This is a genomic window from Pseudomonas sp. S4_EA_1b (genome assembly GCF_016307435.1).
Taxonomy (GTDB): domain Bacteria; phylum Pseudomonadota; class Gammaproteobacteria; order Pseudomonadales; family Pseudomonadaceae; genus Aquipseudomonas; species Aquipseudomonas rhodesiae.
Genome location: NZ_JAEILC010000037.1, coordinates 114,825 through 160,421, shown reverse-complemented (window position 1 = coordinate 160,421; position 45,597 = coordinate 114,825). Strand labels below are relative to the sequence as shown.

Here is a 45,597-nt window from a genome sequence, read left to right as displayed (position 1 = left end):
GCTCGCCACAGGGAGTGGGCTACTGCGCAGTCGGCCCCACTTCACGCAACGGCTTACCACGTACCGGCGCGTCGCCCGCCACGTAGTAGTCGGCGGTGCTGCGTGGCAGCGGCTGGCGGCCACGGATCTTGTCGGCGATTTTCTCGGCGATCATGATCGTCGGCGCATTCAGGTTGCCGGTGGTGATGATCGGCATGATCGACGCATCCACCACTCGCAGGCCCTGCATGCCATGCACGCGGCCTTCGCCGTCCACCACCGCCATCTCGTCGGTGCCCATCTTGCACGAGCAGGACGGGTGGAACGCGGTCTCGGCGTGTTCGCGGATGAACTTGTCGAGCTGCTCGTCGGTTTGCACGTCGATGCCTGGGCTGATTTCGCGGCCACGGAAAGGGTCCAGCGCCGGCTGTTGCATGATTTCCCGGGTCAGGCGGATGCCGTCGCGGAATTCCTGCCAGTCCTGTTCGGTGGCCATGTAGTTGAAGAGGATGCTCGGGTAGTCCCGTGGGTTCTTCGATTTCAGCTGCACACGGCCACGGCTCGGCGAACGCATGGAACCCATATGCGCCTGGAAACCGTGCTCTTTCACACCGTTGCTGCCGTTGTAGTTAATCGCCACCGGCAGGAAGTGATACTGGATGTTCGGCCATTCGAACTCTTCACGGGTACGGATAAAACCGCCCGCTTCGAACTGGTTGCTGGCGCCGATGCCGGTGCCGTTGAACAGCCACTCGGCACCGATGGCCGGCTGGTTGTACCAGAGCAGCGACGGGTACAGCGACACTGGCTGAGTGCAGGCGTATTGCAGGTACAGCTCAAGGTGGTCCTGCAGGTTTTCACCGACGCCGGGCAGGTCGTGGACCACCGGGATATCCAGGCTTTCCAGCAATTTGGCCGGGCCAACACCGGAGCGTTGCAGCAGTTGCGGCGAAGCGATTGCGCCACTGCACACCAGCACTTCTTTGCGCGCGCGGGCTTCAACGCGTTCTTCGGCGGCGCCGATCAGGTAACGCACGCCCACGGCGCGCTTGCCTTCGAACAAGACTTTGTCGGTCAGCGCGTGGGTGACGATGGTCAGCGTGGAGCGCTTCTTGGCGGTGTCCAGGTAACCGCGCGCGGTGCTGGCGCGCCGGCCGTTCGGCGTGACAGTGCGGTCCATCGGGCCGAAACCTTCCTGCTGATAGCCGTTGAGGTCTTCGGTGCGCGGGTAACCAGCCTGCACGCCGGCTTCGACCATGGCGTGGAACAGCGGGTTATTGCCGGCCTTGGGCGTGGTTACGCTGACCGGACCGTCGCCACCGTGGTAGTCGTTGGTGCCGATGTCGCGGGTTTCGGCCTTGCGGAAGTACGGCAGGCAATCGAGGTAGGTCCAGTTTTCCAGACCCGGCAGCTTCGCCCAGTTGTCGTAGTCCATGGCGTTGCCACGGATGTAGCACATGCCGTTGATCAGCGACGAACCACCCAGGCCCTTGCCGCGACCGCATTCCATGCGGCGGCCGTCCATGTGCGGCTCTGGATCGGTCTCGTAGGCCCAGTTGTAGCGACGGCCTTGCAGCGGGAACGCCAGGGCGGCTGGCATCTGGGTACGGAAATCCAGACGATAGTCGGGGCCGCCGGCTTCCAGCAGCAGGACGGTGACGCCTTCGTCTTCGGTCAGGCGGGTCGCCAGGGTGTTACCGGCGGAGCCGGCACCCACAATGATGTAGTCGTATTCTTGGGACATTGAATGCACCCTCTTTGAAGTGTGGTCAGCAGGTCGGGCCTCATCGGGGGCAAGCCCCCTCCCACAGGGGAATGCATTCCAAAGGTGGGAGGGGGCTTGCCTCCGATGGCGGCCTCAAAGGCAACGCAAGGCTCGGGTGTTAGAACACCGAGGCGTAATCGCCCAGCTCAACCTGTACCGATTTGATGCGGGTGAAGTTGTTCAGCGAGCTGATGCCGTTCTCACGACCCACACCCGATTGCTTGTAGCCGCCCACCGGCATCTTCGCGTCGGACTCGCCCCAGGCGTTGATCCAGCAGATGCCCGCTTCCAGTTGATGAATCACGCGGTGGGCGCGGTTCAGGTCCTTGGTCACCAGACCCGCGGCCAGGCCGAAGTCGGTGTCGTTGGCGCGGCGGATCACTTCTTCTTCGGTCTCGTAGGTGAGGATGCTCATCACTGGGCCGAAGATTTCTTCACGCACGATGGTCATGTCGTCGGTGCAGTCGGTGAACACGGTCGGTGCCACGAATGCGCCTTTGGCGAAGTCGCCATCGGTCAGGCGATCGCCGCCGCACAGCAGGCGTGCGCCTTGCTCTTTGCCCTTGGCGATGTAGCCCAACACGCTTTCCATATGGGCGAAGCTGACCAGCGGGCCGAAGTTGGTGTTCTCGTCTTCCGGGTTGCCGATGCGGATGCGCGCCACGCGCTCGACGATCTTGGCTTCGAACGCCGCTTGCAGGTGCTTGGGCACGAACACGCGAGTGCCGTTGGTGCAGACCTGACCGGAGCTATAGAAGTTGGCCATCATGGCGGTGTCGGCGGCGCGATCCAGGTCGGCGTCGTCGAAGATGATCAGCGGGGACTTGCCGCCCAGTTCCATGGTGACGTCTTTGAGCGAGGAGCTCGACGCGCTGGCCATGACTTTCTTGCCGGTGTCGGTGCCGCCGGTGAACGAGACTTTCTCGATGCGCGGGTGCTCGGTCAACCAGGTGCCGACTTCGCGGCCACTGCCGGTCAGGACGTTGAACACACCGGCGGGAACACCGGCTTCGGTGTAGATTTCGGCCAGTTTCAGGGTGGTCAGCGAGGTGACTTCGCTCGGCTTGAAGATCATCGCGTTGCCGGCGGCCAGGGCCGGGGCGGATTTCCACAGGGCGATCTGGATCGGGTAGTTCCACGCACCGATACCGGCGACTACGCCCAGCGGTTCGCGGCGGGTGTAGACGAATGAAGTGTCGCGCAGCGGGATCTGCTCGCCTTCGATGGCCGGCACCAGGCCTGCGTAGTATTCCAGCACGTCGGCGCCGGTAACGATGTCGACGTACTTGGTTTCGGAGAAGGCTTTACCGGTGTCCAGGGTTTCCAGGGCGGCCAGCTCATCGTTGCGCTCGCGCAGGATGTCGACGGCACGACGCAGGATGCGCGAACGCTCCATGGCAGTCATGGCGGCCCAGATTTTCTGGCCTTTTTCAGCGCTGACCACGGCACGTTCAACGTCTTCTTTCGTTGCACGTTGCACTTGGGCGAGAACTTCACCGTTAGCCGGGTTGATGGCTTCGAAAGTGGCATCGCTGCCAGCGTCGCTGTAGCCGCCGTCAATGTAGAGTTTTTGCAGGTCGAAACGGGCCATAAAGTCCTCGCAAGTGCATAAGTGGTTGGCGTTACCCGCCGACAGTGGGCCATGAGGGTGTGGCATCACTGCGCGGCGGACGTTCAGGGGTTGAGCATTTATAAGGGCTCTAACTCACCTGCTTGGCCAATTGGAAATCCATGTATTCGTAAGCGATGCGTTGCGCCTGCTCCGTGTCGAAAGCGTCTCCCGACAGGGCGCCGCGCAACCACAAACCGTCGATCAACGCCGCCAGGCCGCGAGCCGCGCTGCGGGCTTCGGGCAGCGGCAGCGCTCGGCGGAACTGGCAGCACAGGTTGGAATACAGACGTTGATCGTTGATCCGCTGCAACCTGTGCAATGACGGGTGATGCATGCTGGCGGCCCAGAAGGCCAGCCAGGTTTTCATTGCCGGGCCATTGACCTGGCTGGCGTCGAAGTTGCCTCCGATGATCACCTGAATGTGCGCCCGTGGGCTGTCATCCTTCAGCGCAAGCCTGCGCTCGTAGACGTTCTCGATCAGCACATTCATCAAGTACCGCATCGTTGCGGCGATCAGGCCGTTCTTGTCCTGAAAGTAGTGACTGATGATGCCGTTCGATACACCGGCCAGACGGGCGATCAGCGCAATGCTGGCGTCTGCCATCCCCACTTGATCGATGGCCGTCAACGTGGCTTCGATCAACTGTTGGCGGCGTATGGGTTGCATACCGACCTTGGGCATGTAGCACGTCTCCTTAGGCCTGCCGGCGGGCGATCACGTCCATCGGCTTGAAGGCCAGTCTATTTTGTTTTGATTGAACGTTCAATCAACAAAGAATAAGCTCTGCGACAAATCGTCGCTGCTGGCAGGTTTTCAGCCCGTTCTGACAGCGACATCTGACACCTGGAACATCCCTGGAAGGGCCCGCTCAAGGGCCTGCCGCCGCTTTCGCGGGGGCGGGGATTTTCGGGGTGTCTTTATAACACCCGTCCGTCGACTGCCGAAAAATCGATGTCCCGGGATAACCGTTGCCTTGTGTTTCTCTCTCGCACTGCCCGGAGCATCTGCGCCATGAGTTCTGCCTCTCTTATAAAGACCCCGCCGGAAAAGGTCCGGGTCAACGGTTGGGTGTTTTACACCTCCACCGCGCTGATTCTGTTGTTGACCGCTGTCCTGATCGCCGCCCCGCAGGAGGCCGGGCGCATGCTTGGGGTCGCCCAGGCGTGGCTGTCCAAAAGCTTTGGCTGGTACTACATGGTAGTCATCGCTGCTTACCTGGTGTTTGTGGTGGGGCTGGCGTTTTCGTCCTACGGCAAATTGAAACTGGGCAGCAAGGACGACACCCCGGACTTCAGCTACGGCGCCTGGGCCGGCATGTTGTTCTCCTCGGGGATCGGCATTTCGCTGCTGTACTTCGGCGCCTCGGAGCCGCTGGACCATTACTTCAACCCTCCCGAAGGCGTGGCCGGCAGCAACCTGGCCGCGCGCCAGGCGCTGCAACTGACCTTTCTGCACTGGGGCCTGCACGGCTGGGCGATCTACGCCCTCGTCGGCCTGGCCGTGGCGTACTTCGCCTACCGGCATAACCAGCCGCTGGCCTTGCGCTCGGCGTTGTACCCGCTGGTGGGCGAGCGCTGGGTGAAGGGCGCGGCCGGCCATGCGGTGGACGGTTTCGGCATGTTCGTGACCCTGCTGGGCCTGGTGACCAACCTGGGGATCGGCGCGATGCAGGTGTCGTCCGGCCTGGAAAACCTGTTCGGCATGCAGCACAGCAACACCAACCTGCTGATCGTGATCATCGTGATGAGCACCGTGGCGACCATCGCCGCCGTGTCGGGGGTGGAGAACGGTATCCGTCGTTTGTCCAACCTCAACATCGTGCTGTTCAGCGGTTTGCTGATCTTTGTGTTGTTGTTCGGCCCGACCCTGCACCTGCTCAACGGCTTCGTGCAGAACATCGGCGATTACATGAACGGCCTGGTGTTGAAAACCTTCGACCTGTACGTCTACGAAGGCGACGGTGCCAAGACCGAACGCTGGATGGGCCTGTGGACCCTGTTTTACTGGGCCTGGTGGATTTCCTGGGCGCCATTCGTAGGCATGTTCATCGCGCGGATTTCCCGTGGCCGTACGGTGCGTGAACTGGTGGCGGGCGTGCTGCTGATTCCGCTGGGCTTTACCCTGGCGTGGCTGTCGATCTTCGGCAACTCGGCCCTGGACCTGGTGCTGAACCATGGCGCGGTGGAGTTGGGCAAGACGGCGTTGGAACAGCCGTCCATGGCGATCTACCAATTGCTGGAGCATTACCCAGCGTCGAAAGTCGTGATTGGTGTGTCGATCTTCGTCGGCTTTGTGCTGTTCCTGACCCCGGCGGATTCCGGCGCGGTGATGATGGCCAACCTGTCGTGCAAAGGCGGCAATGTGGATGAAGATGCGCCGCACTGGCTGCGGATCTTCTGGTCGGCGGTGATCACCCTGGTGACCATCGGCCTGCTGTTCGCCGGTAACTTCGAAGCCATGCAAACCATGGTGGTGCTGGCGGGGCTGCCGTTCTCGGTGGTGTTGATTTTCTTTATGTTCGGCTTGCACAAGGCCATGCGTCAGGACGTGGCGATCGAACAGGAGCAGGCGCAACTGGCCGAACGCGGGCGTCGTGGCTTCAGCGAGCGTTTGACCGCACTGGATTTGCAACCGAGCCAGGCCACGGTGCAGCGCTTTATGGACAAGCACGTCACGCCGGCGTTGGAAGAAGCGGCGACTGCGTTGCGTGAACAAGGTTTGCAAGTGCAGACACTGTTGGGCAAGTCCAAGCGCTGCATCGGTGTGCGCATCGAGATGGAAGAGGGCAATCCGTTCGTTTATGAGGTGAGCCTGGATGCTTACTCGTCGGCGCCCAACGATGTGCCCGAAGAAGAGCGCACGCGCTATTACCGTGCCGAGGTCTACCTGCACAACGGGCCTCAGGAATACGACCTGATGGGCTTCACCCCGGAGCAAATCACCCGGGATGTGCTCGATCAGTTTGAAAGCCATCGGCAGCTCCTTGGCCGTGTCTATAGCTGATGCGTTGAAAGCCCGGTGGTGTCACTGACCCCACTGGGGCAAAAAATGTGGGAGGGGGCTTGCCCCCGATTGCAGTGTGTCAGTCAGTCCGTCTGTTACTGATCCACCGCTATCGGGGGCAAGCCCCCTCCCACCGTTGTTTTGCAGTGTGTGCTAGCCCAGGTTTTTGCCCAGCAGGGCATGGTAGAGCTCACTATCACCGAGGATCCCCACCACCTGGTTGTTGTCATGCAACACCAGCTTGTTACCCGTCTGATAACGAATCTGCAGCGCATCACGCATGCCGATATTCGAATCCACCAAGGTCGGTACGCGGCCCAGGCCTTCCACCGGTTGCCCCGGTGCCCAGTTCTGCAGGTTCATCACCGCACCGTTCTGGCGGGCGCCCTGGATAGTGTTGCCTTCGGCCAGGTCCAGCCACGAGTCGCCGCTCGGGTCCAGGCACACCGAACCGTTGACGCGCTTGCAGTTGTCCAGGGTGCGCATCAGGCTGCGGCCGCACAGCACGTTCAGCGGGTTGGTGTGAGCGACGAAGGTGCGCACATAGTCGTCCGCCGGGTTCAGCACGATCTCTTCCGGCACGCTGTACTGGATGATCTTGCCGTCCTTCATGATCGCAATACGGCTGCCCAGTTTGAGCGCCTCGTCCAGGTCATGGCTGACGAATACGATGGTCTTGCTCAGTTTGCGTTGCAGTTCCAGCAACTCGTCCTGCAGGCCTTGGCGGATCAGCGGGTCGAGGGCAGAGAAAGGTTCGTCCATCAGCAGGATGTCGGCGTCCATCGCCAGGGCGCGGGCCAGGCCGACGCGCTGCTGCATGCCGCCGGACAACTCGTCGGGCTTCTTGTTACGCCACTGGGCCAGGCCCACCAGTTCGAGCTTTTCGTCCACCAGCTTGCGCCGCTCTTTTTCCGGACGGCCCTGCATTTCCAGGCCGAAGCTGATGTTCTCGCGCACCGTCAGCCAGGGCATCAGGGCGAACTTCTGAAACACCATGGCGATGCGTTTGGTACGCATCATTTTCAGCTCTGCGTCGGTGCAGGAAGCAATGTCGATCTGCCGACCTTCATGCTCCACGAACAGCTGCCCGCGGCTGACGGTGTTGAGGCCGTTGATACAGCGCAGCAGGCTGGATTTGCCGGAGCCCGACAGGCCCATCAGCACGCAGATCTCGCCTTTTTCGATATCCAGGCTGGCCTTTTCAACGCCGACAATCTGCCCGGTCTTTTTCAGAATCTCGTTACGGCTCATGCCCTGGTCCAGCAGCTTGAGCGCTTCGCGTGGGTCTTTGGAGAAGATCACGTCGACTTTGTCGAATCGGATAATGCTCATGCATCACCCCCTACTTTGGCATCGGGTTGTTTGCAGATGCGGTCGAGCATGATGGCCAGCAATACGATCGCCAGGCCCGCTTCAAAGCCCAGGGCGATGTCGGCGGTGTTGAGTGCGTTGACCACCGGCTTACCGAGGCCGTCGGCACCCACCAGGGCCGCGATCACCACCATCGACAACGACAGCATGATGCATTGGGTAATGCCGGCGGCAATGCTCGGCATGGCGTGTGGCAGTTCAATGCGCGAGAGCAATTGACGGCGCGAGCAGCCGAAGGCTTTGCCGGCGTCCATCAACTCTTGCGGTACATCACGGATGCCCAGGTAAGTCAGACGGATCGGCGCGGCAATCGCGAACACCACCGTGGAAATCAGCCCAGGCACCACACCCAGCCCGAAGAGGGTCAGGGTAGGGATGAGGTAGACGAAGGTCGGTACGGTCTGCATCAGATCGAGCACCGGCCGCATCATGGTGTAGAACAACGGTTTGTGCGCGGCAACAATGCCCAGCGGCACACCGATGACCACGCAGACCAGGGTGGCGAACAGCACCTGCGCGAGGGTTTCCATGGTTTCCTGCCAGTACCCCAGGTTGAGGATCAGCAGGAAGGAGGCGATGACAAAAACCGTCAGGCCCCATTTACGTTGAATAAAGTGAGCCAGCAGCGCAATCAGACCGATCAATGCCAGCGGATTGAACCAGGTCAGCGCAAACGTCACGCCGTGGATCATCGTTTCCAGTGTCGATGCGATTGCGTCGAAGTAGTTGGCGCCGTGTTGGGTCAACCATTCGACGAAGGCAGCGATGTACTGGCCTAGTGGGATTTTCTGTTCAGTCAGCATGGTAGTGAATGTCCACATGCGAAGGGGAAAACATCCCGGGGCAGCGCACCGCCCCGGGGTCAGCGGGTGTTATTTGGCGAGGTAGGCTTTGACGGCCTCAAGGCCGGGTTTGCCGTCGACGGTGGTAACGCCGGCGAGCCAGGTGTCGAGCACTTGCGGGTTTTTCTGCAGCCAGGCTTTGGCGGCGGCGTCGGGCTTCATCTTGTCGTCCAGGACATTGCCCATCAGCGTGCTTTCCATGTTCAGGGTGAACACCAGGTTTTTCAGCAACTGGCCCACGTTGCTGCATTCCTGGGTGTAACCCTTGCGCACGTTGGTGTAGATGGTGGCTTGGCCGTAGTTGGGGCCGAACGAATCGTCACCGCCGGTCAGGTACTTCATCTTGAAGCGGGTGTTCATCGGGTGCGGTTCCCAGCCGAGGAACACGATGGCCTGGTCGCGCTTGGCGGCACGGTCCACTTGGGACAGCATGCCGGCTTCGCTGGACTCGACCACTTTGAAGCCTGCGTCTTTCAGGCCGAACGCGTTTTTGTCGATCAGGGTCTGGATGGTGCGGTTGCCGTCGTTACCCGGTTCGATCCCGTAGATCTTGCCACCCAGCTCTTCCTTGAATTTGGCGATATCTGCGAAGTCTTTCAGGCCCTTGTTGTACAGCGCCTCGGGCACCGCCAGGGTGTACTTGGCGTTTTCCAGGTTGGCGCGCACGGTTTCCACGGTGCCGGCATCACGGTATGGCTTGATGTCGTTTTCCATGGTCGGCATCCAGTTGCCGAGGAACACGTCCATGTTCTTGCCGTCGGCCAGGGACTTGTAGGTCACGGGTACCGAAATCATCGTGGTTTTGGTCTTGTAGCCCAGGGCCTTGAGGATTTCGCTGGTGGTCGCGGTGGTGACGGTGATGTCGGTCCAGCCGACATCGGAGAAGTTGACGGTCTTGCACTGTTCCGGTTCTGCCGCGTGCGCCAGGACTGGCAGACTCAGCATGGCGGCCAACAACAACGAGGGTGAAGCTTTCATGGGGCTAGACTCCTGTGTTTTTTCTGACGGCATCTGCCGCGCTTTATTCAGTGTTGCGGTTGGAGCGTGCGATGACAGCTCTGGCACGGTGCCTTGCAAACGAGTCGGAACTGATCATGTACCAGTGAAAATCTGACGCCTACAGGGGGCGTCGTATCCAGTACAGGCAGGGTCGTATCCAGTGTTGGTGACGTCGTTTACAGGTTTTTCCCAGGGCAAAACTGCTGTTTTTGCCCGTCTGCACCGTTAAAAACGGCCAAAACAGGCGATCACGCGCAAGCGACGCTGGTGAGCATGGTTACGTCGGTGTGAGACGCCGTGGCAGCGAATAAAACCTTGATGATGCCGCCATCTGGGCGATCTGAGCGTAGCACCTCGTTCAAGCCCGGCCCGTGCTTATCGAGGAGTTTCACGTCAATGGCTATCAGCGTTTTCGACCTGTTCAAGATCGGCATCGGGCCTTCGAGTTCGCACACCGTCGGCCCCATGCGCGCCGCAGCGTTGTTCGTTCAAGCACTGCGTGAACGTGAGTGGTTGGAACGGGTGCGGCGTGTTGAAGTTCAGCTGTACGGTTCGTTGTCGGCCACCGGCATCGGCCATGGCAGCGACACGGCCACCATCATGGGCTTGATGGGCGAATGGCCCGACGCGATCGACCCCTCGCAGATCGCCGGTCGCATCAGCACCCTGCGCGAAACCGACACCCTGCTGCTCGACGGGCGCTTGCCGGTGCCCTTCGTATGGGCCCGGGACATGCGCCTGCTGGACGAAAACCTGCCGTTCCACCCCAACGCCATGACCCTGGTGGCGTACGGCGATGACGGTGAGTTGCACCGCGACACTTACTACTCGGTAGGCGGCGGTTTTGTGGTGGATGAAGCCCAGGCGCAAAGCGGTGTGGCGGACATGGACCGCACTGAGTTGCCTTACGATTTTTCCAGCGCCGTTGAGCTGTTGCAGCTGTGCAACACTCACCAGTTGCGCGTCGCCGAATTGATGATGGCCAATGAAAAGGTGTGGCGTTCCGAAGAAGAAATCCGCAGCGGCCTGATGAAGCTCTGGCACGCCATGCAAGATTGCGTGGAGCAGGGCCTCAAACATGAAGGCATCTTGCCCGGCGGCCTCAACGTACGCCGCCGCGCCGCCAAGTTGCACCGTAGCCTGCAGGAATTGAACAAGCCCAATGTGATCGGCTCAACCTTGAGCGCCATGGAATGGGTCAACCTATTCGCCCTGGCCGTCAATGAAGAAAACGCCGCCGGTGGGCGCATGGTCACTGCCCCCACCAACGGTGCGGCAGGGATCATCCCGGCGGTGCTGCACTACTTTATGAAGTTCAGCGAGGAGGTCACCGAAGCAAACGTGGTCGACTACCTGCTCGGTGCGGCGGCGGTGGGGATTCTGTGTAAGAAGAACGCCTCCATCTCCGGTGCCGAAGTGGGCTGTCAGGGCGAGGTGGGTTCTGCCTGCGCAATGGCGGCGGCCGGCCTGGCGGAAATCCTCGGCGCCACGCCAGAGCAATTGTGCAACGCCGCCGAAATCGGCCTGGAACACAACCTCGGCCTGACCTGCGACCCAGTGGGCGGGTTGGTGCAGGTGCCGTGCATCGAGCGCAACGCGATTGCAGCGGTCAAGGCGATCAACGCGGCGCAAATGGCCCTGCGCGGCGACGGCCAGCACTTTATTTCCCTGGACCGGGTGATCCGCACCATGCGCGATACCGGTGCGGATATGCATGACAAGTACAAAGAAACGTCGCGGGGTGGGTTGGCGGTAAGCGCGGTCGAGTGTTAAGACCCAGTCGCCTGCATCGGGGGCAAGCCCCCTCCCACTCTTGACCGTGTTCACAAATCAGAATGTGGGAGGGGGCAAGTTCCTTCCCACTCTTGACTGTGTTCACAAATCAGAATGTGGGAGAGGGCAAGCTCCTGCCCACCCTTGCCTATGTTCACAAACTGGAATGTGGGAGGAGGGCAAGTTCCTTCACAGCCTGTGACTGTGTTCACCAATTTAAATGTGGGAGGGGGCTTGCCCCCGATAGCGGCAGTTCAAACAAAACTGCTCATAAAGTGAACACCAGCATCCCAACGCGCCACCTTTTAGCGCGTCGCAAACAGATAAGTAGCTCACGAACGATTTCCCCTCCGACCACCCGTCCCCCGTGCGTGTGGTGACAGACTTTTCCTACGCGCTGAAAGCGCCTTCCCACAAGTGCTACCGAACTGCTCACACCCCTTGAGGGGCGCCCCTTCTACGCCCTTTCCTGGGCATATTCCGTACTCCACGCAAGGGCTATATAGACGCGTCAGCAGGTCGTTTTCAGGAGTTATTGAATAGCCATTCAAATTTAGGCACGGCAATTGCTCTATCAATTCAAAGCCTCTCGCCGTGTCAGGACGAAGAGTGCAATAACAAGAGCCTCGCCTGAGGCCATCACCCGCTTTGTGTGAGGAGATACCGCGATGACGTCGTTCAACTCAGGGGCCCAACCCCAGAACCGTGCGCCTCAATCCATCGGCTTTTTGCTGCTGGACAATTTCACGCTGATTTCCCTGGCGTCCGCAGTGGAACCGCTGCGCATGGCCAACCAGCTGTCCGGCCGTGAGCTGTACCGCTGGACCACACTGAGCGTCGACGGCAATCAGGTCTGGGCCAGCGACGGCCTGCAAATCACCCCCGACGCCGCCATGCACAAAGCCCCGGCCCTGGACACCGTGATCGTGTGCGGCGGCGTGGGCATCCAGCGCACCGTTACCCGTGAACATGTGTCATGGCTGCAAAGCCAAGCGCGCCAGTCCCGTCGCCTCGGCGCGGTGTGCACCGGCAGTTGGGCGCTGGCGTGTGCCGGCCTGCTGGACGGTTTCGATTGCAGCGTGCACTGGGAATGCCTGGCGTCGATGCAGGAAGCCTTCCCCCGCGTGTCCATGAGCACGCGCCTGTTCACCCTCGACCGCAACCGCTTCACCAGTTCCGGCGGCACCGCGCCGTTGGACATGATGCTGCACCTGATCAGCCGCGATCACGGCCGTGAACTGTCGGCGGCGATCTCCGAGATGTTCGTGTACGAACGCATCCGCAACGAACAAGACCACCAGCGCGTTCCGCTCAAGCACATGCTCGGCACCAACCAGCCGAAGCTGCAGGAAATCGTCGCGCTGATGGAAGCCAACCTGGAAGAACCCATCGACCTGGACGAACTGGCGGTCTACGTCGCCGTATCCCGGCGTCAACTGGAGCGGCTGTTCCAGAAGTACCTGCACTGTTCGCCGTCGCGTTACTACCTCAAGTTGCGTCTGATCCGTGCGCGGCAGTTGCTCAAGCAAACACCGATGTCGATCATCGAAGTAGCCTCGGTGTGCGGGTTCGTTTCCACGCCGCACTTCTCCAAGTGCTACCGCGAATACTTCGGCATCCCGCCACGGGATGAGCGCGTCGGCTCCAACACCACCCAGCAGGTGGCGATGATGCCGATTCCGCAGGCGCTGGTGTTGTCACCGTTGTCGGGGCCGATGTCGGCATTGAGCCAGGCGCGCAGTGAGTCGACGTTTGCCAGTGTTAGGCTCTAGACCGAGGCGTCTGTATCGGGGGCATGCCCCCTCCCACATTTTGATTTGTGAACACAGTCAAAGGTGGGAGGGGGCTTGCCCCCGATAGCCATCTGTCAGGCCCCGGAGTTCTGCTTGAACTGCATCAACGCCGGCAACAACTGCTTGTCGATAGCTTGACGCACCGCCGGCAAAATCGTCGCGCTGCCGCCGTACATCCGCTCGACCATGCCCTTGAGCGCCTTGGCCCGTGCTTCGCTCAAACCGCGTACCGCGCACTCACACGCCTGCTCGGCGCTGGCGCCGCTGGATACTTCGAAACCCAGCGAGCGCAACTGGCTCAGCAGGTCATCCTGGTCAATCAAATCCGCGTGCATCATGACGTTTATCCTGGTTAGGGGAGCGGGGATCTGCCTGGATTCTGGTAGCCCCCGGCGCCATCGGCAAGGGCGTGTGGCCCGGATGGCTTAGATGGCTATGAACAGGTCGTTTTCGGGCCACTTGCCGGCTGCACTAATCGGCACACTGGCCTCAGCAAGCAGCTTGAAGGTTTGGTCACCCTCGAAATGCATCGCTCTCACAAGGCCTCCTCTGCCCCGATCCTGTCACGGCTGGATCGGGGCTTTTTTTGCGCTATTTCTTCGGTGGTAAACCGATCACGCGTCCCAGCAGCGCCGGGGGCGGCAGGTCGGCTTGCTCGGTGCGGATCGCCGCGATTTTCTCCAGCGTCGCCTGGGTAAACGGCGCCGCGTGCGGCCCGGCCAGGTCGACGTGCAGCAGCATCTGTTCGTTGCCGGCCAGTGCCTGCTCATCCCCAACCCGATGCAGGCTGTGATACAGGTGCAGGCGCTTGGCGTCATGGGCGATCAGTTGGGTCTGCACTTGTACCTCGGCGCCGAGTTTCACTTCATGCAGGTAGTTCAGGTGCAACTCCAAAGTGAACAGCGAATGGCCGCTGGCTGCGCGGTTTTCACTGTCCAGGCCGAGGGTGTCCATCAACGCGTCGGTGGCGTAGCTGAAGATCAGCAGGTAGAACGCGTCGCGCAGGTGGCCGTTGTAGTCCACCCAATCGGGCTGGATCTGTGTGGTGTAGGTGGTCAGTGCGGGCATTGTCTGCATTCCATTATTCGGCGAAGGTCATGCCGTGCTTGGCTTTGGTGGTTTTCACCGCTTCGAGCACCGCCAGCAGGCAATCATCACGATAGCGCTCCAGCGCCGAAATGCTGTGGGTGCCCAGTTGAGCGCTGGTGCCATCGACCACGTCGTCGATCAACTTATCCGTCAGCTCCGGCGCCGGCAGGTAGGTCCACGGCAACTGCAACGCCGGGCCGAACTGGGCCATGAAGTGGCGCATGCCAGCATCGCCGCCGGCCAGGGTGTAGGTGAGGAAAGTGCCCATGAACGACCAGCGCAAACCAGCGCCAAAACGAATTGCGTCGTCGATTTCGCCAGTGGTTGCCACGCCGTCGTTCACCAGATGCAGCGCCTCGCGCCATAAGGCTTCCAGCAAGCGGTCGGCGATAAAACCGGGGACTTCCTTGCGCACATGCAAGGGGCGCATGCCGAGGGATTCATACACTGTGATCGCCGCCTGCACCGCTTCAGGCGCGGTGTGCTTGCCGCCGACCACTTCCACCAGCGGCAGCAGGTAGACCGGGTTGAAAGGGTGGCCGACCACGCAGCGTTCCGGGTGGGTCGAGCTCTCGTAGAACTCACTCGGCAACAGCCCTGAGGTGCTCGAACCAATCAGCGCATCGGGCTTGGCCGCCGCACTGATCTGGCTATGCAGTTGCAGTTTCAGCTCCAGGCGTTCCGGGGCGCTTTCCTGGATAAAATCAGCGTCTTTTACGCAGTCTTCGATGGTGGTCACAAAGCGCAAGCGGTCCTGGGACGCGCCGGGAGCCAGGCCATTTTTTTCCAGGGCTCCCCAGGCATTGGCCACGCGTTTGCGCAACGCAGCTTCGGCGCCGGGCGCTGGGTCCCAGGCCACCACATCCAGCCCATGGGCCAGGGCACGGGCCACCCAGCCGCTGCCGATAACGCCGCTGCCGAGGGCGGCGAAGGTTTTGATTTCAGTGATAAAGCGCATGGCAAATTCCTAAAGAGTTTGATGATCGCGTGTGGCAGGGGCGGTGGGTCAGCCGCGCTTGGTGAGGCCCATCTTGATGCGACCCTCCGCCGGGGTCATGACCCGCGCACCCAGGCGGCTGAGGATTTCGCCGGCGCGTTCGACCAGTTGGCCATTGGTGGCGAGCACGCCTTTGTCCAGCCACAGGTTGTCTTCCAAACCGACTCGCACGTTGCCGCCCAGCAACACCGCCTGTGCGGCCATCGGCATTTGCATGCGGCCGATGCCGAAGCCGGCCCACACTGCATTGGCCGGCAGGTTGTCGACCATGGCCTTCATGGTGGTGGTGTCGGCCGGCGCGCCCCAAGGGATGCCCAGGCACAGTTGGAACAGCGGGTCGTCAAGCAGGCCTTCTTTGATCATCTGCTTGGCGAACCACAGGTGGCCGGTGTCGAAAATTTCCAGCTCGGCCTTTACGCCCAGTTCCTGGATACGTTTGGCGCCGGCACGCAGTTGTGCCGGGGTGGACACGTAAATGGTGTCGCCATCGCCGAAGTTCAGGGTGCCGCAGTCCAGGGTGCAGATTTCCGGCAATAACTCTTCGACATGGGCCAGGCGCGTCAGCGGCCCGACCAGGTCGGTATTGGGGCCGAATTCCATCGGGTTTTCGCCGCTGCCGATCTCCAGGTCGCCGCCCATGCCGGCGGTAAGGTTGACGATGATGTCGATGTCAGCCTCGCGGATGCGCTCCATCACTTCGCGGTACAGGGCCACGTCGCGGCTGAATTTGCCGGTGTCGGGGTCGCGCACATGGCAGTGCACGACGGTAGCGCCGGCCTTGGCGGCTTCTACGGCGGCGGCCGCGATCTGTTTGGGGGTGACCGGCACGTGTGGGCTCTTGGCGGTCGTGTCGCCAGCACCGGTGAGTGCGCAGGTGATGATGACGTCGTGGTTCATGGGGCAGGTTCCTTACAGGCGTGGGATGCCGTTCGCGGTCGGTAATGACCGCGAAACGGTGGTTCGAAAAAGCTTATTTGCTGGTGAGTTGCAGGTTGGCCGCCGCCGGTTTGCCGTCGAAGGTGGTCACACCTTCCAGCCAGCGCGCCTGGTCCTGCGGGTGGTCCTTGAGCCACTGCCGGGCCGATTCCAGGGCGTCTTTGTGGTCAAGCAGCGGCTGCATCATGCGGCTCTCATCGGCAGCGGTGAAGGTCAGGTTGGTCAGCAGTTTGTGCACGTTGGGGCACTGTTCGGCGTAGTTCGGCGACGTCACTGTCCATACCGTGGCCATGCCTTCGTTCGGGCCCAGGGCGTCGTCACTGCCGGTGAGGTAGGTCATGGCAATGTTGACGTTCATCGGATGCGGCGCCCAGCCGAAGAACACCACGGCTTCTTTGCGGCGCACCGCGCGGTCGACGGCGGCGAGCATGCCGGCCTCGCTGGATTCCACCAACTGGAACTTGCCGAGGCCGAACTGGTTCTTGGCGATCATCGCCTTGATCTGGGTGTTGGCACCGGAGCCGGGTTCGATGCCGTAGATCTTGCCGCCCAGTTCCTTCTCGAACTTGGCGATGTCGGCAAAGGTTTTCAGGCCTTTCTCGGCCAGGTAGCTCGGCACCGCGAGGGTGGCACGGGCGTCTTCCAGGCTGGGCTTGTCGAGGACTTTGACCTGCTTGGCGTCAACGAATGGGGTGATGGTCTGGGTCATCAACGGGTTCCAGTAGCCGAGGAACAGGTCCAGGCGCTGGTCGCGGATGCCGGCGAAGATGATTTGCTGGGAAGCGCTGGTTTGCTTGGTGGTGTAGCCGAGGCCATCGAGCAGCACTTGGGTCATGGCGCTGGTGGCGATCACATCGGTCCAGTTCACCACGCCCATGCGCACGTTCTTGCAAGAGGCGGCATCGGCCGCGAGAACGCTGGTGCTCAAGATGGCGCTGGCGCTGAGTGCGAACACGCAGCGGCGGATCAGTCGGTTCATGGTGGAGCCCTCGGCAGGTCGTTGTTGTGGTTGCCGGTGTCTTTGTGCACCGTGACGCCACGTTACGCAGCTTGTAGGGCGACAAAACGCACGGCGGCGACCGACTCTTGCACTGCAGCGACCTGACCCCTTGAATCCACCTCTGAACGGGAGTATCACAGTGCCACGCTGGCCGTCCGATGAGAGCGCCACCATGTCCCAGGATGTCTACTTTTTGCTGATGCCGGGTTTCTCGGCGATGGGCTTTATCTCGGCCCTTGAGCCGCTACGGGTGGCCAACCGTTTTCGCGGCGAGCTGTACCGCTGGCATGTACTGAGCGCCGACGGCGGTGCGGTACTGGCGAGCAACGGCATGTCAGTCAACGCCGACGCCGCGTTGGAACCGCTGAAAAAGGGCACCACCCTGCTGGTGGTCGCCGGTTTCGAGCCTCTGCAGTTCGCCACACCCGCACTGGAACAGTGGCTGCGCCGTCTCGATCACGATGGCGTGACGCTGGGCGGTATCGACACCGGCGCTTGTGTGTTGGCCCAAGCCGGTCTGCTCGACGGCCATCGCGTGACCCTGCACTGGGAAGCCATCGACGCCTTCAAGGAGTCCTATCCGCACCTGGCGGTGACCCAGGAACTGTTCGAAATCGACCGCCGCCGCATCACCTGCGCCGGTGGCACCGCCTCCATCGACCTGATGCTCGACCTGATCGCCCAGGCCCACGGCGCCGACCTGGCGATTCAGGTGTCCGAACAGTTCGTGCTCGGCCGCATTCGCCCACGCAAAGACCACCAGCGCATGCAGATCGCCACGCGCTACGGCATCAACAATCAGAAACTGGTGCAAGTGATCGGCGAGATGGAACAGCACACCGAACCGCCCCTGAGCACCCTCGCCTTGGCTGAGGCGATCAAAGTCACCCGGCGCCAGTTGGAGCGCCTGTTCCGCCTGCATCTGAACGACACACCGAGCAATTTCTACCTGGGCCTGCGCCTGGAAAAAGCCCGGAAACTCCTGCGCCAAAGCGGTTTGAGCGTGCTGGAAGTGAGCATTGCCTGCGGGTTCGAATCGCCGTCGTATTTCACGCGTAGTTACCGCGCGCGGTTTGCCAAATGCCCCAGGGAGGATCGGCGACGGGAGCCGGTTTGACGGGCAATTATAGTTGATTATACTCACGGCTATAATTTATAGCCGTTTCAATAATTTGGTATAAGCCATGTCCAAGCTCAGCGGTTTTGTGTTCCGCCGTCCCGCGCTGGCCAGCAGCATTGCCGATGGCCTGGTTGGCGCCGGCCTTCAGGATTTCACCTCTGGCCTGTTCCTCGCCGCGCCACGTCGCACTGGTAAAAGTACGTTCTTGCGCGAAGACCTGATCCCAGAGTGCCAACTGCGCGGTTGGCTCACCGTGTATGTGGATCTGTGGGCCGACAAAGAAAAAGATCCCGCGGAGTTGATCGCCAGCGCCATTGCCGCCGCGCTTGCGCCCTACGAAAAGGGCATTCGCAAGCTGGCCAAGAACCTTGGCATCGAAAGGTTGAGTTTTCTGCGGACCCTGTCCTGGGACTTCAGCAAGCCGCAATTGCCGGTGGGCGCGACTTTGACCCAGGCATTGGAGTTGCTCCACCACGCGGCGGAAAAACCCGTCGTGCTGGTGATCGATGAAGCCCAGCATGCCTTGACCAGCGATTCAGGGATCAACGCCATGTTCGCGCTCAAGGCCGCCCGGGATCAGCTCAACCAAGGGCGTGACGAGGAGGGCAGCGGCCTGCATTTAGTCTTTACCGGTTCCAACCGCGACAAGCTGGCCTATCTGGTGTTGGGGAAAAGCCAGCCGTTTTTTGGCTCCAGCATCACGCCGTTTCCACTGCTGGGCAAAGCCTTCACCCAGGCCTACACCGCACACCTCAACGCGAACCTGGCCCCGACCAACCAATTCAACCCGGCCGATATCGATGAAGCCTTCGAGTTGGTCGGCCGCCGACCCGAGATGCTGCGTACGATCATCGGTGAAGTAGCGCTGGAGTTGGGTGAGGCCAGCAACTTGGGCCAGTTGCTGCACAGTCGCGCCGAACTGCTGCGCGCAGGTGTGTGGACCGAATTCGAAAGCGCCTGGAACGCCCTGACCATCCCGCAACGCGCCGTCTTGCAGGTGATGGTGGAACGCTCGCTGAACAACGAACCTTTCGCGCCGTTTACCGACAGCACCCTCACCGCAGTCAGCAAGGCGTTGGAGGACATGGGCAGTGACGTAGTGCCGGGCACCCAGACCATCCAGGCCTGCATCGATGCCCTGCGCGACAAGGAACTGGTGTGGAAATCGGGTCGGGGCGGGTATGCCCTGGAGGACAAGTCGTTCGGGGATTGGCTGCTGTACAAGCGCCATACCCCCCACTAAAAACAGCACACATCCAATGTGGGAGGGGGCTTGCCCCCGATGACGGACTGTCAGTTGATACCGCTTTGGCTGACCCACCGCTATCGGGGGCAAGCCCCCTCCCACATTGGATTTTTCGGCGGGGCTTATTTCTTCAGCAGTGCCGAGCACGCCGCCTTGAACGCCTCATGCTGATACTTGTTCAGCGTCGCCGGCAGTTCAAAGTTGTGTTTCTTGTTCTGCGCATTGATGGTCTGGGGCGACAGCAGCGTCACCTCCACACCGTCTAGCAACTGAAACACTCCCTCGATCTTGAACGTCGTCGGCCCACCGGCGAATTCACCTTTTTTGCTGCGTTTCTTGATGGCGATGCGGGTGATGGCATTGTCCTGCACAAACGCCTTCACCTGCGCGGCGAAGGCTTTGACGTTGGCCGCCTCGTCGTCATCTTCCAGAGCGATTTTTTTGGTGGCCAGGGCGACATGGGTCAGCGCCTGGTTGTCGAGGGAAGCGACTGCGATGATGGCTTCGCTGCCTTTGATTTCGATGCCGCAGAGGGTCATGAATGGCCTTGGTCAGATTAAAAAGTGGCGGCGATTGTCGCTTATTCCTGCCCGATCGACTCCAAAAACTCCGACCGTTCATCACTCATCCGCGCCAGGCAGTCGTTCTGCGCAATCGCGTAGTCCCTGGTGCCGGGCTTGGCGGGGAAGGTGTCCACGGCGCAGTCGGCATCCCGCAGTTTTTCCCACTTCTGCTGGGCGTCCTTCAGACGAGCGGTAATGTCGGCCAGTTGGGTCTTGTTGCTGCCGTAGGTCGAACCCATGCGTTCGAGCAGGCTCTGGTAGTTGTCCTTGAGCAATTGCTCGGCGGTGGTCTTGTTATAGGTGGCGCATTCCAGGGTTTGTTTGTCGTTCTCGATGCCGTCGCAGGGCGTGCTGTCGGTGTCTTCGGCTGCGTGGACGCCGGTTGCGATGAGTGCCAAAGCCAGGAAAATCGATTTCATTGCGCCGTCTCATATCAGTGGATGGCCGAATTCTGGCTCAAGCGTAAGACAAAGAACAGTCACCCGTCTGACGCGTCTGCATAGCCTTTGTCGCGGATTGACGCTTTCGGCAATTCCCCTGTCGTTTTTGCACCGGGTCCGTTCAGTCCCTGGGCATATGCTGGCCCCAAAGCGCCGGCAGACGATTCGGCGCATGAATCGCCAATAAGGGGACGCCTGATGAGCCCAGCCGAATTGCACGCCGACAGCATCGTTATCGACGGGCTGATTATTGCCAAGTGGAACCGCGACCTGTTCGAGGACATGCGCAAAGGTGGCCTCACTGCCGCCAACTGCACCGTGTCGGTGTGGGAAGGCTTCCAAGCCACGATCAATAACATCGTGGCCAGCCAGACCCTGATCCGTGAGAACAGCGACCTGGTGATCCCGGTAAAAACCACCGCCGATATCCGCAAAGCCAAAGAACAAGGCAAGACCGGCATCATCTTTGGCTTTCAGAACGCCCATGCGTTCGAAGACCAGCTCGGCTACGTGGAGATCTTCAAGCAGCTCGGCGTGGGCGTGGTGCAGATGTGCTACAACACCCAGAACCTGGTGGGCACCGGGTGCTACGAGCGCGATGGCGGGCTGTCGGGCTTCGGCCGTGAGATCGTCGGCGAGATGAACCGCGTCGGCATCATGTGCGACCTGTCCCACGTCGGCTCCAAGACCAGCGAAGAAGTCATCCTCGAATCGAAAAAGCCGGTGTGCTACTCCCACTGCCTGCCGTCCGGCCTGAAAGAGCACCCGCGCAACAAGTCCGATGAAGAATTGAAGTTCATCGCCGACCATGGCGGTTTCGTCGGCGTAACCATGTTCGCGCCGTTCCTGGCCAAGGGCATCGACTCGACCATCGACGACTACGCCGAAGCCATCGAATACACCATGAACATCGTCGGCGAAGACGCCATTGGCATCGGCACCGACTTCACCCAGGGCCATGGCCAGGATTTCTTTGAAATGCTGACCCACGACAAAGGCTACGCCCGCCGCCTGACCAGCTTCGGCAAGATCATCAACCCGCTGGGCATCCGCACCGTGGGCGAGTTCCCCAACCTCACCGAGACCCTGCTCAAACGCGGCCACAGCGAGCGCGTGGTGCGCAAGATCATGGGCGAAAACTGGGTCAACGTCCTTAAAGACGTGTGGGGCGAATAAGCCGCCGCTCTCCTCATCCTTAACCCGTCGCCCTCCGCGCGACGGGCATCAACACGAATTTTCTGGAGTTAAGTTTCCATGGCCAAGATCGCCCCGCAATTGCCTATCGAAGTCGACAGCGAAACCGGTGTCTGGACCTCCGACGCCTTGCCGATGCTGTATGTGCCGCGTCATTTCTTCGTCAACAACCACATGGGCATCGAAGAAGTGCTGGGCGCCGAAGCCTATGCCGAGATCCTCTACAAAGCCGGCTACAAATCCGCCTGGCATTGGTGCGAAAAAGAAGCCGAATGCCATGGCCTGGAAGGCGTCGCGGTGTTCGAGCACTACATGAAGCGCCTGTCGCAACGCGGCTGGGGCCTGTTCAAGATCCAAGACATCGACCTCGACAAGGGCACCGCCAGCGTCAAGCTGGAACATTCGGCGTTCGTCTACGTGTACGGCAAGGTCGGGCGCAAGGTCGATTACATGTTCACCGGCTGGTTCGCCGGGGCCATGGATCAGATTCTGCAAGCGCGCGGCAGCAGCCTGCGCACCGTCGCCGAGCAAGTCTACGGCGGCTCCGAAGAAGGCCACGACGACGGCCTGTTCATCGTCAAGCCGTTGTAAGTCGAGGAACCCTGCCATGGCTTTCGAAGCAATGTTCGCGCCGATCCAGATCGGCAAACTGACCATCCGCAACCGCGTGCTCAGCACCGCCCACGCCGAGGTGTACGCCACCGACGGCGGTATGACCACCGACCGCTATGTGAAGTACTACGAAGAGAAAGCCAAGGGCGGCATCGGCCTGGCGATCTGCGGTGGCTCCTCGGTGGTGGCCATCGATAGTCCCCAGGAATGGTGGAGTTCGGTGAACCTGTCCACCGACCGCATCATCCCGCACTTCCAGAACCTGGCCGACGCCATGCACAAGCATGGCGCCAAGATCATGATCCAAATTACCCACATGGGCCGTCGCTCGCGTTGGGACGGCTTTAACTGGCCGACCCTGATGTCGCCGTCCGGTGTGCGCGAGCCGGTGCACCGTGCGACGTGCAAGACCATCGAGCCGGAAGAAATCTGGCGCGTGATCGGCAACTACGCCCAGGCCGCGCGCCGCGCCAAGGCCGGTGGCCTGGACGGTGTGGAACTGTCCGCCGTGCACCAGCACATGATCGACCAGTTCTGGAGCCCACGGGTCAACAAACGTACCGACGAATGGGGCGGCAGCTTCGAAGGCCGCATGAAGTTCGGCCTGGAAGTGTTGAAAGCCGTGCGCGCCGAAGTGGGTGACGACTTCTGTGTGGGCATGCGCCTGTGTGGCGACGAGTTCCACCCGGACGGTTTGTCCCACGAAGACATGAAGCAGATCGCCAAGTACTACGACGACACTGGCATGCTGGATTTCATCGGCGTGGTGGGTTCGGGTTGCGACACCCACAACACCCTGGCCAACGTGATCCCCAACATGAGCTACCCGCCGGAGCCGTTTTTGCATTTGGCCGCTGGGATCAAGGAAGTGGTCAAGGTGCCGGTGCTGCACGCGCAGAACATCAAGGACCCCAACCAGGCCACGCGCATCCTCGAAGGCGGCTATGTGGACATGGTCGGCATGACACGTGCGCACATCGCCGATCCGCACCTGATCGCCAAGATCAAGATGGGCCAGATCGACCAGATCAAGCAGTGCGTCGGCGCCAACTACTGCATCGACCGCCAGTACCAGGGCCTGGATGTGCTGTGCATCCAGAACGCCGCGACCTCCCGTGAATACATGGGCGTGCCGCACATCATCGAGAAATCCACCGGGCCGAAACGCAAGGTGGTGGTGGTCGGTGCCGGCCCGGCCGGGATGGAAGCGGCGCGCGTAGCCGCCGAACGTGGCCACGACGTAACCCTGTTGGAGAAAAAAGAGTTTATCGGCGGGCAGATCACCACGGCTTCCAAAGCCCCGCAGCGCGATCAGATCGCCGGTATCACCCGCTGGTACCAACTGGAGTTGGCGCGCCTGAAAGTCGATCTGCGCCTGGGCGTGGCCGCCGATGCCGACACCATCCTGGACCTGCGTCCAGACGTGGTAGTGCTGGCCGTCGGCGGTCATCCGTACATCGAGCAGAACGAACACTGGGGCGCCGCCGAAGGCTTGGTGGTCAGCAGTTGGGATGTGCTCGACGGCAAAGTCGCGCCGGGTAAGAACGTGCTGGTGTACGACACCATCTGCGAATTTACCGGTATGTCGGTGGCGGATTTCCTCGCGGACAAAGGCAGCCAGGTGGAGATCGTCACCGACGACATCAAGCCTGGCGTGGCCATCGGCGGTACGTCGTTCCCGACTTACTACCGCAGCATGTACCCCAAGGAAGTGATCATGACCGGCGACATGATGCTGGAAAAGGTCTACCGCGAGGGGGACAAGTTGGTGGCGGTGCTGGAGAACGAATACACCGGCGCCAAGGAAGAACGGGTGGTCGATCAAGTGGTGGTGGAGAACGGCGTGCGTCCGGACGAAGCCATTTACTACGGGCTCAAGGAAGGTTCGCGCAACAAAGGCCAGATCGACGTGGAAGCCTTGTTCGCGATCAAACCGCAACCGTGCCTGAGCGAACCGGGCGAGGGCTACTTGCTGTTCCGCATCGGTGACTGTGTGGCGCAGCGTAATACCCACGCTGCCATCTACGACGCCCTGCGCTTGTGCAAAGACTTTTGATGAGGTGAACGCGGTCAAATGTGGGAGGGGGCTTGCCCCCGATAGCGGTGGTTCAGCGACAACTGTACCAACTGACAGTCCGCCATCGGGAGCAAGCCCCCTCCCACATTCGGGCCAGTTTCACAGTAGACCTGTGCGGTCTGTGGGAGCTTCACCATGTTGAACACCTTGCTGCCTATTCTCTTGTTTGCCGCCCTCGGCCTCGCCGTCCTCGGCGCCCTGCGCCGGGTAAACATGTGGCGCCGTGGCCGCGCGTCCAAGGTCGACCTGCTGGGCGGCCTGCTGGCCATGCCCAAGCGCTACATGGTCGACCTGCATCATGTGGTCGCCCGCGACAAATACATCGCCAACACCCACGTCGCCACGGCGCTGGGCTTTGTGCTGTCGGCGCTGCTGGCGATCCTGGTGCACGGCTTCGGCCTGCAGAACCGGATCCTCGGCTACGCCTTGCTGCTGGCGTCGGTGCTGATGTTTGTCGGCGCCACCTTCGTGTACCTGCGTCGGCGCAACCCGCCGTCGCGCCTGTCCAAAGGCCCGTGGATGCGCTTGCCGAAAAGCCTGATGGCGTTCTCGGTGAGTTTCTTCCTGGTGACCCTGCCGGTGGCGGGCATCCTGCCCGCGGACTTTGGCGGTTGGCTGCTGGCTGCGCTGCTCAGCGTGGGCGTGCTGTGGGGCGTGAGCGAGATGTTCTTCGGCATGACCTGGGGCGGCCCGATGAAACACGCCTTCGCCGGTGCCCTGCACCTGGCCTGGCACCGCCGCGCCGAGCGCTTCGGCGGCGGCCGTTCCACCGGGTTGAAACCGTTGGACCTGAGCGACAAAGCCGCGCCCTTGGGCGTGGAAAAGCCCAAGGATTTCACCTGGAACCAACTGCTCGGTTTCGACGCCTGCGTGCAGTGCGGCAAGTGTGAGGCCGCGTGCCCGGCGTTCGCCGCCGGCCAGCCGCTGAACCCGAAAAAGCTGATCCAGGACATGGTGGTCGGCCTGGCGGGCGGCACCGATGCCAAGTTCGCCGGCAGCCCGTATCCGGGCAAAGCCATTGGCGAGCACGGCGGCAATCCGCATCAGCCGATCGTCAACGGCCTGGTGGACGCCGAGACCCTGTGGTCCTGCACCACCTGCCGCGCCTGCGTGGAAGAGTGCCCGATGATGATCGAGCATGTGGACGCCATCGTCGACATGCGCCGCCACCTCACCCTGGAAAAAGGCGCGACGCCGAATAAGGGCGCCGAAGTCCTGGAAAATTTGATCGCCACCGACAACCCCGGCGGCTTCGCTCCGGGCGGTCGCCTGAACTGGGCGGCGGACTTGAACCTGCCATTGCTCAGCGAAAAAGGCAGCACCGACGTGCTGTTCTGGGTCGGCGACGGCGCTTTCGACATGCGCAACCAACGTACCCTGCGTGCGTTCGTCAAAGTGCTGAAAGCGGCCAAGGTCGACTTCGCCGTGCTGGGCCTCGAAGAACGCGACAGCGGCGACGTGGCGCGGCGCCTGGGCGATGAAGCGACCTTCCAACTGCTGGCCTCGCGCAATATCCAGACCCTAGCCAAGTACAGTTTCAAACGCATCGTCACCTGTGACCCCCACAGCTTCCATGTGCTGAAAAACGAGTACGGCGCCTTCAACGGCAACTACCGCGTGCAACACCACAGCACCTTCATGGCCGAGCTGATCAGCGAAGGCGCGCTGAACCTGGGCCAGCACAAAGGCGACAGCGTGACCTACCACGACCCGTGCTACCTGGGCCGTTACAACGGTGAGTACGAAGCGCCGCGCCAAGTGCTGCGGGCGTTGGGTATCGAGGTCAAGGAGATGCAGCGGTCCGGTTTCCGCTCACGGTGCTGCGGCGGCGGTGGCGGTGCGCCGATCACTGACATTCCCGGCAAGCAACGGATCCCGGATATGCGCATGGAAGACATCCGCGAAACCGGCGCCGAGTTGGTGGCCGTTGGCTGCCCGCAATGCACCGCGATGCTCGAAGGGGTGGTCGAACCGCGCCCATTGATCAAGGACATCGCCGAACTGGTGGCCGACGCCTTGCTTGAGGAGGCTCAACCGGCCAAGTCACCGACCAAGCGTGAACCTGCGGAGGTGCACTGATGAGCGACATAATCCGCCGCGACCCACGGGCCGAATGGATCGCCCGTAACCGCCTGCACCCGCTGCATGCGGCGATGCAGCCGGTGCAGCACAGCTGGATGGGGCCCAATGGCGTCATCCGCAAGAACGTGCATGGCATCGGTTTTATCGGCCCCAACGGCATCAAACGCATCGACCGCAGCGGCGCCCAGCAAGGTGGCGCCAGTAAACGTACCGCAGCCGCCGAAGTGCAATTGCCGCTGCATCAAGTCGCTGCGCCGGCGTTCTACATCAACGTGGTGCCGGACATGGTCGGTGGCCGCCTGAGTAGTCATGACCGCGACCTGCTTGGCCTGGCTCGGCAGCTGGCCGGCGACGACGGCGCGGTGTTGGCGGTGGTGTTTGGCGAACACAAGGAAAGTGCGTTTGCCACGGCCGGCGTTGATCGCCTGCTGGTGCTCGACGGCGCCGAGTTCGACGGCTATTCGCCGGAACAACGGGTGCAAGGTCTGCGGGCGGTGGATAACCAATTCAATCCACGCCACTGGCTGCTGCCTGACAGTCGCAGCGGTGGCGGCGAGCTGGGCCGGCGTTTTGCCGCCAGCCTCAAGGAGCGCCCGGCCACGCGGGTGTGGCAGATCAAAGACAACACCTGCACCGGCCGCGCTGGCGCGGGCCAAGAGGATTTGGCGCGGCCGCTGCCACGCCTGATTCTGGCCGCCGCCGAATGTGCCGACCCGGTCAGCGAAACCCGGCACGAAGTGTTGCCCGTGGAGTTATCCACAACCCTGGCGCGCAGCTTGCCGCGTATCGAGGATCTCGGCGCGGTGGCGGTGGACCCGGCGGCCATTCCCATGGCCGAAGCGGAATTTATTTTCTCCGGCGGCAACGGCGTGAAGGACTGGGCCCTGTTTCACCAGACCGCCGCCGCACTGGGCGCCACCGAAGGCGCCTCGCGGGTGGCGGTGGACGATGGCTTTATGGCGCGTGATCGCCAGGTCGGCGCCAGCGGCACCTGGGTCACCGCGCGGGTGTATGTGGCCGTGGGGATTTCCGGGGCGATCCAACACCTGCAAGGCATCGGTGCCTGCGACAAGGTGGTGGCGATCAACCTCGACCCGGGTTGCGACATGATCAAGCGGGCCGACCTGTCGGTGATCGGCGAAAGCGCCGCGATACTGCACGCCTTGATCGATGCGGTCGAGGCCTACCGCAACGGCGCCAAGCGCGACGCGGCTTGAGGATATGAGCATGAGCACGAATGTAATCAGCCTGGTGTCCATCGGCGCCCACCCGACTTCCGGTCGCCCGCGCCGCGCCGAGCAGGACGCCCGCGCGGTCGAGCTGGGTTTGCAGCTGGCTGGGGATAAGTTGCAGGTGCTGCATGCCGGCAACATCGCCGAGCCGACCCTGCGCAGCTATCTGGGCATGGGTTTGCCGCAACTGCATGTGCTGGAGCAACCGGCCACCGCCGACGCACTGCCGGTACTCAGCGAGTACCTGCGTGATGCCGGAGCCCAGGTGGTGCTCACCGGCAGCCAGGCGGAAACCGGCGAAGGCTCGGGAATGCTGCCGTTTTTGCTCGCCGAGCAATTGGGTTGGCCGCTGATTGTGGGGCTGGCACAGGTGGAGTCCATCGACGGCGGCGTGGCCCATGTGCTGCAAGCTTTGCCACGGGGCCAGCGGCGGCGCTTGAAGGTGCGTCTGCCGTTTCTGGCCACGGTGGACAATGCCGCGCCCAAACCACGACAGAGCGCCTATGGCCCGGGCCAGCGCGGGGAACTGGCGGCCCATGAGGTCGAGGTCGAAGACGATGCGCTGTTGATGGGTGCCACCCTGCAACCGGCCAAGCCCCGACCCAAGCGGCTCAAGGTGATCAAGGCCAAGAGCGGCGCCGACCGCATGAAAGCGGCCACAGCCAAGGCCAGTGGCGGCGGTGGGCAGGTGCTCAAAGGCGTCAGCGCCGAAGAAGGCGCCCAAGCCATCCTCAAGTTGCTGATCGAAGAAGGCGTCGTACGCTGACCCACCCGTACTGCAAAACCAATGTGGAAGGGGGGCTTGCCCCCGATTGCTGTGTATCAGCCTGAGTATTTTTAACTGAACCACCGCTATCGGGGGCAAGCCCCCTCCCACAGTTTGTTCTTCTTCAAGGTCTGAGATTAAGGGGCGGCTGGCTCGGGCTTCGGCACCAGATCCGGTAACGGCGGCGGCAAGGGCTGCCAGTTGGCGTCCGGTTGCTGCATCGGTGGCGGCAGCGCGGGCGTCGGGTCGCCTCCGGTGGGTTTGAGGATCATCTTTTCCGTGGTGTCGCGCAGGATCATGCCCTGCGTCGAACTGCGCGCTTCGGTGCCGCTGTGAAAGGTGCTGATCTGGGAAATCGGCAAGTCCAGGTTGCGTTCGATCCGGGGCGTCAGCAGCAGGATGATTTCGGTTTTCTGCTGGGTATTCACATTGGTGCCAAACAGTTTTTTGCCGATCCACGGGATTTTGCTCAACCAGGGCAGGCCAGAACCCTCGTCGACGTCGGCAGTGCGGATCAGGCCTGAAACCACCTGGGTCTCATTGTTGCGGGCGGTGAGCAGGGTTTTGGTGGCGCGCGAGCCCAGTTCAAAGGTGGCCGGTACGTTGTCCGAGCTGGGGATGCGCTTGGTGATATGGCTCATCTCCACGTTCAGTTCCAGGTTCACTTCATCGCTCAGGCTGATGATCGGCTTGACGGTGATCTGCAACCCCACATCCTGGTAAGACACCGACGAGGTGGTGATCTGGTTGGCCGTGGTGGTGGTCACCACCGGGATTTTATCGCCGATGTTCACCTGCGCTTCTTCACGGTTGCGCACGCGCACCCTGGGGTTGGCCAGGGTCACCGTATTGCCGCTGCGTTGCAGCATATTGATCCGCGCCTCGGTGCTGTTGGCATCCAGCAGAATATTGTCGCCGTTGATGCCGCGCAGGGCGCTGATCGGGATGCCCGCCAGCCCGGCCGGCACATTGCTCAGGTTGCCGACGGACACGCCGATGCTGCCGGGGTACTGGATACCCAGGTTCAGTTCGTCGCTGAGGCTGACTTCCAGCACCTGGATATCGATGGTCACTTCCGACTGCGCGATATCGATGGCCTCCACCAGTTTTTCCACGGCACTCAGGGTGTCCAGACCATCGCGCACCAGCACGGCGTTGAGGCGCTCGTCCACCAGCACTTCCTTGGGTTTGAGCACTTGCTTGATCTCAGCGGCCACGACCTTGGCATCGCCATGGCTGAGGTAGAAGGTGCGCACCGCCAGCTCGCGGTATTCACGTTCTTTGTCCGGGCGCTTTGGGTAAATCAGCACGGTGTTGTTGTTGAGGATTTTCTTGTCCAGGCCCTGGGTGGTCAGCAACAGGTTCAGCGCGTCTTCGGCGGTGGTGCGGCTGGCGGTCATGCTGGCCGACGCGCTGGGGTTGACGTCTTTGTCGATGACGAAATTGACCCCCGATAACCGTGCGATGGTCTCGAAAATCGTGGTCAGGCTCTGGGAACTGAACTCCAGGCTCAAAGGTTTGCGCATGGCCTCGGAGAGGTCGGCGCTGAGGTGGTCGGCACTCACCAGTTCGCGGGTCAAGGCGTTGCGCAGGTCCAGGGCCTCTCGGTAGTTGGGCTTTTGCGCGATGATCTGGCGCACCAGGTTAAGCGCTTCCACCGGGTTGGAGCGTTTCATCTCATAGGCCCGCGCCAGTTGCGGGCGCAGTTGTTTCATCGCCTGGATGCTCTGGATTTGCTGGCGTGCGCCCAGGTTGCTGGGGTCGTACTTGAGGATGGTCTCCAGGGCGCGGATAGCGGCGGTGTCATCGCCACGCACCATGGCGGCGTTGGCTTCACGGCTGTACTGGGCCACCAGCAACTCCAGCTTGCTGAACTGCGCGGTGCGCAGCTGTATATCGTCGGGGTCTTCCTTGGCCTCGGCTTGCAGCACCTCGACCGAACGCACGATATCGCCCTGTTGGCGCAACTCATCGCTTTGCTTGATCGCCCGCTGGGTTTCACACGCACTCACTGCGCACAGCGCCAGGCCCAAGGGAATCCATCTAAGCCGCATGATCGTGCCCCTCCCGGGTCAGTGCTTGTCCAGGCGCAGGGTGCTGACATGCTTCAACGGCATGTAAGTCAGCACCACGGCGGTGTCGGTGAGTTTGTCCAAGCGGTAATGGGCGTCCAGCATCTTGCCGGGCACGATGTGCCCCGGCACCGAGCAGCGGTTGCATAAGGTGTATTGGGCGCCGTTGCCGCTGAGCACGACGATTTTCGCCTGGTTCTCGTAGCGCCATTGCGCGCTGACCTTGAAGGGCAGCGTTGGCGGCCTGCGCGGTGCGTTGTCCACCGGCGGGGGCGGCGGCGGTGGGGTCCAGGTCTGTATGGGAAACAGGTCGACGATCGTCTCCGCGGGTTCGGCGGTGGGTGTGGGCGCCGCCGGTTCGCTCGGCGCTGGCTTGGTGGTGACGGGGGCCGGTGCGCTGTCGAGGGGCTCGGGCTGGTCTTGCCAGAACAGCCAGCCGCAACCGATCAACGTCAGCACCAGCAGGATGCGCAGGTACAACGGAAGTTTCATTCCACCACCCCCAGCACGCTGATTTTGAGGTCGATGGTGAGCAGGCCGCTGGTGATTTCCTTGCGCTCCAGGGTGAGGTTTTCGATGCGTACCGCTGGCTCTTTGGCGATGTCGGTCAAGGCCTCGCGCAGCAGGAAGTAAGGGCCGGAGAGGGGGATCTGCGCATCCAGACGTTGCAGCCCGGTCTCCCCCGGCGTGGAGTAGGCCAGGGTGGTTTGCTCAATGATGAAACCGCGTTGGCTCAGCAGGCCCAGCAGTTTTTCCAGGCGCGGGGCAAAGTCTTGTGCCGTGGGCAGGGCTTCCACTACTGCCGGTTCCGTCACTTGAACGTCTTGGGGCTGCTCGTCGATACCCGCTTGCAGCGCCTGGCGTCGCTGGCTGTCGGCGCTGCTGGCCGGTTGAATCAGCACGACTTCGATCAACAGCACCGCCGCCATTACGCCCACGGCCAACAGGCCCCAGAAGCCCAGGCGCTGGCGCCACTGCATCAGGTGCCAGCGCAGGCGCGGCAGGTGGCGAACGAGGGTGTCCATGGCCGGCTACCCTGCGCCAACGGTGAGTTTGACCTGCACTGGATGCTGCGGGTCGTTGCTCTTCAGTGCGCTTTGTTGCAGGTTCACTTGCACCCCAGGCTGGGCCTGGAGCCGGTCCACGAAGCGAAAGGCATCGCCCAGTTGTTTCACCTCCAGATCCAGGTGCAGCACTTGAGCCTGGGTGTTGACCTCTACGCGGGTCAGGGCGATCTCCTTGGACCAGGCCTGGGCCACGCCATCCATCAAGGCAAACGGTGTGGCCTTTTGCTGGGCGAAGCTCGCCAGTTGTTGTCTTTGCTGGGGCGACAAGCGGATGGCCGCCTGAATCAACTGCTCCTGACGGCGGGTCAGTTGGATAAATTGCTGCTCCAGCACATCGGTCTGTTGCTGCTGGTGCACCATGCGTTGCCAGTGATGCCAAGTGCTCACCAGTAACAGGCTCGTCATCAACCACAGCGCGGCCACCAGGGCGCGGTGGGTGGGGGCGGGGCGCTGGAAATCGACACGCGGTGCGCTGGGCGCGCGCAACTGTTGCCAGACACCGGCGAGCCTGGCTTTCATGATGGCGCCTCCTCCAGCCACGGGTGCACGGGCCCCAAGCGATGCTCCGCCGGCGCGTTGCTGACCACGAGCGTGGCCGGGGCATGCCGCTCGACCAGCAGGTCGGCGGTAAACAAGTTGTCGCTCAAGGTGCTGCCGGGTTGGGTGGGGATCACGCATACCTGATCGATGATGCCCAAGTGTCGATACAGGCAACTGAGGCTGCCGGCCTCGGGCACGGCCACCACGCAATCGTCAGGCAGGTGCCGCCAGTACTGTTGGGCGACCGCCGTCAGCACGGGGGTGCAGGTCACCAGCGGCAAGCGGTTGAGCTTGAACAGTTCGCGCAGGTCCAGCAGTAATTCTCGTGGTGTGGCGACCGCCAGGCGCGGTTGACCGAACGGGCTATCGGCGACCTGCACTTGCCAGTGCTCGGCATCGATATTGGCCTGCTGGCTGAACATCCCCTCGGCGAAACCTTGCCAGTCCTGGGCGCTGTACACCTCGGGTTGCCACGGCAGTAGCAGGTAATGCACATGGGGATAACCCAGCAGCACCGTGGCCCGGTCAAGGAAATTCACGCGTCCGCGCGGCGCCTGCTCCAACAGTTCGGCGCAGGCGGCCAGCGGGGTACCTTTGCATTGCGCGTGCCAGACAGGTGCGCCACGCCAGCGCGCGCGTGCGGCCCACTCGGCAGCGTCGCGATGCAGCCACACCACGTGCTCAATAAAGGGAAATGACACGGTGGATCTCCTTGAGCGTGGTGTCGCCCTGGGCGGCGTGGGCCAGGGCAATGTCGCGAATAAACACATGGCCGGCTCCACGGGCCAGCTCCCGCAGAATGGACGCTGAGCTGCGCGCCAGCAGACCCTCCTTGATGGTGTCGTTCATGCTCAGAACCTCCGCCAGGGCCAGCCGGCCGCGATAACCCGTGTGGCGGCAAGCGTCGCAGCCCTTGCCCACGCGGTAGTGACCTTGTTTCAACTGGGCCTCGGGCAACTGGGCGAGGCGGGCAATGTCCGAGTCGGGTTCGGCCTCCACCGCGCAATCTGCGCAGATGCGCCGCACCAGGCGTTGGGCGACCACGCCGTTGAGGGCTTCGACGAAACTCGCCGGGTCCACATCCATATAGGTGAAACGTTCGAGTACGCTGAATGCGCTATTGGCGTGTACCGACGACATCACCAAGTGCCCGGTCAGCGCCGCCTGCACTGCGATGCCCGCGGTTTCGCCATCGCGGATTTCGCCCACCAGGATCGTGTCTGGGTCGTGGCGCAGGATCGAGCGCAGGCCACGGGCAAAGGTCAGGCCCTTCTTGTCGTTGACCGGAATTTGCAGCACGCCGGGCAGTTCGTATTCCACCGGGTCCTCGATGGTGATGATTTTTTTCTCGCCGGTGTTGGTCTCCGACAACGCGGCATACAGGGTCGTGGATTTGCCGCTGCCGGTGGGGCCGGTGACCAGCAGCATGCCGTAGGGCTCGCTGGCCAGGGCGCGGATGCGGGCGATGGTGTCGGCGGCCAGGCCCAGGGCCTCCAGGCTCAGGGATTCGCCGCGCTGGGATTTGTCGAGGATGCGCAGCACCGCGTCTTCGCCGTGGATGCTGGGCATGATCGACACACGAAAATCCACTTCGCGCCCCTGGATCTTCATCTTGAAACGCCCGTCCTGGGGCACGCGTCGCTCACCGATATCCAGCTCCGACAACACCTTGATCCGCGACAGCGCCTGCTCGGCCATGTCCATGCCGCTGGCCTGGCCCATCTGCTGCAACACGCCGTCGATGCGGTACTTGATCACCAATCCACCGGGAGTGGTTTCCACATGGATGTCACTGGCGCGGCTTTGTAGCGCATCGAACAGCATGGAGTTGACCAGGCGCACCACCAGATTGTCGTCGCGGGCGATGCTGCTCAAGGATATTTCCTGGGCGGCCTGGCCGATCGGTGCGTCAGGGTCATCTTCGCCGAAGGGTTGCATCACCCGCTGGCTGGCTTCGGCTTTGGTCAACTGGGCGTTGACCGCACCGGGCAGGCTCATGGCCAGAGGCAGTTGGCGCAGGGTACTGGAAGACTGCAACCAGTGTCGGCTGGCCAGGGTAAAGGGGTCGCCCAGCACCAGGCAGGGTTGGCCCAGGTGATCCAGGGGCAGCACGTTATGCAGCAGTGCCTGGGGCAGGGGCAACAGGTCGAAACGCCAGTCTTCGCCCAGCTGCTCAGGCCCGATGGGGAGCAGCCCCAACGGCTCGGCGACTGTGTGCAGTTGGTCAGGGGCGGTGGTCAGCAATTCGGTGAGGTAGGCCGCCAATGTCATGCCCCGTTGGCTCGCCAGCGCCTGCCACTTGTGCGTGTTGTCGCTCATTGCGTCACCCCTGGATGGAACCTGCCAGTTCAAAAATCGGCATGTACAACATGAACACAATCAGGCCGATCAGCCCGCCCACCACCAGCATCAACAAGGGCTCGAAGACCTTGCTGAACAGCTCGATGGCGCGCTCCAAGGCTTCATCGTGAAACTGCGCGATGCGCTCGCACATCGCTGCCAATTCGCCGCTTTGCTCGCCTACCCGCAACAGGCGTTCGGCGACGGCGGTGGTCAGTTGGTGGCGGGCCAGGGAGGTGGACAATGGCTGACCGGCCTGAATATCGGTCATGGCCTGGCGCAGGGCCGCTTGGCGTTCCACCGGCAGCAAGGCACCGGAGAGCTCTACCGCCGTAACCACCGGCATCCCGCCCATCAGCAACATGCCCGCGGTGCGGTAGAAACGCGCCAGGATGAACAGCGTGCGCTGGGCGCCCAGGCTCGGAATCTTCCAGAACAGCTCGGCCACGCGACGCTTGAACCCGGCGCTGCGAAACAGCAGCACCAGCGCACCTACCGCCAGCGCCAGGCCGATCAGCAACTCCATGCCGCGTGCGTCTACCAGCGCGCCCCACCACACCATGAAGCGCGCGGTGGCGGGTAAGTCGGCGACGGCGTCGAACACCGAGGCGAAACGCGGGATCACGAAGAACAGCAAAAACAACAGGATCAACGCACCCACGCTAAGCACTACCAGGGGGTACATCAGGGCACCGCTGACGCGTTTTTTCACGGTTTCCAAATGCGCTTCAAAGTGATGGTAGCGGCGCAGGGCTACGGCCAATTGGCCGCTGTGTTCGGAGGACGCCACGGTGGCGATCAGCAATGAAGGAAACGTCTGCGGCTTGAGCTGCATTGCCCTGGACAGCGAGTTACCCTCATACATCGAGGCCAGTAGCTCGCTCATGACCTGCCGATTTATCCCCGGCGGTGCTTTGTCGCGCAGGGTTTCCACCGCTTCTACCAGCACCAGGCCGGCGTCCAGCAGCACCACCAATTCCTGGATGAACAAGCCGAGGGCGAACTTGGAGCGCCGGCTCGGCAGTTTGAGTTGGCGACGGGCTTTGAGCGAGATGACCTGGGCGCCGTCGGCCTGCAATTGCTGGCGCGCCTGGGCCAGGTCAACGGCTTGCAGGTGCAGGGACTGCAAATGACCGTCGCGGATGATGCGGGCGTCTATTTCGATCATGGCGTTTGCCTCGCCAGTTTCCGGCGCTGTTGCAGCAACTCGCCGTAGTAACGCCACACCGCCAGGGCGTAACGCGTACGGCGCGCCTCGCGGTCCGGCTTGGGCCCGGCGTTGTAGGCGCCTACGGCCTGCCAGCCGTAGCCGTTTTCGCGGATAAAACCGGCCAGGATCCACGCGCCGACCATCACGCTGGTGCAAGGCTGAGTGATCAGGTGCTGTTCGGTGATGCCGAACCGCGCCAATGCCGGTAAGTGGCGGCTGTTGATCTGCATCAGGCCGATGTCCTGGCTGCCGTCGGCATTGATATTGCGCGCACGGGGGTTGAGGCCGGACTCGACCCTGGCGATGGCGTACAGCAGGAGCGGATCAACGTGATAACGACTGGCCGCCAGTTGCCAGCAATTGGCCTGGGCGGTGCCCGTAAGGCACAGCAGCGTCAGAACAATCCGCAGCGCGCACATGAGCCGTTACAGCCCGTAGACAATGTCGGCGTAGGTGTTGACGCCGCCGGCCTTGCCGTCGCGGCCCAGGGAGATGATCTCGGCGTCGTTGGGCGGGGTGCCCGGGTTTTTGTAGAGATATGGGTTGCCCCAGGGGTCAGGTGGCAACGTCTTCAAGTAAGGCCCCTGCCAATTGGCCGCATTGGCGGGCCGCGTAGTCAGCGCATTCAGGCCGAGGGCTTCGTCGGGGTAGTTGCCGTTGTCCAGGCGGTACTGGTTCAACGCATCGGCGATGGACTTCATCTGGCCTTGGGCGGTTTGCACCTTGGCCAGCTCCAGGCGGTCGAACATCTTGGGTCCTACATAGCCGGCGAGCAGGGCGATGATCAGCAGGACGACCAGCAGTTCCAGCAGCGTAAAGGCGCGTTGGAAGGGGGTGATAAGTATGCGTGTGCGCATGGCGATACTCGGCGGTTGTGATCAACTCTTCCGGCCCGCTGGGGAAGCGGGCACCGCCGGTAGGACTGCGTTATAACCAGTACTGCTTCCAATTGTAGCGTTGCGCGATATAAGGCGCCGTAAGGCGCCCTATAACGTTTGGCACTTGCTGTTATCAAGTCAGTGCATATGCCAGTGGCTCAAGGAACAACATCCCATGCGCGCTGCCAGAAAGTGGAACCGGGTTTGCCGGGTTCATTTTCATTCTGCCCGCACCATGCGCCTGCCGATCCCTGTTTGCACCGGTACTTCACTCCATAATTGGATACTTGTGAGCCGCTGTTATAGCCGCCATTCGGTTTCCACTGAGGGTAATCCGTGTCTCCGCTTGCAGGTTCTACGGTAAAGGAGAGCTTCGCCGGATCGGTTTTACCGTTTTGCTGGTCCCGAACGATCAATCGTGCTTCAAACGTGGTTACTTCTGGGACTTGGTAGGCCTTGCCGCTGATGGTCGCGCCATTCTGTGCGCCCGTCATCCCGGGGACGGCCCATTGATACAACAACGGGCCATTGCTCCCCGTTGACGTAGTGCCACTGAATGTGAAGGTCTCGCCCGACTTCAATGCAGTGGGACCTGTGATCCGTGCTATAGGTGGCGCCGGATTAACAGGGCTTGGGCCTTCACCTGCAATGATCGACATCGCCTGGCTGTAACCTTGTTGAGTGGCATAAGTCGAGTTGCTTAAAGGGTTTTGCACGTTGTAAGTAACGATCGAGCCCTCTAGCTCGCCGATTTTGGCGATGGAGGGATTGACTTGGTCGGCTATTTCTTTGCCCCATTGAACAGGCGGCAGATTTGCTGCGCTGATTTTATGAATGATATCGACCAGTTCTTTTTTTGCCCCATCGTTACCAAAAATCCGATAGTGCACGGAGTCGCCAGGTTTGAGCGTACTCATGTCGCCATTGATAAACGTACCGATATTGTGAAGTTTCTCAGGCACACCTCCACCTGTGAAGTTCACGTCCGAGCACGAAATGAAAAACTCTCCATTCGGGTCGTCCCGTACCCAGATGCCGACAATCAACCCATTGCCCGAAAGCCCATTCGGGATAGTTCTTACTGTTTCGAAGTAGCCCGATGCACCGGGTAGTCTGGGTGGCGTTTGCCAGTTTGTTTTCGCAACTTCAAATATCTCTTCCTGGCCCAACTGCACCAGATCGCTCCACTTCAATTTGTCCGTGGCCGAATTGAAGCCTGGTTTGCTGGCAAATGTATAGAACTTGCTGGGTACGTGGGGGGCGGTACCAATAAGTCGGAGGGTCAGCGGCTGTCCGGACGTCACGTCAGTCTTGGTCCAGTAGGGCGTTGGGTAATCCAGGCTGGCTTTTCTGGGGTCATTTGCAGCACAGATCTGGCCGTCTTTGATAATGGCTTTAATCTGATCCATCGATGGATTATTAATCCCTGGGATGTGTGAAACCTCATGCCATTGTTGCGCGGCGAATACTTTTTGGGCAGGGGTACCAAATAGCGTGGCTGATTCTCGGCAACCTTTATCCACAATGGAGGACCCATCCTCTGATTGCCAGTAGCCTCCGGTAGCCTGGCAATTCACCGCACGTGATGCCGGGATATCCAGAGCACCATGTGCCCAACTCAAGGTCGGTACCAAACACAAAGCAGGCACTGTCCATTTGATAAAACTCTTCATGTACTTATTCATGCTCTAGTCCACCTTCAATCCAGATAAACAAGTTCCGAACTGCTGGAACGATCAGTGTGTTCATATCGTTGAAATCATCGAGTCAGCTGATCTCCCAGAGGAGTGACGCGGGTTGCAGGGTTACTCTGTACAGAGCCATACAGAAACACCCACCCTTGATAACTGCCTTGCCCTGTAAAACTTTGATTGATGACCGCAAAGTTGCCTTGCTTGAACGGCGTGCCCTTGGCCTGGCTGAACACGCCCATGATGGTGTCGCCCGGCCCTGGCACGACGCCCCACTCGGTGGTGCCGGTCAGCGGGTCGGCGTAGACCCGGCGCAGGTAGCGCTTGACGGTCGGTTGGCGCCGGTCAAGCACCAGGTCTTCGAGGGACTTGGGAAAGGCATTGCCGGCCTTGTAGTACAGGCCGATGGCCCGGCGAATTTCGTTGCCGCGCGCCAGCAGTTCCAGTTCGCGTTCGCGCTGCAACACGCTGGACCACAGCGTGCCCGTCTCCATTAACATCACGGCCACGACGGCCACCGTCACCAGCATGCCCATGAACACCGAGCCGTGCTGGCGCTGCTTACCAGTCTGCATAGGCCGTCCCATCGTTAGCGGTGCCCGGTGCGCCGCTGCGTACGTCGCCCAGGCCTTGTTCGTCGGAGGGTTGCAGTTGCCAGGTGTCGCGCTTGCCGGTCAGCGGGTCCAGAGGGATTTCGCGCAGGTAGCGGCGGTCCACCAGGGCTTGCAAGGAGTCGGGGTTCTCGCCGTGGTCTTCGCGGTATTGATCCAGCGCCTGGCGAATGGTGGAGAGGTTGTGGCGCAGCACGGTTTCCTGGGCCTTGGCGTGCTGGCGAAAATACTGGGGGGTGACCAGCGTCATGAGTGTGGCGATGATGGCCATCACCACCAGCAATTCGATCAGGGTAAAACCGCGCTCACCACTGGCTGTACAACGTTCCATTCAAACTCTCCCGAGTGCTGCGGGATGAAACGTCAAATACATCTTCTCCCTCTTGTGGGTTATCGGCGCTGCTCTTGTAACTGCGCAATTGCCAGGTTTTTTCCGCTGCCAGTTCGGGACATTCGCAGAGAGGATCGCGAGGAATGCGTCGCAGAAAATAGAGTTTTTGACCTTGCAAGTTGGTCTGGTCGGTGACGCCATCGACCAATGTCTGCAAAGAGGGCGGGTAACCACTGGCAGTGACGCTCTTTTCGATGCGCCCGTCGTCGCTGGCTTCTTTGTAGGAATCAATAGCGCGGCGTATCTCTCGCAACGAACGTTGCAAGTCGAGTTCTCGGTCGCGTTTGCCCATCAATGCTGTCAGCGGATAAGCCACTGTCGCCAGCGTGGCCAGCAAGGCCAGCGTCAGTAGTAATTCAATCAGCGTAAAACCTTTGGCGCAGTGATGGCTGGGTATGCCCTGCCACATCACTGTTGGTCCTCCCGTTTATCCCGCCAAGGACTTCCGCACTAACCCAGGCTGGTGAAATTAACTGCAAAGGTGAGTGTAGATGCGGAGTGTTTTTTGTACAGACGAATACCACCTAGGACGTTACCCACAATCGCTGTGTGTCTGGCTGTGGATAAGGTGTTCGTGGGTGCCTGTAGCTCAGGTAAATTAAGGGCTGCAGCCTGCTGTATGAAAAACAACCAGGCTAAGCCCCGGTTTTTTAAGCGTTTTGCGTGTGGATAAGCGTGGTGGGGTATTTGTACTTGCCCCCAAAGTCTGTTGGCGCTTCTGTGGATAAGATGTTTGCTATCGGCTACAAGCCTTAAAGATAAAGGCCTTGATCGAAATGATTAAAAAGTGATCAATTCGCTGATTGAAGCGCTGGAATAGTGCTAAAGCCTGGATTTATGCAGGGTTGCCGCGGTTTTCCACAGTGCCGTGCAAGTTGCCCCCAAAGTCTGTTGGCGCTTCTGTGGATAAGGTGTTCACGTAGTGCTACAAGCCACGATTTTATTGGCTTGTAGCGTATTGATCGAAAAATGATCAAATGCACACCCAAACCCGTAACTTGAATAAGTCACGGATTTTCTTCACTTATTTCTGGGTAATTGGCGCAGTTGCCCACAATTGCTGTGGGTGGCTCTGTGGATAAGTTGTTGGGCAAAGGCTGGAAGGCAGGCGGGTAGGGGGCTGGGAGAGATCTGATCAAATAGTAAGCAGTGCGAGGTTCGATTGTGGGAGGGGGCAGGCCCCTTCCCACAGTTCCAACGATTAGGATCGTTTATTCGTGTGCCGCCACGCCTTTGAGGTAAGGCGCCGGTGCTGCGCCCAGGTTGCTCAGCATGCGCTCGCTGTACCAGTCCACGAAATTCACCACGCCGAACTCATAAGTCTTGGAGTACGGGCCCGGTTGATAGGCCGTGGAGTTGATGCCGCGCTGGTTTTCTTCTGCCAGGCGACGGTCCTGGTCGTTGGTGGCGTCCCAGACCTGGCGCATGCGCTCCACGTCATAGTCCACGCCTTCGACCGCGTCCTTGTGTACCAGCCACTTGGTAGTGACCATGGTTTCCTGCGCGCTGATCGGCCACACCGTGAACACAATGATGTGGTCGCCCATGCAGTGGTTCCACGAGTGCGGCAGGTGCAGGATGCGCATCGATCCCAGGTCCGGGTTCTTGATGCGGCCCATCAGCTTGGCGCAACCTTGTTTGCCATCGAGGGTCATCGACACGGTGCCCTTGAGCAGCGGCATCCGCACGATGCGGTTACGCAGGCCGAAGCTGGCGTGGGCGTACGGGATCTTCTCGGCGTCCCAGGCAGCGGCCGAGGCGGCGACGTGGTCCTTGAATGCCTGGTCGGCGCGTGGGTCGGTGACGTCGTCCCATTCCAGCAGGGTTTTGAGCAGCTCCGGGTGCGAACCGCCGCAGTGGTAGCACTCGCGGTTGTTCTCCAGCACCAGTTTCCAGTTGGCCTTTTCCATCAAGGTGGTTTGCACCGCCACCTTGGTGTTCTCCATGTCGTAGGGTTCCATGTAGTGGTTCAGGGTCGACAGGAAGTCATCGATGGCCGGCGGGTTTTCGGCCAGGCTGATGAAGATATAGCCGCCGGCGGTCTTCACGTTGACCGGCTTGAGGCCGTATTGATTCATGTCGAAGTCGGCGCCCATCTCGGTGCCGGCGAACAGCAGGCGGCCGTCCAGTTCGTAGGTCCACTGGTGATAATGGCAGACCAGTTTGGCCACCTTGCCCTTGTCGCTGGTGCACAGGCGCGAGCCACGGTGACGGCACACGTTGTGGAACGCATGTACCACGCCCTCGGCGCCACGGATCACGATGATCGGGTTCTTGCCCACTTGCAGGGTCAGGTAGTTGCCCTTGGTCGGAATCTCGCAGGTCATGCCGGCGATCAACCACTCTTTCTGGAAGATCTCCTGCATGTCGATATCGAACAAACGCTCATCGCAGTAGAACGGCTGCGGCAGCGAAAAGGTGCGCTCGCGCTCTTGCAGCATTTGCGCGGTGGCCTTGCGTGCGGGTTCCAGCGGATCGCCCAAGCTTAAGGTTGCGGTGACGTCCATCGTGTAGGTCCTCATGGCCATTCTGTGTGGCCGGCGAATAGTGGCTGATCAGGTGTGCAGCAAGGCGTAAAGAAAGCGTCGTTGTTGGGAGCGAGTGTGGGGCTGCTGATGCGGCGAACCTTATCCATGAGCGACATGGCCCACTCTGATCCCGACGCGCAAGCCCCGTGGTATGGGGGCTGGTCGCGATAAGTATGTGAATGTCGCAGATAGGTAAGTGGGCGGTTCTCGCGTTACGCAGAATCGCCACCATAAGGCCGACCTCGGCGGTGGAGAACAACATGTCCAATAATTTCCTGAATCCGGTAACCACCCAGACCTGGGCCAATGGTCGGCACATCGTCCGTTGCGTCAAAGTCATCCAGGAAACCTGGGATGTGCGCACCTTTTGCTTTATGGCCGACCAGCCGATCCTGTTCTTTTTCAAACCAGGGCAATTCGTGACTCTGGAGCTGGAAATCGACGGGCAGCCGATCATGCGCTCCTACACCATTTCCAGCTCGCCATCGGTGCCCTACAGCTTCTCGGTGACCATCAAGCGCGTGCCTGGCGGCAAGGTGTCCAACTGGTTGCACGACACTTTGCATGAAGGCCAGGAGCTGGCGGTGCACGGACCGGTGGGGCTGTTCAACGCCATCGACTTCCCCAGTCCGAAAGTGCTGTACCTCAGCGGCGGCGTGGGAATTACGCCAGTGATGTCGATGGCGCGCTGGTTCTACGACACCAATGCCAATGTCGACATGACCTTTGTCCACAGTGCCCGCTCGCCCAAAGACATCATCTACCACCGCGAGCTGGAGCACATGGCGTCGCGGATCGATAACTTCAGCCTGCACCTGATCTGCGAAAAGCACGGCCTGGGCGAACCCTGGGCCGGTTACCGCGGTTACCTGAACCACAAGATGCTCGAACTGATGGTGCCCGACTTCCTGGAGCGCGAAGTGTTCTGCTGCGGCCCAACGCCCTACATGACCGCCGTGAAGCGCCTGCTGGAAGCCGCCGGTTTCGACATGACGCGCTACCACGAGGAATCCTTCGGCGCCACGCCGCCCGAAGCCCGCGCCGATGCGGTGGAGCAAGCCGAACAAGCCGCCGACGCGCCGGAAGTCGACCTGGCGGACCTGCACCAAGTGGAGTTCATTACCTCGGGCAAGAGCATCCGCGTGGCGCCGGGCGAAACCGTACACGCCGCCGCCGCCAAGCTTGGCCTGATGATCCCCAAAGCCTGCGGCATGGGCATCTGCGGCACGTGCAAGGTGCTGAAGCTGGGTGGGGAAGTGGAGATGGAGCACAACGGTGGGATCACCGAGGATGATGAAGCCGAAGGCTACATCCTGTCGTGCTGCAGTGTGCCGAAGGGCGATGTGCGTATCGAGTACTGATCGCTCGAATGAACGTGCCTGGCCTGCCAGCTCGCAGCCCCGGCATCCCCACGCAGTGCGTGGGAATGCGCGAAGGTTAACGGTTATTGAGCGTAGATGTGTACGACGAAGTGCTGGCCTGAAGCTGTCAATTCATAGACTTTGTCATAGATCCGCAGCGTCCTCGACGGCTCGCGGATAGTGTCGCCGATTTGGGCGGTTTTTCTGAACTCGTCCCAGTCGATAACGGTGGTGGTGACAGTGCCGTCGCTTTTCAGGGTACTGCCGGTGCTTTGATATTCCATGATTCAAACCTCTTCTGGATTTCCGTTTCCAGCCGATTGTTCGGCGGGTGGTAGTACCCGCGAGGGCAGCCGCTGCAGCGGCGATTTCCTTGCGGGTTCCAAGAGGCTAGTCAATGAAAGCTCGCTGCGTTGCTGTCGGAAATAACAAATAACAGTCTCGGCACAGCGCCACTATTCGCCCGTCTCAGGCGTTCATCACTTCGCGGATATCCGCGGCCAGTTCCCTTACGCGTTCTTCTTCGGTATCCCACGCGCACATGAAGCGCGCCCCACCTTTGCCGATGAAGGTGTAGAAGCGCCAGCCCTTGGCTGTCAGCGCGGCGATGGCCGGTTCCGACAGTTGCAGGAACACGCCGTTGGCCTGCACCGGGAACATCAGCTCCACGCCGGGAATATCCGCCACCAGGCTGCTCAGCAACTGCGCGCAGTGGTTGGCGTGGCGGGCGTGCTTGAGCCAGGCGTCGTTTTCCAGCAGGCCTACCCAAGGTGCGGAGAGGAAGCGCATCTTCGAGGCCAGTTGGCCGGCCTGTTTGCAGCGATAGTCGAAGTCTTCGGCCAGCTTGTGGTTGAAGAACAGGATCGCCTCGCCCACGGCCATGCCGTTTTTGGTGCCGCCAAAGCACAGCACGTCCACCCCGGCTTTCCAGGTCAGGTCGGCCGGCGAGCAGCCAAGGAACGCACAGGCGTTAGAGAAACGCGCGCCGTCCATGTGCAGGTTCAGGCCCAGCTCCTTGCAGGTGGCGCTGATGGCGCGGATTTCTTCGGGGGTGTACACGCTACCGACTTCGGTGGCTTGGGTCAGGGTGACTACGCGGGGTTTGGGGTAGTGGATGTCCTGGCGCTTGAGGGCGACCTCGCGGATCGACTCTGGGGTCAGTTTGCCGTTTTCGGTGCGGGCGATGAGCAGCTTGGAGCCATTGGAGAAAAACTCCGGCGCGCCGCATTCGTCGGTTTCGACGTGGGCGGTTTCCGAGCAAATCACGCTATGGTAGCTCTGGCACAGAGACGACAGCGCCAGGGAGTTGGCCGCGGTGCCGTTGAAGGCGAAAAACACTTCGCAGTCGGTTTCGAACAGGTTGCGGAAACCGTCGGCGGCGCGGTGGGTCCATTCATCGTCGCCGTAGGCGCGCTGATGGCCGTGGTTGGCTTGTTCCATGGCGGCCCAGGCTTCCGGGCAGATGCCCGAATAGTTGTCACTGGCGAATTGTTGGCTCTTGTCGGTCATGGCCCGTTCCTGTGGTCGATATTGGTGCGCACTGTAACCAAGATTGTTGGGCGTGCGCACGCACTGTAAATGCAAAGTCACTGGGGAATTATGCACAGCGCTCACACCTTGCCTGTCGGACCCGTCCGAGACGGCGCTCTGGACCTGCTCAAGTGGCTGGCGCTGCTCAGTATGGTGCTGGATCACCTGCGTTATGTCGGTTTGAGCCTGGACGGCCTGTACGTGCCGGGGCGGCTGGCGTTCCCGTGGTTTTGCCTGGCGATTGCGGCGAACCTGCACCGGGTTCGCAACGCCCCGGTAACGGGTCAATGGCGCTACCTGGGCTGGTTGCTGCTGTTCAGCGTAATCAGCGAAGTACCGTATCGCTTGTTTATCGAGGATGCCGATACGTTGAACGTGTTGCCGACCCTCGCGCTGGGCCTGCTGGTTGCCCGAGGATGGCAGCAGAAGACGTTTATTGATCGAGGATTGGCGTTAATCGCGGTCACGATAGCGGCGGTATTTTCAGCGCACTTAATGTTCGGATTGTTTGGTGTATTGCTGTCCCTGGCGATGTTGCTGGTATTTCGCCGGCCTTGGTATTTCAGTGTGTTGCCAGGGTTGGTCTGCGTGGCCGCCAATCAATGGCAGATCCTGCTCAATAGCGGCACGCCGGTGGCGCTGTTGGGGCTGGTCGCGTGCCTGATTGCGCCATGGGCGGGGTTGGTCTTATTGCGACATGCCCACAGCACCTCGCCGCCAGCAATGCGCCGCTGGGCCTACGCCCTGTATCCCATGCACTTCCTCCTGCTGTTACTCCTGCGCCACATCATTGCTTAACCCCTCCCACATTTATTTGGTGTTGATTCGGTAATGTCGTAAACGCACCTTTGCGTGGCGTGCGCAGGCATTTGACCTGTCTACGCCA

At 61.1% G+C, this 45,597-nt stretch carries 42 protein-coding genes; 13 read left to right on the top strand and 29 right to left on the bottom strand.

Annotation, left to right across the window (positions count from 1 at the left end; all coding sequences use genetic code 11):
- Positions 1-19: 19 nt before the first annotated feature.
- From betA to betI, 3 genes are all read right to left on the bottom strand, one after another.
- On the bottom strand, positions 20-1,723 hold the full coding sequence (gene betA, locus YA0848_RS13525; RefSeq protein WP_169903025.1) for a choline dehydrogenase: 1,704 nt from the start codon (positions 1,721-1,723) through the stop codon (positions 20-22).
- 139 nt (positions 1,724-1,862) lie between these two features.
- Positions 1,863-3,335, bottom strand: a complete 1,473-nt coding sequence (gene betB / locus YA0848_RS13520; protein WP_034115325.1) for a betaine-aldehyde dehydrogenase — start codon at positions 3,333-3,335, stop codon at positions 1,863-1,865.
- Between the two features lie 109 nt (positions 3,336-3,444).
- Positions 3,445-4,038 (bottom strand): transcriptional regulator BetI, encoded by a 594-nt coding sequence (betI, locus tag YA0848_RS13515; RefSeq protein ID WP_034101198.1) that lies wholly within the window; start codon positions 4,036-4,038, stop codon positions 3,445-3,447.
- 387 nt (positions 4,039-4,425) lie between these two features.
- Here betI and YA0848_RS13510 point away from each other — a divergent pair, with 387 nt between their 5' ends.
- On the top strand, positions 4,426-6,360 hold the full coding sequence (locus YA0848_RS13510; protein WP_236238682.1) for a BCCT family transporter: 1,935 nt from the start codon (positions 4,426-4,428) through the stop codon (positions 6,358-6,360).
- 153 nt (positions 6,361-6,513) lie between these two features.
- Here YA0848_RS13510 and choV read toward each other — a convergent pair whose 3' ends face one another.
- The 3 genes from choV to YA0848_RS13495 form a co-directional block, all read right to left on the bottom strand.
- Positions 6,514-7,692 carry a choline ABC transporter ATP-binding protein gene (gene choV, locus YA0848_RS13505; protein WP_034101196.1) on the bottom strand — a complete coding sequence of 393 codons (1,179 nt, stop codon included), beginning with the start codon at positions 7,690-7,692 and terminating at the stop codon, positions 6,514-6,516.
- Positions 7,689-8,534 (bottom strand): choline ABC transporter permease subunit, encoded by an 846-nt coding sequence (gene choW, locus YA0848_RS13500; protein ID WP_016972877.1) that lies wholly within the window; start codon positions 8,532-8,534, stop codon positions 7,689-7,691. The genes choV and choW overlap by 4 nt, the downstream gene beginning before the upstream one ends.
- 69 nt (positions 8,535-8,603) lie before the next feature.
- A complete protein-coding gene (locus tag YA0848_RS13495) occupies positions 8,604-9,551 on the bottom strand; it encodes a choline ABC transporter substrate-binding protein (protein WP_034101195.1) in 948 nt (315 codons plus the stop codon).
- Between the two features lie 417 nt (positions 9,552-9,968).
- Here YA0848_RS13495 and YA0848_RS13490 point away from each other — a divergent pair, with 417 nt between their 5' ends.
- Both YA0848_RS13490 and YA0848_RS13485 read left to right on the top strand, forming a co-directional pair.
- On the top strand, positions 9,969-11,345 hold the full coding sequence (locus YA0848_RS13490) for an L-serine ammonia-lyase (RefSeq protein ID WP_034101194.1): 1,377 nt from the start codon (positions 9,969-9,971) through the stop codon (positions 11,343-11,345).
- Positions 11,346-12,013: 668 nt separating this feature from the next.
- Positions 12,014-13,117, top strand: coding sequence for a GlxA family transcriptional regulator (locus tag YA0848_RS13485; RefSeq protein ID WP_047882482.1), 1,104 nt, complete (start codon positions 12,014-12,016; stop codon positions 13,115-13,117).
- 95 nt (positions 13,118-13,212) lie between these two features.
- Here the strand turns inward: YA0848_RS13485 and YA0848_RS13480 are convergent, their stop codons facing one another.
- The 5 genes from YA0848_RS13480 to YA0848_RS13460 all read right to left on the bottom strand — a co-directional run bounded on the left by YA0848_RS13480 (position 13,213) and on the right by YA0848_RS13460 (position 17,139).
- Complete coding sequence (locus YA0848_RS13480) at positions 13,213-13,476, bottom strand: hypothetical protein (protein ID WP_034101191.1); 264 nt, start codon at positions 13,474-13,476, stop codon at positions 13,213-13,215.
- 253 nt (positions 13,477-13,729) lie between these two features.
- Positions 13,730-14,206, bottom strand: coding sequence for a thioesterase family protein (locus tag YA0848_RS13475; RefSeq protein ID WP_034101189.1), 477 nt, complete (start codon positions 14,204-14,206; stop codon positions 13,730-13,732).
- Between the two features lie 13 nt (positions 14,207-14,219).
- Positions 14,220-15,185 (bottom strand): L-carnitine dehydrogenase, encoded by a 966-nt coding sequence (locus YA0848_RS13470; RefSeq protein ID WP_034101188.1) that lies wholly within the window; start codon positions 15,183-15,185, stop codon positions 14,220-14,222.
- 48 nt (positions 15,186-15,233) lie between these two features.
- Positions 15,234-16,121, bottom strand: a complete 888-nt coding sequence (locus YA0848_RS13465) for a 3-keto-5-aminohexanoate cleavage protein (RefSeq protein WP_034101187.1) — start codon at positions 16,119-16,121, stop codon at positions 15,234-15,236.
- 73 nt (positions 16,122-16,194) lie between these two features.
- On the bottom strand, positions 16,195-17,139 hold the full coding sequence (locus YA0848_RS13460; RefSeq protein ID WP_034101185.1) for a choline ABC transporter substrate-binding protein: 945 nt from the start codon (positions 17,137-17,139) through the stop codon (positions 16,195-16,197).
- Positions 17,140-17,332: 193 nt separating this feature from the next.
- Here YA0848_RS13460 and YA0848_RS13455 point away from each other — a divergent pair, with 193 nt between their 5' ends.
- Positions 17,333-18,277: a GlxA family transcriptional regulator gene (locus YA0848_RS13455; RefSeq protein ID WP_047882484.1), complete on the top strand. Its 945-nt coding sequence runs from the start codon at positions 17,333-17,335 to the stop codon at positions 18,275-18,277.
- A gap of 67 nt (positions 18,278-18,344) precedes the next feature.
- Positions 18,345-19,523, top strand: coding sequence for an AAA family ATPase (locus tag YA0848_RS13450; protein ID WP_034101183.1), 1,179 nt, complete (start codon positions 18,345-18,347; stop codon positions 19,521-19,523).
- A gap of 125 nt (positions 19,524-19,648) precedes the next feature.
- Here YA0848_RS13450 and YA0848_RS13445 read toward each other — a convergent pair whose 3' ends face one another.
- Both YA0848_RS13445 and YA0848_RS13440 read right to left on the bottom strand, forming a co-directional pair.
- A complete protein-coding gene (locus tag YA0848_RS13445) occupies positions 19,649-20,065 on the bottom strand; it encodes a DUF3010 family protein (protein ID WP_034101182.1) in 417 nt (138 codons plus the stop codon).
- Between the two features lie 41 nt (positions 20,066-20,106).
- Entirely contained in the window at positions 20,107-20,508 is a 402-nt protein-coding gene (locus YA0848_RS13440) for a lysozyme inhibitor LprI family protein (RefSeq protein WP_034139618.1), read from the bottom strand.
- A 219-nt stretch (positions 20,509-20,727) separates the two neighbouring features.
- Here YA0848_RS13440 and YA0848_RS13435 point away from each other — a divergent pair, with 219 nt between their 5' ends.
- The 6 genes from YA0848_RS13435 (at position 20,728) to etfB (ending at position 28,492) form a co-directional block, all read left to right on the top strand.
- The gene (locus tag YA0848_RS13435; RefSeq protein WP_015373138.1) at positions 20,728-21,705 is read left to right on the top strand and encodes a dipeptidase; all 978 of its coding nucleotides are present in this window, start codon (positions 20,728-20,730) and stop codon (positions 21,703-21,705) included.
- A gap of 78 nt (positions 21,706-21,783) precedes the next feature.
- Positions 21,784-22,314 carry a 4-vinyl reductase gene (locus YA0848_RS13430; protein WP_034101179.1) on the top strand — a complete coding sequence of 177 codons (531 nt, stop codon included), beginning with the start codon at positions 21,784-21,786 and terminating at the stop codon, positions 22,312-22,314.
- 16 nt (positions 22,315-22,330) lie between these two features.
- A complete protein-coding gene (dgcA, locus tag YA0848_RS13425; protein WP_169903027.1) occupies positions 22,331-24,391 on the top strand; it encodes a dimethylglycine demethylation protein DgcA in 2,061 nt (686 codons plus the stop codon).
- A gap of 156 nt (positions 24,392-24,547) precedes the next feature.
- Positions 24,548-26,491: a dimethylglycine demethylation protein DgcB gene (dgcB, locus tag YA0848_RS13420; protein WP_169903029.1), complete on the top strand. Its 1,944-nt coding sequence runs from the start codon at positions 24,548-24,550 to the stop codon at positions 26,489-26,491.
- Positions 26,491-27,711: an electron transfer flavoprotein subunit alpha gene (gene etfA / locus YA0848_RS13415; protein ID WP_034101174.1), complete on the top strand. Its 1,221-nt coding sequence runs from the start codon at positions 26,491-26,493 to the stop codon at positions 27,709-27,711. The genes dgcB and etfA overlap by 1 nt, the downstream gene beginning before the upstream one ends.
- Before the next feature lie 10 nt (positions 27,712-27,721).
- Entirely contained in the window at positions 27,722-28,492 is a 771-nt protein-coding gene (gene etfB, locus YA0848_RS13410) for an electron transfer flavoprotein subunit beta (RefSeq protein ID WP_034139613.1), read from the top strand.
- 137 nt (positions 28,493-28,629) lie between these two features.
- On the opposite strand, the gene YA0848_RS13405 is transcribed toward etfB, so the two are convergent.
- The 14 genes from YA0848_RS13405 to gbcA form a co-directional block, all read right to left on the bottom strand.
- Positions 28,630-30,546: a secretin N-terminal domain-containing protein gene (locus YA0848_RS13405; RefSeq protein ID WP_034139611.1), complete on the bottom strand. Its 1,917-nt coding sequence runs from the start codon at positions 30,544-30,546 to the stop codon at positions 28,630-28,632.
- Positions 30,547-30,564: 18 nt separating this feature from the next.
- The gene (locus YA0848_RS13400; RefSeq protein WP_169903031.1) at positions 30,565-31,056 is read right to left on the bottom strand and encodes a hypothetical protein; all 492 of its coding nucleotides are present in this window, start codon (positions 31,054-31,056) and stop codon (positions 30,565-30,567) included.
- Positions 31,053-31,589 carry a hypothetical protein gene (locus YA0848_RS13395; RefSeq protein WP_034115315.1) on the bottom strand — a complete coding sequence of 179 codons (537 nt, stop codon included), beginning with the start codon at positions 31,587-31,589 and terminating at the stop codon, positions 31,053-31,055. Before YA0848_RS13395 ends, YA0848_RS13400 begins: the two co-directional genes overlap by 4 nt.
- A 6-nt stretch (positions 31,590-31,595) precedes the next feature.
- Positions 31,596-32,150 (bottom strand): hypothetical protein, encoded by a 555-nt coding sequence (locus YA0848_RS13390; RefSeq protein WP_034115314.1) that lies wholly within the window; start codon positions 32,148-32,150, stop codon positions 31,596-31,598.
- Entirely contained in the window at positions 32,147-32,872 is a 726-nt protein-coding gene (locus YA0848_RS13385) for a hypothetical protein (protein ID WP_244192356.1), read from the bottom strand. The genes YA0848_RS13390 and YA0848_RS13385 overlap by 4 nt, the downstream gene beginning before the upstream one ends.
- Positions 32,853-34,490 carry a GspE/PulE family protein gene (locus YA0848_RS13380; RefSeq protein WP_169903032.1) on the bottom strand — a complete coding sequence of 546 codons (1,638 nt, stop codon included), beginning with the start codon at positions 34,488-34,490 and terminating at the stop codon, positions 32,853-32,855. Before YA0848_RS13380 ends, YA0848_RS13385 begins: the two co-directional genes overlap by 20 nt.
- 4 nt (positions 34,491-34,494) lie before the next feature.
- On the bottom strand, positions 34,495-35,679 hold the full coding sequence (locus tag YA0848_RS13375; RefSeq protein WP_034101163.1) for a type II secretion system F family protein: 1,185 nt from the start codon (positions 35,677-35,679) through the stop codon (positions 34,495-34,497).
- Entirely contained in the window at positions 35,676-36,140 is a 465-nt protein-coding gene (locus tag YA0848_RS13370; protein WP_034101162.1) for a transglycosylase SLT domain-containing protein, read from the bottom strand. Before YA0848_RS13370 ends, YA0848_RS13375 begins: the two co-directional genes overlap by 4 nt.
- A 6-nt stretch (positions 36,141-36,146) precedes the next feature.
- Positions 36,147-36,578 carry a type II secretion system major pseudopilin GspG gene (gene gspG, locus YA0848_RS13365; protein WP_169903034.1) on the bottom strand — a complete coding sequence of 144 codons (432 nt, stop codon included), beginning with the start codon at positions 36,576-36,578 and terminating at the stop codon, positions 36,147-36,149.
- 179 nt (positions 36,579-36,757) lie between these two features.
- A complete protein-coding gene (locus tag YA0848_RS13360; protein WP_169903035.1) occupies positions 36,758-38,284 on the bottom strand; it encodes a lytic polysaccharide monooxygenase in 1,527 nt (508 codons plus the stop codon).
- Between the two features lie 74 nt (positions 38,285-38,358).
- Positions 38,359-38,865 (bottom strand): hypothetical protein, encoded by a 507-nt coding sequence (locus YA0848_RS13355; protein ID WP_047882489.1) that lies wholly within the window; start codon positions 38,863-38,865, stop codon positions 38,359-38,361.
- Positions 38,852-39,232, bottom strand: coding sequence for a type II secretion system protein (locus tag YA0848_RS13350; protein ID WP_034101158.1), 381 nt, complete (start codon positions 39,230-39,232; stop codon positions 38,852-38,854). The genes YA0848_RS13355 and YA0848_RS13350 overlap by 14 nt, the downstream gene beginning before the upstream one ends.
- Positions 39,207-39,701 carry a type II secretion system protein gene (locus YA0848_RS13345; protein WP_034101157.1) on the bottom strand — a complete coding sequence of 165 codons (495 nt, stop codon included), beginning with the start codon at positions 39,699-39,701 and terminating at the stop codon, positions 39,207-39,209. Before YA0848_RS13345 ends, YA0848_RS13350 begins: the two co-directional genes overlap by 26 nt.
- A gap of 802 nt (positions 39,702-40,503) precedes the next feature.
- Complete coding sequence (gbcA, locus tag YA0848_RS13340; RefSeq protein WP_034101156.1) at positions 40,504-41,799, bottom strand: glycine-betaine demethylase subunit GbcA; 1,296 nt, start codon at positions 41,797-41,799, stop codon at positions 40,504-40,506.
- A gap of 281 nt (positions 41,800-42,080) precedes the next feature.
- Here gbcA and gbcB point away from each other — a divergent pair, with 281 nt between their 5' ends.
- Entirely contained in the window at positions 42,081-43,181 is a 1,101-nt protein-coding gene (gene gbcB, locus YA0848_RS13335) for a glycine-betaine demethylase subunit GbcB (RefSeq protein WP_034115310.1), read from the top strand.
- 83 nt (positions 43,182-43,264) lie between these two features.
- Here the strand turns inward: gbcB and YA0848_RS13330 are convergent, their stop codons facing one another.
- Both YA0848_RS13330 and YA0848_RS13325 read right to left on the bottom strand, forming a co-directional pair.
- Entirely contained in the window at positions 43,265-43,465 is a 201-nt protein-coding gene (locus YA0848_RS13330; RefSeq protein WP_169903037.1) for a hypothetical protein, read from the bottom strand.
- 184 nt (positions 43,466-43,649) lie between these two features.
- Complete coding sequence (locus YA0848_RS13325) at positions 43,650-44,690, bottom strand: threonine aldolase family protein (protein ID WP_040267097.1); 1,041 nt, start codon at positions 44,688-44,690, stop codon at positions 43,650-43,652.
- A gap of 90 nt (positions 44,691-44,780) precedes the next feature.
- Here YA0848_RS13325 and YA0848_RS13320 point away from each other — a divergent pair, with 90 nt between their 5' ends.
- A complete protein-coding gene (locus tag YA0848_RS13320) occupies positions 44,781-45,509 on the top strand; it encodes a TraX family protein (RefSeq protein ID WP_169903038.1) in 729 nt (242 codons plus the stop codon).
- Positions 45,510-45,597 lie beyond the last annotated feature (88 nt).

Bases quoted from the DNA above. Each gene is read 5' to 3' on its own strand.
- betA (WP_169903025.1), bottom strand. From the start codon at position 1,723: ATGTCCCAAGAATACGACTACATCATTGTGGGTGCCGGCTCCGCCGGT.
- betB (WP_034115325.1), bottom strand. From the start codon at position 3,335: ATGGCCCGTTTCGACCTGCAAAAACTCTACATTGACGGCGGCTACAGC.
- betI (WP_034101198.1), bottom strand. From the start codon at position 4,038: ATGCCCAAGGTCGGTATGCAACCCATACGCCGCCAACAGTTGATCGAA.
- choV (WP_034101196.1), bottom strand. From the start codon at position 7,692: ATGAGCATTATCCGATTCGACAAAGTCGACGTGATCTTCTCCAAAGAC.
- choW (WP_016972877.1), bottom strand. From the start codon at position 8,534: ATGCTGACTGAACAGAAAATCCCACTAGGCCAGTACATCGCTGCCTTC.
- YA0848_RS13495 (WP_034101195.1), bottom strand. From the start codon at position 9,551: ATGAAAGCTTCACCCTCGTTGTTGTTGGCCGCCATGCTGAGTCTGCCA.
- YA0848_RS13490 (WP_034101194.1), top strand. From the start codon at position 9,969: ATGGCTATCAGCGTTTTCGACCTGTTCAAGATCGGCATCGGGCCTTCG.
- YA0848_RS13485 (WP_047882482.1), top strand. From the start codon at position 12,014: ATGACGTCGTTCAACTCAGGGGCCCAACCCCAGAACCGTGCGCCTCAA.
- YA0848_RS13480 (WP_034101191.1), bottom strand. From the start codon at position 13,476: ATGATGCACGCGGATTTGATTGACCAGGATGACCTGCTGAGCCAGTTG.
- YA0848_RS13475 (WP_034101189.1), bottom strand. From the start codon at position 14,206: ATGCCCGCACTGACCACCTACACCACACAGATCCAGCCCGATTGGGTG.
- YA0848_RS13470 (WP_034101188.1), bottom strand. From the start codon at position 15,185: ATGCGCTTTATCACTGAAATCAAAACCTTCGCCGCCCTCGGCAGCGGC.
- YA0848_RS13465 (WP_034101187.1), bottom strand. From the start codon at position 16,121: ATGAACCACGACGTCATCATCACCTGCGCACTCACCGGTGCTGGCGAC.
- YA0848_RS13460 (WP_034101185.1), bottom strand. From the start codon at position 17,139: ATGAACCGACTGATCCGCCGCTGCGTGTTCGCACTCAGCGCCAGCGCC.
- YA0848_RS13455 (WP_047882484.1), top strand. From the start codon at position 17,333: ATGTCCCAGGATGTCTACTTTTTGCTGATGCCGGGTTTCTCGGCGATG.
- YA0848_RS13450 (WP_034101183.1), top strand. From the start codon at position 18,345: ATGTCCAAGCTCAGCGGTTTTGTGTTCCGCCGTCCCGCGCTGGCCAGC.
- YA0848_RS13445 (WP_034101182.1), bottom strand. From the start codon at position 20,065: ATGACCCTCTGCGGCATCGAAATCAAAGGCAGCGAAGCCATCATCGCA.
- YA0848_RS13440 (WP_034139618.1), bottom strand. From the start codon at position 20,508: ATGAAATCGATTTTCCTGGCTTTGGCACTCATCGCAACCGGCGTCCAC.
- YA0848_RS13435 (WP_015373138.1), top strand. From the start codon at position 20,728: ATGAGCCCAGCCGAATTGCACGCCGACAGCATCGTTATCGACGGGCTG.
- YA0848_RS13430 (WP_034101179.1), top strand. From the start codon at position 21,784: ATGGCCAAGATCGCCCCGCAATTGCCTATCGAAGTCGACAGCGAAACC.
- dgcA (WP_169903027.1), top strand. From the start codon at position 22,331: ATGGCTTTCGAAGCAATGTTCGCGCCGATCCAGATCGGCAAACTGACC.
- dgcB (WP_169903029.1), top strand. From the start codon at position 24,548: ATGTTGAACACCTTGCTGCCTATTCTCTTGTTTGCCGCCCTCGGCCTC.
- etfA (WP_034101174.1), top strand. From the start codon at position 26,491: ATGAGCGACATAATCCGCCGCGACCCACGGGCCGAATGGATCGCCCGT.
- etfB (WP_034139613.1), top strand. From the start codon at position 27,722: ATGAGCACGAATGTAATCAGCCTGGTGTCCATCGGCGCCCACCCGACT.
- YA0848_RS13405 (WP_034139611.1), bottom strand. From the start codon at position 30,546: ATGCGGCTTAGATGGATTCCCTTGGGCCTGGCGCTGTGCGCAGTGAGT.
- YA0848_RS13400 (WP_169903031.1), bottom strand. From the start codon at position 31,056: ATGAAACTTCCGTTGTACCTGCGCATCCTGCTGGTGCTGACGTTGATC.
- YA0848_RS13395 (WP_034115315.1), bottom strand. From the start codon at position 31,589: ATGGACACCCTCGTTCGCCACCTGCCGCGCCTGCGCTGGCACCTGATG.
- YA0848_RS13390 (WP_034115314.1), bottom strand. From the start codon at position 32,150: ATGAAAGCCAGGCTCGCCGGTGTCTGGCAACAGTTGCGCGCGCCCAGC.
- YA0848_RS13380 (WP_169903032.1), bottom strand. From the start codon at position 34,490: ATGAGCGACAACACGCACAAGTGGCAGGCGCTGGCGAGCCAACGGGGC.
- YA0848_RS13375 (WP_034101163.1), bottom strand. From the start codon at position 35,679: ATGATCGAAATAGACGCCCGCATCATCCGCGACGGTCATTTGCAGTCC.
- YA0848_RS13370 (WP_034101162.1), bottom strand. From the start codon at position 36,140: ATGTGCGCGCTGCGGATTGTTCTGACGCTGCTGTGCCTTACGGGCACC.
- gspG (WP_169903034.1), bottom strand. From the start codon at position 36,578: ATGCGCACACGCATACTTATCACCCCCTTCCAACGCGCCTTTACGCTG.
- YA0848_RS13360 (WP_169903035.1), bottom strand. From the start codon at position 38,284: ATGAATAAGTACATGAAGAGTTTTATCAAATGGACAGTGCCTGCTTTG.
- YA0848_RS13355 (WP_047882489.1), bottom strand. From the start codon at position 38,865: ATGCAGACTGGTAAGCAGCGCCAGCACGGCTCGGTGTTCATGGGCATG.
- YA0848_RS13350 (WP_034101158.1), bottom strand. From the start codon at position 39,232: ATGGAACGTTGTACAGCCAGTGGTGAGCGCGGTTTTACCCTGATCGAA.
- YA0848_RS13345 (WP_034101157.1), bottom strand. From the start codon at position 39,701: ATGTGGCAGGGCATACCCAGCCATCACTGCGCCAAAGGTTTTACGCTG.
- gbcA (WP_034101156.1), bottom strand. From the start codon at position 41,799: ATGGACGTCACCGCAACCTTAAGCTTGGGCGATCCGCTGGAACCCGCA.
- gbcB (WP_034115310.1), top strand. From the start codon at position 42,081: ATGTCCAATAATTTCCTGAATCCGGTAACCACCCAGACCTGGGCCAAT.
- YA0848_RS13330 (WP_169903037.1), bottom strand. From the start codon at position 43,465: ATGGAATATCAAAGCACCGGCAGTACCCTGAAAAGCGACGGCACTGTC.
- YA0848_RS13325 (WP_040267097.1), bottom strand. From the start codon at position 44,690: ATGACCGACAAGAGCCAACAATTCGCCAGTGACAACTATTCGGGCATC.
- YA0848_RS13320 (WP_169903038.1), top strand. From the start codon at position 44,781: ATGCACAGCGCTCACACCTTGCCTGTCGGACCCGTCCGAGACGGCGCT.